We start from the raw sequence: 47460 nt of genomic DNA, 5'->3' as shown, positions 1-47460 counted from the left end.
GAACCCGCCCCATCAACATTTGCCAGTTACAGATAATCTGTGTGCCCCGACAGCCTAGGGGGCAGGTTTATCTAGTTAATGCGTGAGGCCGCATAGATCTCGGCGAACCTGCCCCTACAAGACAACACCCAAATCAATGTTTACCCGCAAGAGGCAGATTCCTGGATTAACGTAGGGGCGGGTTGCACCAAAATCTTTGCCAGTTACCGACAATCTGTATGAACCCGCCCAATCAATATTTGCCAGTTACAGATAATCTGTATGCCCCGACAGCCTAGGGGGCAGGTTTATTGATTCACGTAGGGGCGGGTTGCGCCAAAATCCTCGCCAGTTACCGATAATGTTTATGAACCCGCCCAATCAATGTTTACCAGCCACAGACAATCTGTATGCCCCGACAGCCTAGGGGGCAGGTTTATCTAGTTAATGCGTGAGGCCGCATCAATCTTGGTGAACCTGCCCCTACAAGACAACACAAATAGGTTAGAACCAGCCAGACAGGACCCAGTTTCCAAACTGCAAACGACTACAAACTACTGGAGAATTTGCTGATGAGCCAGATTAATTATGATGCAATGTCTACGCCTGAGTTAAAACAGTACTTCCTTAAACATTGTGGCGATCAGGCTGCCTTTCAGGCTTACTTAGACAGAATTAATCAACGTCCGCTCAAAATTATTGCCAGTCCCGATGATCCTGATTTTGATGAGAAAGTTCAAGCTGCCATTCGCCAAAAGTTAGAAGCCGCTAAAAATCGCATCATTCAACCGTCTAACAATCCAAATTCAGCAGGCGATTGAACGCCACCCGTGCTCAGTTTGAGGTTATCTACCCTAATTAATCCTCATGCACCACATCATCAACAAAGGCTTCCCGTTCCTCCTCCGTCATCGCATCCCAATCAAGACCTCGCTCCCTAGCAACCAGCCTCGCTTGCTCAGCCCCATAACGTGACAGCAATTCCCAGCCTGACTGACCCTGCCATGCCAAAACCTCCTTATTGGCCATTGCATTCACCTCAGCCAAAATACCTTCTGCCTCCAGGTAGTCATCAAACGAAGAACCAACATGGGGATTTGTCATCATGTTCTTGCCTCTAGATACCAACAGCGTATCCTTTCTGCTTTATTGATAAGGTAGCGTAGCCAAAAATCAAGTCAGCGAGGATCGGGCACATGGCAGACACCCACCAACTCTGGATCGTAGCGGAAACTGAAGCAGCGATCGAGAACACGACTGAAATTGAGGGGCGACGATCGGGAGAAGATACAGGTAGCCGCTTTGGCTCTGGAACCGTCGCAACGGCGAAAACCCTCGCCACGCGCAAACGGGTCGCCCTCGATGCCCAGGCCCTCAACGTCCAGATGGAAAACATGATCGCGATCGTCAACGACCTCTTTAGCCAAGCCGACACCACCACTGGCTTACGGCTCGATGAAGTCGAACTCTCCGTCGAAATCAACGCCGAAGGCCAGATCAGCCTCGTCGGCAACGGCGGCAAATTGGGTAATAGTGGCGGCATCACCCTCAAATTCACCCGCCCCCAGTAAGCGACTGAAATGCTCTGCCCAGTCATACGAACCTAAATACCCTGACTAAACTAATCCTTCGGCCCTTTGCTAACCCCGATCGCAGTTTTGCTAACCCGACCTATGATCGACATTTCACCACCGTGGTATATCCTCCAACAACCCGACGGACATTGCACCCTTCAGCCCGCCCAAATAGACAAGGATGGCTCCCCGATCGCTCCGGAGCCAGAGACTCCCTCCCTAAAGCGTTGGGGACCCTATAAAACCCAGGCCGAAGCCGTCGCTAAACGGGTGGGGCTGATCCGGGCAGGGCACTGCCAGCCGCGCTAGGGTTAGCGATCGCCCGCGCCAGCCTACCCTAGGTAGATACTGTTATATAAGGTCTATCATGCCTAAGCTGACGGGTTGTAGGTTGGCGTCGAGCCTGCGGAACCCAACACAATCATTGACTTTTTGGGATTACACTGCGTTTGAGCCAATCTAAAAAATTAACCTTGATAGACTCCTAGATCCTGTGACCTTGCGGATAGTTACCTCATGCTAATTGCTATCTGAAGACGAATTTTTCTAGGGTTTGATACCAATTAGCAGAGCCATCTCTAGCCATTTCCAATAGCAATCAACATCAGTAAAACCCATCTGCCGCAACCAGCTTAATTGGGTTTCCACATCGAGCAATTGATTGGAGGGATCTTCGTCCTCAACACGGTAGCCGATCGCGGCCATAAAGCGCTCGTGTAGTCTGGGGGTGGGGGAAGCAACGTGCTCCAAATTGCAAAAGATACCATTAGGAGTCAGGCGATCGTAAATTTCTTGGTAGAGCGATCGCTTGCGATCGTGACTGACGTGGTGAATGGCAAAACTGGAAACGATCGCGTCAAATTGGCCTAGGTCGGGCAAGGGATGATCCAAATTATGTTCAATAACGGTCACCTGCGGGTCCTGGGCAAAGGTCTCGCGGGCAGCCTGGAGCATGGTCGGGGAAAAATCGAGGGCGATGCAGGTGGCCTGGGGGCGATCGATTTTCAGGAGCGATAATAAGCGACCATTGCCTGTACCGAGATCGAGGATACGCTGCACAGTTTTGGGAACCTGTTCCAGCAGAGCCGCTTCTCCCTCGGTACGGTGGGGGATGGTATCGGCTCGACGCAGATAATCAAGAGCATGGGCGGCGGAAGTCCATTGGTTAGCCATCTGGATTAGGGAATTTCTGCAACTAAAGTGGGTAACCACGGTAGATCTGTGATCCCTGGATCATACCCTAATTGACTCAGCAGGGTACTTAATTGACCTCGGTGGTGGGTCTGGTGGTTGAAGAGGTGGACAACTAATAGCCAGGTGGGCAAAATTCGGGTTTTCCCATCCACATTACTGTGATAGCTAAAGGGTTGTTGTAGCCAGGTTACAGATAAGGTTTTAGTCCAGGCAATCAGGTCGCGATCGAGGACTTCACGGGCCTGCCGCAGGTGCGCAAACTCATCGAAGAGATAACAGCCCATCTCCGGGGCAGAAAAAGGGTTTCCCGTAAAGCGACCCAGCCAAACGCGATCGCCATACAAAAGGTGATTAAGTGTTTTGTGGATTGAACCAAAAAAAGCACCACGATCGGCCTTACGAAGGGTATCAGGCAGCGTGGCACATAGGGCATACAGTCGCTCATTCATCCACTGATTGTACTCTGCCATAACTGTGTAGTAGCTTAGTTCATGCATGGAGATCCTTGCCTTATTTTTGTGGGTTGAACATAAAAACGGGTAGCGAACATCCGTAACCTCGGCAGGTTGCCCTAGGGGGTATCTTCAGCCCCCCTGCCCCTATTCCACCTTACCTGATCCCTCAGCCAGCATGAGGCATTACTATGGATGCAGGTGTGCCACCTCCTAGGCTTATCCAGTTTTCTAGCAAAGGATGCTGTTGCTGTGTCTGAAGGAACCGATGCGCAAATTGCCGCCCTACAAGCTAGCAACGAAGCTCTAGTCCGTCAGTTGCAGGACTGCCAGCAACAGTTGCAACAGCTAGAAACCGAACAACAAACAACAGTTACCCATCTCCAGCAGGCATGGCAGCAATTGACCTTCCTGCTAGATCATTCTCCCCTCGCCACGATCGTTTGGGATGAGCAATTTCGGATTCAACGGTGGTCCGCCCAAGCCGAACAACTGTTTGGCTGGGCAGCCGCAGAGGTGGTGGGCAAGCAAATGTACGACTGGCCCTTCATCTTTGAGGCGGATATCGAGCAGGTGACGGATCACGCGCACGCCTTATTGAGAACCGGAGGATCGGGGATTTGCCAGAATCGTAACTACTGTAAGGATGGCCGTGTTATTCACTGCGAATGGTTTAATTCGGTGTTGCTGAATGAAGCCGGAGAGTTAGTGTTATTTCTCTCCTTTACCAAAGAAATTAGTGATCTCAAACGCCTCGAAGCCGAATTACGAAGACAGGCTCAGCGTGAAAAAAACCTTAATCATGTTATTCAAGCGATTCGCAATTCCTTAGATCTCGACAGTATTTTTCAGACAACAGTTACTGAAGTTGGCAAATTTTTGCAGATCGATTATGCTCTAATTCATCAATTGAACGAGGAACGCGAGATTTGGAAACCGATTGCCGAATATCGTCAGAGGCCGTCGCTACCTAGTTTTTTAGAGCTAGATATTCCCGATCCCAATAATCCCATCACTCTTCAACTCAAACAGAGAAAATCCGTTTGTATTACTGACACCAATACCTTAGAAGATGAGATTAATCGCCAGATTGCGGCGATGTTTCCGGGGGCCTGGTTCATTATGCCGATTCAGGTTAACGCCTATCCCTTGACCACGATTGCCCTTGTCAAACAGGGGGAAGAGCGGGTTTGGCCAGAGGCGGAGATTGAATTAATGACGACGATCGCGAATCAACTAGCCGTAGCGATGCAACAAGCGGTCCTTTTACAGCAGGTACAATCCGAACTCAGCGAACGTCAAAAAGCGGAACAGGCACTCCAAAAACTCAATCAGTCACTTGCGGCAGAGGTGCAAGTCCAGAGCTTGAGGCTGCAAGTAGCCCTGGCGGCGGTCAAGATGGGAATTTGGGAGTGGGATATTACCACAAATACAGATTATTGGTCACCTGAAACCTACGAAATTTTGGATTTACACACGGACGATCGCGGTTATATTTTTAATCAGCAAGGTGAGTTTTTAGATACCCATCTTCACCCTGATGTATTTTTTAATTGTGTCCATCCGGACGATCGTGAATACGTCAAACAAGTTGAAGCAGATGCTCTTGCTCAGGGAACGCCATTTGAGGTTGAATGTCGTTTACTTCTAGATGACGGAAAAATTCGTTGGGTGTTCGAGCGGGGCGCTTGTACCTTTAACAACCAGGGAGAGGTGATCAAACTGGTGGGCATCATCATGGATATTAGCGAGCGTAAACAGGCAGAACAAGCTCTACAAGAAAGTGAAATCCGCTATCGAGCGATCGTTGAGGCGCAGACAGAAATGATTACGCGATTTACCCTCGATCGTAAAATGCTCTTTGTGAATGAAGCCTATTACCGTTACTTTGGCTTAAATCCGGAGGAAGTCATTGGCCAAAGTTTTATCCCGGTTGTTTATGAAGACGATCAGGAAAGCGTTGCCCAAGCTATCCAGAGTTTGACGATTGAACATCCCACGGTAGTCATTGAGGGCCGAGTCTATCATGCTACCGGGGAAATTCGATGGATCCAATGGGTGAATCGCTTAATCTCGAATGATCAAGGGGAGATTATCGAAATTCAATCAGTTGGCCGGGATATTCACCAGTTGAAGCAAACCGAAATTGAACTAAGGACCGTGCGTGATCGCTTGCAATATTTACTAACACGCTGTCCTGCTGTCATTTTCACCTGCGAACCTTCTGGGAACTATGCTGCCACCTATATTAGTGAGAATGTTACGGCAATTTTGGGATATCACTTCAGTCAATTTCTAGAGAAACCCGATTTTTGGGCTGATCATATCCATCCTGACGATCGTGATGCAGTTCTTGCGAGAATTCCTGAAATTTTTGAGCATGAATTTCATCAACATGAGATTCGATTTCTCCATGCCGATGGCACCTATCACTAGCTCTACGAACGACTCAATCTAATTCGTGATGAGAATGGACAGCCCCTAGAATTTATTGGCTATTTAATTGACATTAGCGATCGTAAACAAATTGAATCACAATTACGCCGTACCGAAGAGCGGTTTCGGATTGCGCAGGAACTTTCGCTAGATGCCTTTACCTTGCTTGAATGTGTTCGTGATGAACAGGGGAAGATTATTGACTTTATTTGGACCTATGCTAACCCCAAAGCCTGTGAAATCTTAAAACATCCCCCAGAGGATCTGATCGGTAACCGCCTCCTGGTTATCTTACCCGGCAATCGTGAGAATAGTGAATTATTTCAGCGGTACGTGCGTGTTGTTGAGACCGGCGAACCCCATGATATTGAATTAGCCTATGAATCGGAAGGGATTACCGGTTGGTTCCGGAATATGGCCGTAAAGCTAGAGGATGGCATTGCCATTTTCTTTAGTGATATTACCGAGCGTAAGCAAACGGAAGCTGCCCTGCGCAAGAGCGAAGCCCGCCTCAAGGAAGCGCAACGGGTCGCCCACGTAGGGGATTGGGAATTTGATGTTCTCACAGGGGAAATCACCTGGTCCGATGAGGTTTTTCGGATTTTTGGTTGGTCACCGACGGGACCAGCCCCCACCTATGAACAGATGTCCCAAAGTTTTTCGCCAGAAGAACGGGAACGTCACGATCGTGTTGTCACGCAGATCTTGACTACGGGTGAACCCTATGACGAAGATTTTCCAATTAACCGCCCGGACGGTTCGATCGCCTGGATGTCAGTGAAAGGCCATGCGGTGAAAGATGAACAAGGTCGAGTAATTCGACTATTTGGTACCACAATGGATATTAGCGATCGCAAAGCCAATGAGACTAGACTCCAGCAGGCTATCCAAGAATTGGAACAGCTTAATCGCCTCAAGGATGAGTTTTTAAGTACAGTCTCCCACGAACTACGCACACCCATTACTAATATGAAACTCTCGCTGCGGATGTTGGAGATCAGCGTAGCCCAACCTGAATCACCCCAGCGGCACCAGAAGATTCATCAATATTTAGCCGTGCTGGGCCAAGAATGCGATCGCGAAATTAGTCTCATCAATGATCTCCTGGATCTTCAGCGTCTAGAAGCAGGTAAACATCAAGGAGAATTCCAAAAGTTACATATTTATAACTGGTTATCAGAGTTTATTCAGCCCTTCCACGAACGAGCTAACGCCCGCCAACAAACCTTAGTCTTAGAATGTACACCAGACACTACGAGCCTAGACAACGCCCCCCTGATCACCTGCCAAGTAGATAGTCTAGGACGAATCGTCAGTGAACTAATTAATAATGCTTGTAAATATACTCCGCCAGAACAGCCGATTGTCATCTCCTGTCAAGTGACCAACGATCGCTGGCACCTCAGCGTGACAAACTTTGGCGTTGAGATTCCCAATAGCGAGTTATCGAAAATTTTCGAGCGCTTCTACCGCATTCCTAGCCATGATCCCTGGAAGCAGGGCGGCACTGGTTTGGGGTTGGCATTGGTCAAAAAACTGGTGGAATATCTGGGCGGTACCATTCAGGTCGCATCGAGCGGGAATCAGACCAGCTTCCACCTGAACCTACCCCGATCGCCGACAGAGTCGTCCTGGTCTTCCCCAGAAGCAAACAATTAAGCTAGGCTTGAGCCGTTTCCCCGCATCTCCTCTGACCAGAGCAGCCTACCGTGACTCCCGGCCCTCCTTCCTCCCCCCACCCGCTGCGTCAGCAACTCCTGACGAGACTGAGAGCAGAACTGGACGATCGTCTCAGCTATACCTTGCATCACGGCGTTTGGCGGGAAGCGATCCGGGGCCCCCTGCCCGAACTCCCCGCACGGCTATGGGATATCGAGGTCAAACTGCGCCAAGCCCCCCGGTTTCCCCTCACCCAGGAAATGGGGGTCTTGGGGGTGCTGGCCCAAGCGGATGGCAAACTGATGGTTCTCGGCGGGGCGGGGACGGGTAAAACCAGTACCCTCATCGACCTTGCCCACCAATTGTGGACGATCGCCCAAACAACGGTGACGGCCCCCCTCCCCCTCTACCTGTCACTCTTGGGCTGGCAGGCACCTGGGGAAATTGCGCCGTGGTTAGTCGAACAATTGTACCAACGCTACCAACTCCCTCGCCCCATCGGTCACGCCTGGTTACAGCAGCGACAGATTATTCCCTTGCTGGACGATCTCGATCGCCTCAACCTGACACAACAGGAAGCGTGTCTGCAAACCCTTAACCAATTCCTCGCCACCTATCCCCGGTTAATTCTAGCGACCTCACTAGAGTCCTACACCCGCTGCCAAACACGCTTAACGGTCAATGGGGGGATGCTCCTGCGCTCCCTCACCAATGCGCAAATTAGCCATTACCTGAACCAGACCGAGAGCCTAGAGTTGCACCGTAACCTAGAGGCTGATCCCGCCCTCCTCGGCTTAGCCAAAAATGCCCTGCTACTCAATATGATGATCCTGGCAACGGATGAACTCCTCATGCGGGCATGGCGGGGGCTGACCAGCTTCGACGATCGCCGCCACTACTTAATCAGTGCCTACGTCCGTAGCCGTCTGCGGCGCGATCCCCGTGACCCCTGGTATCCCCGTAATCAGGAACCCCTCTCGGAACAAACCAAACACTGGCTCCACTGGCTGGCCCACTACCTACACACCCAGGCGATCGCCGACTTGCGGATTGAAGCCCTGCAACCCAGCATCCTGGCCAAAACCAATAGTCGTTGGGCCTATGCGATCGGCGTTGGCCTTGCGGAAGGGATTATCCTCGGCGGCAGCTTTGGCCTTCTGTCGCGCCAAGTGCCCCTCCTCACCCTCGGCGTCGCGATCGGGCTGGCCAGCACCCCCCTCCATCTCTGGCAGCAAGCTGACCTTCAGATCCAACCCCAAGCCCCCATTTTCAACCTCTTGAGCCGCTACTGGGCCAGTCACACCAGCGTCATTATCGGAGCGATCATCCTGGTGAGTGCGATCGTGGGCTGGCTGCTGCAAACCCTGGCGCAAGGCACCCCGAACGGCGTCATCACGGGTCTCACCCTGCTCCTATGCCTGGGGTTAATTTGCCTGACGCCCCTGGGCCTCCAAACCCTAAGCCAGCACTGGCGATCGCCCCCGATGTCTCCCCTGCCCACGGCGGTGCAGGCAACGCAAAATGCCAGCCTCTTAACCTGCCTAGGGATTGGGATCTCCAGTGGAATCTGGTTCCAGATGGGCCTCCCCCTGGCCCAGTACGCCGTCCTGAGCACCTGCCTAGGACTCCTCTTGGGAATTGCCGCCGGGGGAGAAGCCTGTATTCAGCATGGCGTGCTGCGTTTCCTGCTCTGGGGCCAAGGCCATATCCCCTGGAACTATCGCCGCTTCCTCAACTACGCCAGCGATCGCCTCTTGCTCCAACACCACCAGCAACGGTATCAATTTGTACACAATTTGTTACAGACCTATTTCTTTCAGCTTCGGTAACCCGCTAGAATAGGAGGTTTGTTGGCTACGGCTTAGTTGAGCGCTAGCTAGGACATTGGGGATGTGCCCTTCTCAATCAGAGTGTCGCGGCTCAGCAATGTGTAGCCAGTTCTAAGTACCACGGCCATGTTTTACCTGCCTAACTACCTATCGCGTGTTCTGGAGCGCAAAAGTCGTCGTATCCGCTACTCGCTTGTCAAGAAATATCGAGTGATCAGCTCCGCTTCCGTAGACGATCTCTGGCAAACGATCGCCAACCTAGCAGATGTCTCCTGGCACCCCCTGCTTTGGCGGACCAGCCTGCCCCAGGGACTAATGGCTAAACCGGGCCTCTTCTACCGCGCTGTTACCCGCCTCTTTCCGGTTCCCGTGCGCATTTTTGTCGAGCGGGTCCGGCCAGGGGAGTTGCTAAGCCTGCGGGTCCTAGGGGCTTGGGGCATTGAAGAACAGGCCACCTATCAGGTAGAACCCAGTGAAGAGGGCAACTATGTGTCCTACCGGGTCACCCTACGGGGTTGGCTCTCCCCCGTTATCTGGTCCCTGATTCGCCCCCAGGCTGCCCGGGTTGCGGCCCGATTAGCCCAAGCTGCTGAGCAAGCCACTATCCACGCCGTCGGCCATCCCCCCCATCCCCCCGAACGTAATTGCTTCGACTTCTAGTTGCAGTCGATCCCAAATTGAACGTGGGATAGCCAAGACAACGATCTGGGTGGCCGACAGGATACCTACCCCACAACGGCTTTTGGCGCTACTGAAGTTTGCATTTTGAATTGATATCCACCATGCCTGATCTGCTGCTCCATACCGAGTTTGTTACGGTTCCCAATGGGGACTTAGCAATCCAGTCCTATCTGGCCTATCCCCAGGGAACTGGCCCCTTTCCCGCTGTCATCGTCTTACCGGAGGTGTTTGGGGTGAATGCCCATATTCGTCAAGTCACGGAGCGGATTGCGCGAGCGGGCTATGCCGCGATCGCCCCGGCCCTCTTCCAACGCACAGCCCCAGGATTTGAGGTGGGCTACAGCGAAGCAGACTTGGTAGAGGGGCGACGCCACAAAAACCAGACGCGGGCCTCGGAACTGTTGAGTGACATTCAAGCGACGATCGCCTATCTGCAAGCACAGCCCTGGGTGAAGCCGGGGGGCATGGGCTGCATTGGCTTTTGTTTTGGCGGGCACGTGGCCTACCTGGCGGCAACGTTACCGGCGATACGGGCCACGGCCTCCTGCTACGGGGCGGGGATTGTGACGATGACCCCTGGGGATGAAGGCCCCCCCACGATCACGCGGACGCCGGATATCCACGGCACGATTTATTGTTTCTTTGGCATGGACGATCCCCTGATTCCAGCGGCAGAGGTGGACGCGATCGCTGCTGCCCTCGAAACGCACCAGGTAGACCATCAGATCTTCCGGTTTGCTGGGGCGGGGCATGGCTTCTGCTGCGATCAACGGCCCGACTATCGCCCGGAGGTGGCGGCTCAAACCTGGGCAGCCATTTTTGCCCTCTTTGCCGAAAAAGTGAATTAGGGGAGCAGCTTAAATCTTTGGGGTAGGTGTCTTGCCAACGCAGTTGAGCGTGCTAGGCTGAGCAGCAAATTTCCTGTTATGGACTGCTGGTATTGACGGATCGTTATGGACGTGTCCCTCTCCCTTGATACAACTCCTAGCTTTGTTTCCCCTGCCCTCGTCCCCCTCAGCCATGCAACCTCTGCCCGCACTACTCCCGCCCGCTTGGGGGTGATGGCCTCCGGCAGCGGGACTAATTTTGAGGCGATCATGGTGGCGATCGCGGCAGCGGAACTCCATGCCGAAGTGCCCGTGCTGGTTTACAACAATCCCCAAGCTACGGTCACGGAGCGGGCCAAACAGTGGCGTGTGCCGGCGGTTTTATTAAATCATCGTGAATTTCCTAACCGCGAAAGTCTGGATCAGGCGATCGTTGCCACCTTTCAGGCACAGGGGGTGGAGTGGGTGATTATGGCCGGGTGGATGCGGATTATCACCCACGTATTGCTGGAGGCATTCCCCGATCGCGTCCTCAATATCCATCCCAGCCTATTGCCCAGCTTCCCAGGGGTACGGGCGGTGGAGCAAGCCCTGGCCGCCGGGGTGAAGGTGACGGGGTGTACAGTCCATCGGGCCTGTTTAGCGGTGGACAGTGGTCCCATCGTGATTCAGGCCGCCGTCCCCGTTTTGCCCGACGATACCCCCGATCGCCTCCATGCCCGGATTCAGATCCAGGAACACCGCATCCTGCCCCAAGCGATCGCCCTTGTCAGCGGCCAGATTCGCCCTTAAAGTGCAGGTCAAAGCAGCAATTTCTACCACACTGACGGCGGATCGTCTAAGCTATCAACAGAATTGCGCATTTTCCCCTGACTTCCCCTTCTTTTACCCGATAACCCTTGAGCCGTGTCTAAGCGAACCTCTTTCCTATCATTGTTATTAGCCTGGGGCTTCTGGGGCGTGGCCCAACCCGCCCTAGCGCAGGCCCTTGTTCCCGTCACACCTACCCTGGATACGGCCCAACTTGAACAGCATGGGCTTGGCTTAGCGCGAGAATCGGCCCAATTAGCCCAATTCCAGCAAATTGAACTCGCCTTGCCCCGTGCCCAGTTGGCCGCCCAACTCCTCCCCCAAAACCCCCAAGTCTTAGCCCTACTAGGGAGTTTGTATATTCAAGCCCAACAGTTAGAGCAAGGGATTGCCGCTCTCTATCAAGCCCAAAAGCTAGAACCGACGGAAACCTCTGTCCTCTTTGCCTTGGGGTCAGCCTACTTCCAAAAAGGTGATTACCACAATTCGGTGAAATACCTGCGCCAGGGCCTCAATCTGCGCCCAGATTTGGCGGGGGCCTGGTTTGATCTGGGCAATGCCTATTACAAACTCAACCGGTTTGCGGACGCGGTTAAGCAATACGAAACAGCGGTTCAGCACGATGAGAAATTCTGGCCAGCGATTAATAATATTGGCCTGGTTCTCTATGAGCAAAATAACGTTGAGGACGCGATCGCCAAGTGGCAGGAAGCCATTGCCTTAGATAGTAAGGCTGCTGAACCGCGCTTGGCTCTAGCCGTGGCCTTCTATGCCAAGGGCGAGCGGGAAAAAGGCATTGCCCTGGGGGAAGCTGCCCTCAAAATGGATGGCCGTTATGGGGACCCGGATTTCCTGATTGAGAATCTCTGGGGCGATCGACTGATGGAGGATACCCGTCAGTTCCTGGCCAGTCCCCGCATTCAGGCCACGATCGCCCAAAGTGAACTGATTGAGATGCACGGTCCCTAAGGCTTGCCTATGTGGCTTTCCCACCAAATCTACCCTGTCATCTGGCAGGAACAGCACGTCTTGCTGGTTGATCAAACCCGATTACCGGCGGAGTATGCTGTGGTTGAAGTGCGTCGTCTGGAAGATATGGCCCAGGCAATTCGGACGATGATTGTGCGAGGTGCTCCGGCGATCGGCGTGGCGGCGGCCTATGGGATGTATCTAGGGGCACGGGAGATTGAGACAGCCGATCGGGAGCAATTTCTGACGGCCCTTGAACAGGTGGCCCATACCCTAGAGGCGACCCGTCCAACAGCAGTGAATTTATTCTGGGCGATCGCGCGCATGCTCAAAACCGCACGGCAAACGGTGGGATCAGTGGACACCCTGAAGCAAGCGCTGCTGGAAACCGCCCAGACCATCCAGGCCGAGGATCTGCAAACCTGTCAGGCGATTGGGGCGGCAGGCTTGCAGGCATTACCCACAACCCCAACCCAATTGCGCCTATTAACCCACTGTAATGCGGGGGCGCTGGCAACGGCAGGCTACGGGACGGCGCTGGGGGTGGTGCGATCGGCATGGCAAGCGGGACGGCTGGCACGGGTCTATGCAGACGAAACCCGCCCGCGTTTGCAGGGGGCACGCCTAACTGCCTGGGAGTGTGTCCATGAAGGAATTCCCGTGACTGTGATTACGGACAATATGGCAGCCCACTGTATGCAAAAGGGCCTGATTGATGCAGTGGTAGTGGGGGCCGATCGGATTGCTGCCAATGGCGACACCGCCAATAAAATTGGCACCTATGCAGTAGCGCTCGTGGCCAAGGCCCACAATATTCCATTTTTTGTGGCCGCGCCTGTGTCTACGATCGACTTTGAGTTGCCCGATGGCGGCCAGATCCCGATCGAAGAACGGGATAGCGAAGAAGTAGCCCAAATTGGCGATACCCGAATCTGCCCACCAGGGGTTGAGTTCTACAATCCGGCCTTTGATGTCACCCCCGCCCCGTTGATTACGGCGATCATTACCGAACATGGGGCTTTTAAACCTATGGAATTAGAAACCAAACTGCATATTGCTCCTCCTTAGCTCTAGCTAACGCCACGCTCCTTTAGAACTGTGCAGCGATGAGTGAGAAATATAGCAGAAGAACAAGCTGTTTTCCCGATCTCTATAAGATTGCCAGACAGCAAATTTTGTATTTCACTTGTTTTAATCAATGAAATTGCTCTAAACCTTCATTTACCAGCAGCCCAATGCCTAGTTAATCAACTTCCAAAAATTGCTCCTGCTTGTCAATTCATATTTACAACTTATTCTGAAGCGGCCAATAATATGATTTATGATTGTCAATTCTTGAGTATTTCGCTTAGCATAAAGTTCTTGATATTACATAAGTTAAATAAAATAAGTTAAATAAAACTGGAGGTTTAATAACCTGCGTGCATTTGAGCATCGAAAGCTTATTCGTTCATTGTCTGTGGCCCTGTGAAGTCGGAGGATCTAATCATTTTTAGTTTTTAGTGCTTAGTTTTGGATTCAAGCTTCAACTGAGGAGTGGGACAATGGCATCTGCTAATTCTGAAACACCAGCGCCAATATTTTCTTTCTGGCAAGCCTATGAAGCAGCGATCGCAGATTTAGAAACCGAGCAACCAGCTCCAACCCGTGAGCAGATCCTGGCAGTGTTAGTGGCGCGGGACGCCATTCAAACTCACTGCCAGGAAAATACCTCCCTGTCGGCTGAGGCACTCTTGCAATTAGCTGAGTTAGACGATCGCCTGAAACGTCAGGTTAACGTTATTGTGCGCCAGGGAGACTTAGCCAACTGGCGGGCAAGTTTTCAACCGCCCCCCTCCGCCTGGTGGTGGTATTTAGAAGCGCCTGCAATGGTCGATCGCGATGATCAGCTAGATTGGCTCTGGAATGGGTTAGCCATTATTTGTTTGACTGGATTTGTCACCCATTTTGTGACCTTCATCCCCCTGCTGTTGGGCAGTGGCTTAGGCGCACTGGAATCCCTGGGTATCTTAGGCCCCAGCGGTTTGCTAGTTGTTGCGATTTCAAGCCTACGGGGGGGTGAGGGTCAAAAGCTGATTCAATCTACCTTAAAACGCACCAAAATCCCCCCCAAGTACTACAGCGAAGCAACCTTTGGCCTTTCCCTACTGCTGATGTTACTAGCTATCCAGTGCTACTATAGCAAGCCAAAACTAGCGGATTCTTACTATCGTCGTGCCCTACGTCTCCAAAGTCAGGGATTAATTAAAGAAGCCCAAAAGGAACTCCAGCGTGCCCAAGGCTTTTATCCCGATAACCCAGATATCGCGATCGCCCTGGGCATGACCCATGAATCGCTGGGCAATAACAACCAAGCAAAGCCCCTGTACCAACAAGCACTGGCATCTGGCAATCCTTTAGCCTTTAATAACCTGGGTCGGATTTATCTGCAAGAAGAGAGTTTTGATCAAGCCAATACCCTACTGCTCATGGGGCTACAACGGGCACAGAATCCGGATGAACAATTCCAACTCACCCGCAACTTGGGCTGGACAGCCCTAGAGCAGGAAAACTATCCCCGTGCCCAAACCTATTTACAGGCCGCTTTGCACCTCGATCGCAAGCAAGCTGATACCAATATTGGTTCAGGGATGGCCCATTGTTTTCTCGCTCAAGCGTTTGTGGAGACAAATCAGCCGCAGAAAGCCGCCCTAGAATGGCAAAACTGTCAGCAGTTTGCACGTCCAGAAATCCTGGCGGAATATCGCTGGCTCGTCAGGGTTGGCCGGTATGATATTGCTAGTAAAATTGATACCTCTGGCATGATTGGGCTGTAGTCATTGCGATCGGGTGATTTCCCATCTAGATTATTGCCGCAAAAGCCGTTGAAAAAAAAGGAATGACGGTAAAACTCTGACTACTAACCGCCAAAACTACGACTACAAAACGGAAAATCGGGGCAGGCGAGACGCCTACCCCACGGGATTTTCTGCACATTGCCGGCATTGCCAGCGCCAGGGATCAGCGATCGTGGCGATAGAGTAGCCCCAAGAGGGCACCCCCCCCGATTAATTTAAGGACTTCTAAAGCCCAGTAGATACCGTGCAGTTGGTTCATGCCGGCGGGGGTCTCAACAGCCGCTTGGAAAAGATTGAGTTGGATACCCATCGCCCCCATTTGGGGGGTTAACAAATAGGTAAAGAGCAAAGCGACCCCTAAAAGACCGATCGCCAGGGAAACTGACCAATTTTCCCAACGGGCAAGCTTCGTGGCAACCTGGACATGGAGATATCGAAAAACCAGCATGATCGTCAGCACTAGGGCAGCGCAGAAAACCTCAATGTGGTTAAACACATTGAAAAGGGTATAGCCCGTGGTGGCAAAGTTGGCATCACTCATCATCCCCGTAGTATAAAGAACTGGCATGATCACCAAGTCCAATAGCACACTGCCACTCAGCCAAAAACCTAGGGTTAGGAGCGCCAGCGATCGCCAGTCACGCTCCTTCAGCTCAAGATTAAATAACGTTGCCATGATGACGACCTCAGAATATGTAACAATGATGCTTACTAACTAGCCTAATCAAAATTGGTGGCTAGAACCGTAAAGTAATCTTTCAAGACGTTACTAAATCTATCAAGCCCCTGGTTGTAATCCGCTCAACCCCTGACCAAGCAAGCATGGTAGCTACTCTTGCCATTAAAAAGAGTACCAACATTTCCTGACTTGCTCAAGGATCAGTTCGAATCGCCCCATGCCTGGAATGACCACCCATGATTGCGACCTGCCCAACCCCAATGGCGCTATGATGATTTTTGCCAGAGGTTAAAACTAATTCAAGAAAATTCACATTGCGACGATCCGGAATGCCCACGATCGCCGAGTTGTATCAACCCTATCCCCATCCTTCCAGGCGTAAATATTCAACCAAAGCGCGATCGTCCTCATGATCAGGTACCCAGGCCCAAGCTTGATTGGGTAGCTGTTGAACCTGTGCCGATCGGACTACGAACGTCTGGTTTACATCTAGCAATGGGCTGCCCTCTAATAATAAACTTGAGGTAGGTTCATCCAACCCAGATAGCCATCCTTCCGGCAAGGATGGACTAATGTTTAATAAAGCCAGGGGCTGTCGTGTTTGCCAAGACAGCGTAAACGTGTAAATTCCTAGCAAAGAATGGGCAGCCTCTACACATTCGCCACAGGATTTAAACTGCTTTGCCAATAGGTGTTTCAATAACCCAGGAATTGTATCGGCAGGCATTGAACTTCCACCCTCCCACCACCAGATCAACGGTTTATGAATGCCTCTCATTTAACATGACTTGGCAAGCCCCATCCGGTTGGTTTTACAGATTGCGATATCGGGCATTTGGATGCCCCATAAATCCGACGGGGAGATTTCCCTAAAACCAATCACTAAGATTTCCCTAAAACCAATCACTATAAAAATGTAGGCGTCCAAAGCCCATAAAGTGCGATGCAACACGATCGCCCACCGGAAAGGCCGTCACCCCCAATAGGTAAATACCACTGACGGGATTTTGCACAGGCCGCAGGGCCAGCGTAAACCGTGTGCCAGGGGGGATGGGTGGCTCGAAAACCACCGTCAGTCGCCCAGTGCGACGGTCAAAGACCTGCTCCCCAATCGCTAGCGGTTCCCCCCGCCGCGATCGCGATCCCAGATAGGCCCGCGTCTCATTCAGGCGATACCCAATCAACTCAACCCCCTGATTTTGGTCAATCTGGACCCGTTGGAGGGGTTCACTGGCTCCTGCCGGTAACTGCATATGGAAGTAATAGGTTGCAGACCACGCCCTCGCAGTACTTTGGGTTGTACTAGCCTCAAAGAGGACCGGTTGCTGTACAAAGGCCGTCGTACCATCAGCCAACTGGACACCCAGCCCAGGCCAAGGGGAGGCCACGATCGCGAAGCCAGCCACCCAGCCACCCAGGGTGAAGGAGAGCCAATACCGTGTCATCGTGACGCCTCCAGGACTACTAAGGGCATCATGCCACATTTCTAGAAATTTCCCCGCTATCGGGAGCATCCGATAATTGCCTAAAAGCCCGAACCCATATGGCTTTTAGGCTAACTCTGGGACACCAATAGCCGCAAATTCCAGTCAATTCAGAAAAAATTTAGGTTTCAGGGGGGTGACAAACCCCCAAGGGTCTGCTAACCTATGTTTAGTGTGAGGAGCGAACCAGTAGGGACACCGAGACGAAACACGGCAAGTCGTCGGTGTCCTTTCTGATTTTAAACCTAGCGCATTAAACCTAGCGCAGAAGTCTAGCGATGGAGTAACTAGCGCCAAAGTCATGAGCGCCAAAGTCATGAGCGCTTAAACTAGCGCTCAGACCAACCCAAACAACGGCTACAGCAAAAACGCCGCGATTGCGGCAGCCACCCCATCTGCCTCTACACTGGGAGCCACCCAATCAGCGATTGCCTGTACGGCAACCGGGGCATTGCCCATCGCTATCCCCAAACCCGCGTACTGCAACATTTCCATATCATTGAAATTGTCTCCGATCGCCATGACCTGACTAGGCGGGATACCCAACAATTCTTCCGCTAAATAACGGACGGCTGTCCCCTTGTTGACGGCGGGATGGCTTGCCTCCAAGAAAGTAGGCACGGAGCGCGTAAGGTACACTTCGGCAGGGGTATACCGTTGCCGCAGATACGCCATCAACTCGGCGATCGGGTCAGCATCCTCACTCAATACCAGGATTTTCGTCGGTCCCTGGGGCAGTAATTGCCCTAAATCCCCCACCACAACTGGCTCAATGGCACTGCGTTCAGCATAGCGTCGGGTCACAGGGGAAAGTTCGCACACATGGAGGCGATCGTCTAAATAAACGTGGATGGCAAGGGTCGATCGCCAGCGGCAATATTCGAGATCATTCAGAATCCGAACGACCATCGCCGCTTCGAGGGGCCAATGGCGATAGACCTGCTGGGTTTGGGGGTCCTTAATCAGTGCACCTTGGTAGGCAATCAGGGGTAAACGGGAACCCACTGCCTCGTGGAAGCGTACCGCCGAACAAAACATGCGCCCCGTCGCGATCGCCACCTGCACACCGGCTGCCTGGGCCGCCCGAATAGCCGCCAAGACTGGCTCCCGAATCGTATTGGACTCGCCAGCGATCGTGCCATCAATGTCAAGGACCAGCAGACGAATGCTTTCCGGTCGGGACACCGGCGATCGGGGAAAGGTCGTTGGCCTAGGGGCAAAGGAAAAGGTCATAAAACCTGGAGATTGACTACCCATCCATCATCCCGGCCTTCCACCCAAATCGGCAGCAAGGTTGGCAACAATCAGCCCTGAGATGTGCGCCCGCCCCCCGCCGCTCCCTTGCGAACCACCACCCCAGCCAATTAGCCAAGAACCGGAGGATCGCACATTACGTTTTATGGGTAGATCACGTCAACAGATATCGCGAAACATTGCATTGTGTTGCAATCCTAAGATCACCTTAAAAAACATGCAAATGGTAGCCTACAATACAGATAAATAAAAAATCGTTCATCTCTCTTGCCTGGTTTTATCGAGATTGGGGTCTGGAGAGACGGAAGTAGGGAACCATCCCGAAGGAACGCGCCACAGATTGCACCACAATCCCTTCGAGGAGGACAGTATGGAACTCACAAATCGCAATGGTCAGGCATCCGGTATCCCCCTGAACCTGGATGAACGGTCTCGGTCCTTGTTTATTGAACGGCATCAAAAGGTCCGTCAGCGGGAGCGATCGATGCTCACCCGACTGGATGAAGAGGTTGGTCTTTCAGTTGAGGATGCCGCCAACTACGAAAGCCACATTCAGGGGAAAGTGCCCCATGATTTTGGGGGTTATGATCGTAGCCACAGCGGTATGAGCTAGCTGCCTGCTGAGTCCGCTCGTCAATAACCGCCTGGCTGGAGGGGCGTCATGCAGACATTAGCACGCTTTCGTGGCTGCTTACTGGGCCTAGCGGTGGGAGATGCCATCGGGACAACGGTAGAGTTTCGGCCACGAAGGTCCTTCCCGCCGCTTACCGATATGGTGGGGGGCGGGCCATTTAATCTGCAACCGGGACAGTGGACCGATGACACCGCAATGGCCCTCTGTTTAGCCACTAGTTTGGTTGAGTGCGGTGGGTTTGATGCGATCGATCAAATGGATCGGTATTGCGACTGGCAAGACCACGGGTATCTCAGCAGCACAGGGACCTGTTTTGATATTGGCCATACGGTCAGTCAGGCCCTTGCCCAATACCGACGATCGGGAAATCCCTTCAGTGGCCCCACCGAGCCGCGATCGGCGGGGAATGGGTGTTTAATGCGATTGGCCCCCGTGCCCATGTTTTATTTTCCCGATCGCGATCGTATCCATGAGTTTTCCGGCGAAAGTGCACGGACCACTCATGGGGCAGCAGAATGTATTGACGCCAGCCGCTTATTCGGAGATATCCTCTACCGTGCCCTGTCGGGTGCGGATAAGCCTGAGATTCTCTGGGGTAGGTTTCCCGCCCTGATTGAGTCCCCCCCCCTCCAGGCCATTGCAGCCGGAGCCTACCGGGATAAGACACGGGAGCAGATTTGCGGATCAGGGTATGTTGTTGAAAGCCTGGAAGCAGCCCTGTGGTGTTTTTGGCAGACGAACAGCTTTGCCGAAGCCGTGCTGATGGCAGCGAATTTAGGGGACGATGCCGATACCACAGCAGCCATCTGCGGTCAAATCGCAGGGGCCTATTATGGACAAGACAGTATTCCACCCCCCTGGTTAGAGCAACTGGCGCTGCGGGAGGCAATCACAACCCTAGCCGATGCCCTCAATGCTCCGTCCTCAATCCTCAATGCTCCGTCCTCGGTTCTCGCTCCCCTGTCCTCCGTCCTCGGTTCTCGCTCCCCTGTCCTCCGTCCGCGGTTCTAAATGCTCAGAAGTTGTCGCCGCGATCGCACCCGTTCCGGATCAATATCCACAGCCGCTTCTGCCAAGGGCAACACCCGCGTCAGGCGATCATTGACATTTACCTGGTAGACCAACCCGTTAGTCGTATCCAGAGCCGTCAGCCAACCACTCCGAGGATGATAGGCTCCCGTATCGATCCCAATCCAGCCCTTACCTCGCGCCAGTTTGCCCGCCCCCACCCCCGGAATCGTCAGGGTAATGGTATGGCCGACAATAATGGTCTTATCCGGAAAGTAGGGTTCTGTAATCCCGTGGAAATCTTCACGAATCCAGCAGAACTCTTCACTAGTTTGAACTGAAATCGGTAGGCGTGGATCAACCCCGGCATGGACAAGCCAAATATCACCGAGGTCAAGATACAGTGGCAGGCCCCGCAGCCAGTCCAAATGCTCTAATAGCAAGGTGATATGGCTACCATAACTTTCATAGGTTGTATGCCCACCGTTATATAGCCATGCCTGAAGGGCCGAGATCGCCACCTTCTGGCCCGGAAAGGCATCCAGAAGCATCTGTTCGTGGTTGCCCCGAATACAGGCATAGTCGTTCTTGCGCACAAACTCAACCACCTGGGCACTCTGGGCACCGCGATCGATGAGATCCCCTAGAAAGTAAAGGTTGTCAGCGCCACCGGGGGCAACCTGTTCTAGCAGTTGCATAAGACCGTCGTAGTGACCGTGAACATCACCTACAACGATTTGACGGGAAAGGCTTGTCTTGCTCATCCAAATTCCTGGCCGCTCAATAAACGGAGGTATGCTGATGCTGCGATCGCAACTACTATCATTATGCCAACGCTGCCGGATTCAGTATCATCAGCTACTCGACTTCTAGCAGACAAACCTGGCGATCAGTATCCGTAAATCTACAGACAACGCCGCACCTACTGGTTCAGGGCACGCAAAAACCGCTCTAAATTGGTCAAAAAGCCTGCCTTGGAAGGTTGACTGGGCAAGGGTTTTAAGCTTTCTTCATTGTCTTTTATTAAGATTTGGTCAAGAATATCGCCAACGGGTTTGGTGGGCATTTCTGCGAGTAATGCATAGCCACCATCGCGCTCTTGCCATACTTGCCAGGGGGTCGGGTAGCACCGAAACAGGACGGCACCCTCTAAGGGGCGAAAGTAGTAGCAAGACTCCAGGGTATTAAGAAAGCGTTCCCGCAGTTGACGCCCCGCATAGCCGATGCCGATCGTGGCCACGTCCTCTAAACGGGGGTTGAGCAGGACAACCGGGCGATCGCCCGCTGCGGTACAGAGTTTTTCCACATCACCGACTTCAACGGCACTGGGTTCAATCACAAGAATGGCACGATCTTCCGTGCGTAACTGGGCACGAATTTCATCAAGACCCCGAATTTCAAAGGCCATTGGCCCCCAGTCCCGACGCGCCAGGGCAGCAGCGCCAGCATCGGGGAAAACCACTTTCAGGTCACTGCCATAGTCGGCAAAAATCGGCAAAAACTGTTCAGCGATCGGCATGATCTTCAGTTCCGGAATCGCCAGTTCTACCTGGAGTCGGGAATAGCCCGCTTCCAGGGCAGCGATCGTCGCTGTTTTAGCCTGTGCAATCGCTTCGTCGAGATCTTGGGGAATCGTAACCATAGGGGCATGCATGCTTAGGGGGCAAGGGGCAAGACATGACCTGGGATGGGCCGCTATCCCAGATCACAACGTCTTTCACTCTTAGGGAATTTTAGCGATCGTTGGTCTCCTCCGATCGGCCCGCCTGGGTCGCCCGCCCCACGGCTACCCCCAGATCACCCAATTCTTCAGTAAAATGTATCAAAATGTAACAAGGCAAACAACGATTTGCCCGATCGTCAACTCCATAATCTAAAAACTAGGAAACACCGAGGGTAGGGCAGCCACCCGCCACCATCCGGTCAAGGTGAGATGTAGGAGGGAGTGTTGTGAATGCAGCCGAGCAGGCCACTGGCTTAGAGGTCGCCAGTAAAATTGCCACAGTGGTGAACCTATTTAAGGCCCACTTTCCCGACGCCCGTGCCGATTTGAACCCCTGGTGCAATGATCCCGATACCCGTGAACTGGTTGATCCCGACTCGATCGACATTGGTTTTCACCTACCCGGTTGGAGTCCCCGCTTTCAGAGCCGTAGTATCCTGGTGCAAATTCGCGTACATAAAGATCCCTTGGCGGCCACCCGACGGGCAATTGGGGTAGAGGCCGTCGGCATGGCCCACACCGGTGAGCAGTGGCGACTTTCCACGATCGGGCACTGGCATATTGTGGGCGATCGGCCCCCAGCCAACCAAATTCAGGAACACCTCAAACAATTTTGTCGCCAGACCGTTGAAGTCTTTAATCAAGCCTGAGACTGCCTGAGATGGCTTGCAGCCAACCAATTCCCAAGCAATTAATATGCATCCCAGCCGGGATAAGTGGCCACTTAGGGCATAATTCTGGCAGGATACCCTAGGGGAACGATCCCACCTTGACCGTTTGCTCCCCTGCCTTGTTGCTGCCTCCCACTTGCCCATGCGTATTCTATTTCTTCACCCCAATTTCCCGGCCCAGTTCCGCCATGTGGCAAAGGCGATCGCGGCGAATCCCCAGAATCAAGTCGTTTTTGGCACCAAAAATGAGCGACCCGAATGGGTCATCTCCGGTGTCCAGAAGGCCCTCTTTGCCCCCTCGCGGGACCCTAACCCGGAAACCCACCACTACATCCGGGGTCTAGAGGAGGCGGTCTTAAACGGACAGGCCGTATATCGTATGGCGGATCAGCTTAAGAAACAAGGCTTTGTTCCCGATATCGTCTATGGCCACTCTGGCTGGGGACCGACCCTCTTCGCCAAGGATATTTTCCCGAAGGCCAAGTTAATGTGTTATTTCGAGTGGTTCTACCATGCCTTCGGTTCCGATGCCAACTTTGATCCCAGCGATCCCCTCAAGGTGGATGATGTCCCCCGGATTCGGATGCGCAATACCCCCATTCTGGTTGACCTCTATAGCTGTGACTGGGGCCTTTCTCCCACTGAGTGGCAGCGATCGCAACTCCCCCCAGAATTTCACGCCAAGGTATCCGTTCTCCACGACGGCGTTGATACCGACTATTTTCAACCCAATCCCGCTGCCAAGTTGGTCCTGCCCGATGTAGGGCTAGATTTATCCCAGGCCGATGAGATTGTCACCTATGTGGCACGGGGGATGGAACCCTACCGGGGCTTCCCTCAGTTTATTGAATCCTTACCCTACCTATTGGAGCGTCGGCCCCAATGTCATGTCGTGATCGTGGCAGCGGAGCGGGTATGCTATGGCAAATCATTGCCCAATGGCAAGAGCTATAAACAGGAAATGCTGGAGCAGGTCCCCCTAGATCTGTCCAGGGTTCATTTCACGGGCACCCTTCCCTATGGCCAGTACCGACAAGTTCTGCAAGCCTCTAGTGTGCATGTGTACCTAACCCGCCCCTTTGTCCTGTCCTGGTCGATGATTGAAGCCATGTCCACTGGCTGCCTCATTGTGGGGTCGAGTACCCCACCCGTCCAGGAGGTGATCGAAGACGGCAAAAATGGTTTATTAGTAGACTTTTTCAGGCCGAAACAAATCGCCGATCGTGTCTGCGAAGTCCTGGATCATCCCACCCGTATGGCCGAGCTACGGGCCAATGCCCGCCAGACCGCCCTAGATCGCTATAACCTAGCTGATCTGCTGCCCCAACACCTCAAACTGATTGAGACCGTCGCCAATGGGGGCCAACCCCGCGTCACTGAAGCCCCAAAACTCCCAAAACCCACCAAAGCCCCCAAAGCGCCGAAAGGGTTTGCTGCCCTGCGTCACCAGTAGCGATATCTAGCTTTGGATTTGGAATTTCCCCAGAACACCTATCCTCTGTGCTTCAGAACCTTTGCGTTACCAGGAGTAGAACGACATGTTGGCTAAGCGAATTTTGCCATGTTTGGATGTGAAAGCAGGCCGGGTGGTTAAAGGGATTAACTTTGTCAATCTGCGGGATGCGGGTGATCCCGTCGAACTAGCCAAGGTCTATGACGCGGCAGGAGCAGATGAATTGGTTTTTCTGGATATCACCGCCACTCATGAAGATCGCAGCATTATTTTTGATGTGGTCTATCGCACAGCGGAGCAGGTATTCATCCCCCTCACGGTTGGCGGCGGCATTCAGGATCTAGACACCATCAAACAGCTTCTGCGGGCCGGGGCTGATAAGGTCAGTATTAACTCGTCCGCAGTCCGCAACCCCAACTTTATCAATGAGGCGAGTCAACGGTTTGGCAATCAATGTATTGTGGTCGCGATCGATGCCCGTCGCCGTTCGGACCCAGAACACCCGGGTTGGGATGTCTACGTGCGGGGGGGCCGGGAGAATACGGGGTTGGATGCGGTGGCTTGGGCAGCGGAGGTAGCCGATCGCGGGGCAGGCGAAATTTTGTTAACCAGTATGGATGCCGATGGCACCCAGGCGGGCTATGACCTGGAACTAACGCGGACGATCGCCGATCGGGTTGCCATCCCCGTTATTGCCTCTGGGGGAGCTGGAACCTGCGAGCACATCAGCGCCGCCCTCACCGAGGGCAAAGCCGAAGCGGCCCTCCTTGCCTCCCTATTACATTACGGACAGTTAACCGTCGCTCAGATTAAGCACCACCTACAAACCTGCAACATTCCCGTGCGCCTAGTCTGAGGACGGTAAGGTCTTGTGGGGTAGGCGTCTCGCCGGCCCCGGTCACCCCATCGCGCCGGCCCCGGTCACCCGGGCTTACACGACCAGCCAGAAGCCAGCCCCGATCGCGGTCGCACCATCCCACGGGCCGTGTTCCCCTTTCCAAGTAAAACCTTAAAAAAACTGGCGAAATCTGAGAGGGCTGTTAAAATATGTAAAAGTGTTACGTTTCGTAAACGCCTGTGATTGCCATCCTGCTCGTCGTGGTTGTATTAGTGGCCTGGTCTTTGCACCTGATGCAAGAGGCCGTGGACACCCGTGAGTTTTCCTTGATGCTGGCTGGCTTTCTCGTGGCAACGGCGGCGGCAGCGTTGATGGCAGTTTACTTTCTGATGAGCCATTACTTCATCTATATGAATGATATGCCGCAACAGGCTGCCTGCCCAGAGTCGATGGAGACAATCATGACCTGGGTGGCCAAGATGGATGAAGCGATCGCCAGTAATTACCCCCAATAGCCCCCTACCCTGATACGAGCAATCCTAGGCGATCGGCGGCCTTCTCAGTTTCCGCCCACAGGGCCTCAAGCACGGGCGCAGCTAGTTGCTTCGCCGCCGTGACGAGGGCTTCCCCTGCTAATTCCGGGGACCCAACCGCATAGGGAGGGGCAGGGTTATATTCCAACGACAGTTGAATCAATTTGGCCGTTTCTTCCCCTCGGAGCAGGCTGGCAATCTGGAGGCCAAAGTCAATGCCAGCAGTAATCCCCCCTCCCGTAATGCGATTGCGATCGATCACCACCCGTTCTTGACCCACTTCAACCCCCAATCGTGTTAATTGATCCCGTACAGCCCAGTGACTAGCAGCGCGATAGCCTTGGAGTAGGCCCGCAGCCGCCAGTAGCAATGATCCAGTGCAAACCGAGGTTACAAATCGGGCGGTTTCTCCGTGCTGTTGCAGAAAGCTAAGAACCGCTCGATCGCTCATCACCGCCGCTTGCCCCGGCCCGCCAGGGACACAGAGGACATCCAAGGGGGGACAATCGGCAAAGGTTTGGGTGGGCAATAAGGTCAACCCTTCAGCGGTTTGAATAGGATCTAAGGTTTTCCAAATCAAGCGAATTTGGGTATCGGGCATAAAGGCAAAGACTTGATACGGCCCCATCACATCAAGCTGGGTCAGGCCGGGGAAGAGCAAAAGACCGATCGTTGTGGGTTGGGCGGGAACCACCGTCATAGCGTAGATCTCCAGGTCATTAAGGTTATTCCGATTGTTGTAGGCCCAGCTGCTTGAATAATCTGGGCAACTTGAGATGTAAACCATGCTATGGGTTCTCAGCCAGTGTAAACATACCCATACGGGGTGATCCGGGCCTACCCAACTAGGTGAATGTTATGCGGCAGCAATCCTTTGAAAAAGTGGGAAGATTAAATTTAATCAATACTCCGTGAGCTTTGCCAAGAAGCAGCATGCTATCTGCCGATGCAAGCTAAACAGGGGACTGAAACCAAGGCTTCTGAAACCAAACCGATCGAAAAGTATAAAAATGATCTTTCATGCGATTACCCAGGAACTTCTGTCTGGCCCCAGGATACAAGGATCTGAGTTTCTACAAGACTTGTGTACATCAACGCTGGCCATGTATCCCCAAGACTTGCCCCCCTTACCGTGGGTAGGTTACCTAGCTGAGCAGGAAGGGGAGTTTGTTGGCACCTGTGCTTATAAAAGTCCTCCTGTATCTGGAGAAGTTGAAATCGCTTACTTCACTTTCCCAGGGTATGAGGGAAGAGGGATTGCAACCCGTATGGCTCAGCATTTGATCGATCTGGCCGTTAAATCCGGTGCGACGAGCATCAAGGCTCAAACGTTGCCGGAGGAAAATGCCTCGACTCGCATCCTTAAGAAACTGGGCTTTACTTTCGTCGGCTCAGTCAGTCATCCGGAGGATGGTGAGGTATGGGAGTGGCGTCAGCACCGCCCCGATGCTTGAGTCGAGCGGGCGTTAACGCCATAAAAACAGAGGATATTGGGAATAATGATTTGGCAACATGCGGTTGCCCTCATGGCAACTAGCTCGGTCGGGAGTCAACGGCAGCCATTACTCCAGGTCTTGATAGAGGGTTTCCAAGGCTTGCTGCTGGGTGCGGCGAGAGGGCCGTCGGTATTTCTTGGGGGCTAACCGAGGTTCATAGTGAGCTTCTCCAGCTTGACCGGTGCGACGTTTCAACTGGGCGTCTGGTGTTGTTTGTTGGCTCAATTGGGCCTGATAGGCGATCGCCTCCGCTAGTAAGGCCCGGTAATGCTCATAACGCTCCCAATCACCCCGAATCACACAGGCTGGCTCCCCATCGTGCAAGCAGTCGGCAAATTGACAGGTCCCTGCTTGCAACCGTTGACGAATTTCTGGAAAGCAGGCCGCTAACTCGTCTGGCAGGCAGGTCATATCCGGCTGATTAAAACCCGGGGTATCCGCCAAGAGTCCGCCCTGGGGGAGTTGGAGTAATTCAACATGGCGGGTGGTATGCCGTCCCCGTGCCAGTTTGCCGGACACTGCCCCCACCCGCAGATCTGCCGATGGAATCAGCCGATTAATCAAGCTCGACTTGCCCACACCAGAAGGACCCGCTAAAGCACTGGTACAGCCCTGCAAGGCCGCCAGGAGGGTGGCAACCCCCTCGCCCGTGTGGGCGCTGAGGCAATGGCAGGCATATCCCCAATCGGCTAAGCGATCGCACCAGGCTTGCCGCTCGGTTGGGCTAGCGAGATCGCTTTTGCTAAGCACCAAGCGTAGATTGAGGCCACTGTGTTCGATCTGCACCAGGAAACGGGTGAGTTGTCGGCTATCGAGATCGGGTTGCTTAAGGGCAAAAACCAAAATCACCTGATCGACATTGGCGATCGGGGGACGGGCGAGGAAACTCCGCCGGGGCAGGACCGCTGTGATGGCCCCTCGGCTTCCCGCCCAATCCGGCTCCTCAACCAGGACCCGATCGCCCACACTCACGCGCTGACCCAGCTTTTTTAACTTGGCACGTCGGGTACAGAGGAGCATCGTCGGGAGTACGGCCCTGCCGCCATCCTGAGCGGGGGAACCGACCCCAGGGGCTGGCTCATGCGTCAAGGCATGATCCAGCCGGACCCAGTAATAATTTGCCTGCACCGAGAGTACCGATCCCTCCCAACCGAGGGGATGCGAACGTGGCGATAAATCAACAACGTCTTCAGGTTCCATTCCTTAGCCGCCAGTGGCTAACTCAACGGGACGGCGCACCCAAACATGGAAAAACCCCGTCGTATCCACTTGAATCGCCTCGATCGGGTAACCTGCCATCGTCAAACTATCAGGTACCTGCTCGATCGGTTCCCCTGCATCCAACCAAACCTCCAATAACCCACCCGGGGCTAATTGTTCTAGCCGTAGCTTAGTCTTCACAAAATTGATGGGGCAGGGGGTGCCCCGTAGATCCAGTTGGGCATCGGGGATGAGGGACGCGGGCATTGGGGGAGTACCGGGGGCAGTCATTTGTGAAACAGCCCTCCCAGGAAACCAGCACCGCCCTTGCCCCCCACACGTTCACCGCGCACCTTGGCTAGCTTTTCCAGGAGTTCCCGTTCCTCATGACCTAAACGGGTCGGAATTTCCACCCGAACCGTAATGCGATGGTCCCCACGGGCGACCGGATTCCCCAACTTGGGCACACCTTTCCCCTCCAAAACCAACTCCCGGCCTGGTTGGGTGCCAGGGGGGATCATAATTTCTTCAACGCCATCAACCGTATTCACCTCTAGCGGACATCCCAGGATCGCTTGCAGATAGCTCAGTTTAACTTCAGAGAGAATGTCAATCCCTTCCCGTTTGAATTCAGCATCCTCATTGACAAACAGGTACACGTACAGATCCCCTGGGGGTCCCCCTCGTCGGCCCGCATCCCCTTCATTAGACACGCGCAGGCGGGTACCACTGTCCACACCCCCTGGAATCGTAATCTTGAGTTTCTTGGTTTTCTGCTTCTGGCCCCGTCCGCCACAGTCATCACACTTATCTTCGATCACCTGACCAACCCCATTACACGTGGGACAGACAGAAACCTGGGTAAAGCTACCAAAGGGGGTGCGGGTTGCTCGCCGGACTTGGCCCGCCCCATTACAGGTGGTACAGGTACTGGGGCGGGTGCCTGGCTTGGCCCCGGAGCCGTCACAGGTGGCACAGGTTTCCAGGTGTTCGATCCGGATTTCTTTCTCGCCACCAAAAATGGCTTCCCGAAAATCCAGCCGCAGGTCATACCGCAGATCGTCGCCCCGCGTGGGACCGCGTCGCCGCGTCGAGGCTGTCTGGCCTCCGACGCCACTGGCAAAGCCACTGAAGAAACTTTCAAAAATGTCGGCGAAGCCCGCTCCAAAGTCGCCAATGTCTTGGAAGCCTGCACCTGCACCCGCAACGCCCGCTTCTCCGAACCGATCGTAGCGAACGCGGGTTTCCGGGTCAGAGAGGACTTTGTAGGCCTGGTTGATTTCCTTGAGTTGCTCTTCTGCTCCCGGCTCCTTGTTCACGTCCGGATGATATTTACGTGCCAACCGGCGGTAGGCCCGCTTGATCTCCTCTTTATCTGCATTCCGAGAGACACCAAGAATTTCGTAGTAGTCACGGGGCATAGGAGCTTTAGGGTTAGGAAGGATAGGAAAGGTTATAAAAGTACAATAAGCGATACAGCAGCAGGCTGCAAATCGCTACGGTCACCTGCCGCTGGCCCCCTGTCCGGCTTAGGTTGGGTGGTGATCGCCGACGGCCTATTCAACCGCTTCATAATCGGCAGCGACGGTTTCGTCTCCCTCGTATTCACCATCCGCTTCCCCCACAGGGGCTGGGGACGGGCTGCTCTGAGTTGGAGGTATTCCCGTTCCACTATACCCATTACTGCTGCTGCCTGACCGCTCATATAGCGAACTACCAACCAGCAGAATCGTTTGCTGCAACTCGCTGATCTTTTCCTGGACCACGGTGGGTGAAACCGACTCATCTTTGAACAGGGCACGCAGGGTCCGGGTGTGGGTATCGACTTGGGTTTTGATCTCGTCGCGGACCGCGTCGGGATTTTCCTTCAGGGTGGACTCATAACTGTAGAGGATGCTATCCATCTGATTCTGAAGTTCCACCATCTGTCGGCGTCGCCCATCGGCTTCGGCATACACTTCAGCTTCCTGGCGCAACCGTTCGACTTCATTGGCGCTCAGGCCTCCCGTATTGGTAATCTTGATACTTTGTTCGCGGTTGGTGCCCCGATCGCGGGCCGATACCTTCAGAATTCCGTTCGCATCGATCGCAAAGGTCACCTCAATTTGGGGAACGCCACGCGGCGCCGGTGGAATCCCCGCCAGAATAAACTTACCGAGGCTCTTGTTATCACGGGCAAGGGGACGCTCCCCTTGTAACACATGGATTTCCACTGAGGTTTGGCCATCCGTGGCCGTTGAAAAGACCTGGGATTTACTGGTCGGGATCGTAGTATTGCGTTCAATAATTTTTGTGAAGACTTCGCCCAGAGTTTCAATCCCCAAGGAGAGGGGCGTCACATCCAGCAGTAACAGATCCTTAACTTCACCCCCTAAAACTCCCCCTTGAATGGCAGCTCCCTGGGCCACGGCCTCATCGGGGTTAACCGATCGCTCCGGCGACTTTCCGTCGAAATATTGCCGAATCGCCTCCTGGACAGCGGGGATACGGGTTGACCCCCCCACGAGCAGGATGCGGTCGATGTCACCCGGCTGCAACCCAGCGTCCTTCAGAGCTTGGGCAACCGGATCGATCGTACCCTGGATTAAATCGGCACACAACGCCTCAAACTTAGCCCGCGTTAACTCCATTTCTAGGTGCTTCGGACCCGACTCATCCGCCGTAATAAAGGGCAAATTAATCGAAGTCGTCACCATATTCGATAGCTCAATCTTGGCCTTCTCCGCCGCCTCCCGCAGGCGTTGCAGGGCCATCTTATCCACCGCGAGATCAATCCCCTCCTGTTCCTTAAAGGTATCGATCATCCAGGTAACAATCATGCCATCAAAATCGTCCCCGCCCAAGTGGTTGTTCCCCGCCGTGGCTTGGACCTCCAGAACCCCATCCCCCAGTTGTAGGATCGAGACATCAAAGGTCCCCCCGCCCAAGTCAAAGACAAGGACAATTTGTTCTTCATCCTGTTTATCTAAGCCAAAGGAGAGGGCGGCAGCGGTCGGTTCGTTAATGATGCGCAGAACTTCCAGACCCGCGATCGTGCCCGCATCCTTAGTCGCTTGTCGTTGGGCATCGGTAAAGTAAGCCGGCACGGTAATCACCGCCTGCTCCACGGTTTCTCCCAGATAGGCTTCTGCGTCCTGCTTAAGTTTTTGTAGGAGCATAGAGGAAATTTCCTGGGGAGTGTGGGTGCGTCCCCGAACTTGCACATCTACCGTATCATCCTTACCCATTACACAGTGGTAGGAAACCCGACTACGCTCGACTTCAGTATCCTCCCAGCGACGCCCAATAAACCGCTTAATGCTGTAGATAGTATTTTCAGGATTGGTAATGGCCTGACGCTTAGCCAACTGACCGACGAGGCGATCGCCCGCCCGCCCAAACGCAACCATACTAGGGGTCGTTCGCCCACCTTCCGAGTTGGGGATAACGACCGGCTGTCCACCTTCGAGAACCGCGACACAACTGTTAGTTGTGCCTAAGTCGATGCCAATAACTTTTCCCATAGCCTGTGGTGATAAAGTAACACAACGAAGTCACGTCAGTGCGAACACATATATCCCCAATGTTTCCGCATAATTGCGGAAATGCGATCGTCCCCATGATTAAGTTTTGTTTGCTTTTGGTAACCCAACAGTCGTCACTACCCGTCGGGGGTAGCCTACCCTTAGCTTTCTAATTCCCCTTCCGTAGTCACCGGCGGCTCTTCCGATCCGGGTTCTGGAGCCATTGCTACTTTGACCATAGCATGGCGTAACACCCGCTCTCCCAGCAAGTAGCCGCGCACAAGCTCTTCCATGACTGTCCCTTCCTCATGCTCGGCACTGGGGGCCTGGAGGACAGCTTCATGCCAGTTGGGATCAAAGGGTTTTCCCTCAGCCCGCATCGGCGCAACCCCCAGCCGCTTCAGGCAGTCCACCAACTGCTTATAAACCCCCTGATAGTCTTTATGAATGGACATCTCAGCATCCGTTTTGGCCTTAATATGGGAGCGGGCACGCTCAAAACTATCCACAACGGGCAAGACCTCCGCCAAGACCGCCAGTTTGACTTGGTGATCCAAGTCTTCCTTCTCTTTACTGGTCCGCTTGCGGAAGTTCTCAAAATCAGCCGCCAGCCGCATATACTGACTGGTCCGATCTTCAAGTTGTAACTTGAGTGTCTGAATCTCCTGCTTGAGCGTTTCTACAGTAGCCAGGAGTTCTGGCGATGGCTCAGCGCTCGCGGGTGGGGCTTCCACTGTCGCTGACGGGGGGATCTTGGTGGCTTCTTCCGCCAGAATTTCAGCCGCAATTTGATCGAGGTCAACCTCGGCAGTACTGTCTAATTCAGACACATCAGGTGACCCCGGTTCCGGACTCACCGCTGTCTCTAGGCTAGATACCGAGGATTCCGGGGTGCCTACTGGGTTGTCTGCCATCTCGGTTGGTTGCTTGATCTCCTCTGCCATTGTGATCGAACCCTATACTTTTCACGAAACAGCAATAGGGCAATGCGATGCCCCTCCTCAATCTACTGCGATTGATCCGATTGTGCAAAATGGCTCACGGTACAAAATGGCCCATAGTGCACAATGACCCCGCGTGCGCTACCCAAACCAGGCAGTGCCCAGCACCCTGCCTGGTTGCTGCTAACACCAAGGGGAGGATGGTCCCCGAATGGGGGCTAATCACCCCAACACTCCCCGGCCTTAGCACAGGTAAGGGATGCTGCCCCTTGGGGCTAAAAACTTCCCCTGTTCATCAACAAAAATTTATAATCTATATATTATCCCACGCATTCCCACACCGAAAGTAAAGGTTATCATCCAAAGCTAAGGTGTGCTGGCGACACACAACCTTCGAGCAGACTCGGCACGAACTCTGTGCGATCGGGTATTCCCGGTGGGCTCGGGATCCTGGGCAATCGGGCCTTCCCGTCGCCCCCATCCAGCAGGGTGGGAGCGGTGAGTCATTAACGTAACTAATATCAGGGGCTTAACTATTCGTTTCCTAAGCTTGTGTGAGATTTCCCCGGGATCTCAGAAACTTCCCCCAGTTTGTGTGAACCCGATCATTGCCTTTGCGCTGAAATCCGGGAATACTCAACCATAAGCAACCCTTCTTCCTTCACCCCCGACTTGCTATGACCAACTCTTCCTCTGCACGACGGGCACTGATCGCCCATAACACACTCTCCCCCTTCGGCAACCAATTGGTGCAAGCGGGGTTCGCCGACACTAACCAAATGAGTCAGGCCCTGGTTGAGAGCCGCAAATCAGGTCGGCCATTGCCGGAAATCCTGAACGAGCTAACGGGTAAGGTGTTGCCTCCCGATCTGCTGCGGCAGTATAAGAAGCAGCAGCTATTTGAACTCAAAATTCTCTACGGGATTGAGTCCCTCGATCCGGAAATCAGCGAGACCTCGCCAGAGGAGATCAGTCAGCTAATCGATACCTTGGTCAGTATTGATGTTTGTCGGCGGTATCGTTTAATTCCCCTCGCCAAGGATAAGAACCAGACACCCCCCACGGTCACGATCGCAATGGTGGAGCCGGATAATCTGCTGGCCCTCGATGAGCTACAAAAAATCCTGAAGGGGTTCCAAATTCGGAAGGTCGTGATTGCGCCTGAGGATTACGAGCAACTCATCGCCCGCTACCTGGATGAGGCCGTTAAGAAAGCAGGAACCACTGCTGCCCAAGTCCGGGAAATTCGCACCGAAGACCTGGAAATCAAGCAAAGTGATCTCGCCAACTACGATCTGGAAGATGCCGATGACGAGGATGGGGATGTTGACCTAAATGCGGCCCTCGGTGAAGCCGAAAGTGCACCGGTAGTGCGCATGGTCAACCAGATTCTGGCCCGTGCCCTGAGTGAAGGGGTATCGGATATCCACATCGAACCCCAGGAAGAACATCTACGGGTTCGCTTCCGGAAGGATGGGGTATTGCAAGAACCCGTGCCGCGCTTACCCAAGAAAATTATTCCGGCGATCGTTTCCCGGTTCAAAATCATTGCCGATCTCGATATTGCCGAGCGACGGGCACCGCAGGACGGTCGGATTCGCCGCAAATTCCAGGGCCGCAACGTGGACTTTCGGGTCAATACCCTACCCAGTCGCTATGGCGAAAAGGTGGTGCTCCGGATTCTGGATAATTCCTCTACCCAACTGGGGCTTGATAAGCTCATCTCGGACCCGGAAACCTTGGCATTGGTGCGGGAAATGGCCAGTCGTCCCTTTGGCCTGATCCTGGTCACGGGACCAACGGGGTCCGGTAAATCTACGACCCTGTATTCCATCCTGGCGGAGCGTAACGATCCAGGGGTCAATATCAGTACCGCAGAGGACCCGATCGAATATGCGCTACCGGGCATCACCCAGGTGCAGGTGATTCGGGAAAAGGGCATGGACTTTTCCTCCATCCTGCGGGCTTTTCTGCGGCAAGACCCGGACATTATCCTGGTCGGGGAAACCCGGGATAAGGAAACGGCAAAAACCGCGATCGAAGCTGCTTTAACTGGACACTTGGTATTAACCACATTGCACACCAACGACGCCGCTGGCGCGATCGCCCGTCTGGATGAAATGGGGGTGGAACCGTTCATGGTTTCCGGTGCCCTGCTCGGCGTGGTTGCCCAGCGCTTAATGCGCCGCGTTTGCGACAAGTGTTATATTCCCTATACCCCCACCCCAGAAGAACTGGCTCGCTATGGCCTCAACGCCTCGACAGAAGTCGATATCACCTTCTACAAAGCGAATACCCTAACTGCCGATCAAATTCAGGCGGCGAAAGATGCCGGCAACCTCTGTCCCAAGTGTAATGGCGTTGGCTACAAGGGCCGCTGTGGGGTCTACGAAGTCTTGCGGACCACCGAACGTCTACAGATTGCCATTAACGAAGGCGCCCCCACCGAGCGCATTAAGGAAATTGCGGTGGAGGAAGGCATGAAAACCCTCCTCGCCTACAGCCTTGACCTAGTGCGCCAGGGGATGACCACGTTTGAGGAAGTGGAGCGGGTTACCTTTACCGATACGGGGTTAGAGGCTGAACTCAAGGCCAAACGCAAGACCTCCCTGACCTGTCGTACCTGTGGGGCGGGTCTACAACCGGAATGGATGGATTGTCCCTATTGCCTCACGCCGCGATTTACGGATTAGGGCGGCGCCCGTCCCCATACAATTGCTGGGCATTCCCTGTCATGTGGACGAGTATCCCTGGGTATGCTGGGAGTAGCCACTGTCACGAAGGCTGGAGGCGTGTGCTAAATACAAGCTGAGGTTTCACCCGTGTTGGCATTAAGCCAAAGCGTATCGTCGTTACGGATGTTGTCTTGTCGTTGCTGATCTTAAGGAGCCAAGCCGCATGGAGTTAATGATTGAAGACCTGATGGAGCAACTGGTGGAGATGGGGGGGTCGGACCTGCACCTGTCAGCAGGCTTGCCGCCCTACTTCCGGCTGAGTGGTAAATTAACGCCCATTGGCAACGAACCCCTCAGTTCCGAAGAATGCCAGCGGCTGATTTTCAGTATGCTCAACAACACCCAGCGGAAAAACCTGGAACAGAACTGGGAACTCGACTGTTCCTATGGGGTAAAGGGGCTGGCCCGCTTCCGGGTGAACGTCTACAAAGATCGGGGGACCTATGCCGCCTGTCTGCGTGCCCTGAGTTCCAAGATCCCCAGCTTTGAAAAGTTGGGATTACCGGAAGTGGTGCGGGAAATGTCCGAGAAGCCCCGGGGGCTGATTCTGGTGACGGGACCCACTGGCTCGGGCAAAAGTACCACCCTGGCCTCGGTGATTGACTATATTAACCGCACCCGGGCCGAACATATTTTGACCGTTGAGGACCCGATCGAGTTTGTGTACGAACCGATCAAGAGCTTGATCCACCAGCGGCAACTTAACGAAGACACCAAGAGCTTTGCCAATGCCCTGAAGGCAGCGCTGCGGGAAGACCCCGACATCATTCTGGTGGGGGAAATGCGGGACCTAGAAACCATTTCGTTGGCCATCACCGCCGCTGAAACCGGGCACTTGGTCTTTGGCACCCTCCACACCAGTTCGGCAGCCCAAACCGTAGACCGGATTATTGACGTATTCCCTGCCGATCGCCAAACCCAGGTGCGGGTTCAATTGTCTAACTCCCTGGTGGCGGTCTTCAGCCAAACCCTTGTCGCCCGCAAAAACCCCAAACCGGGTGAGTTCGGTCGTATCATGGCCCAGGAAATTTTGGTGGTTACCCCAGCCATCTCTAACCTGATTCGGGAAGGGAAAACGGCCCAAATCTACTCCGCGATCCAAACTGGGGCCAAATTGGGGATGCAAACCCTGGAGCGGGTGTTAGCCGATCTGTACCTAGCCGGGACGATCAGCTTTGACGCGGCCATGTCCAAAACCTCCAAACCCGACGAATTACAACGTCTGATTGGCGGGGCGACGCCGAAAGCAGCCAGTGCCCCCCCCCCGGGCGCGGGCAAGGTGGTGCAAGTTTCTGGTTAGGGGCTTCTTCCCTGCGGGCAGAGGTGGCCTAACTGCTGGCAGGGAGGCGATGAACTTGTTAAGCTAGGCCAACCCAATGGCCTGGGCCAGGAATCTGGACCAGAATCATCTGAGTAGTGGGACGATGCGTTAAATCCTTGCGGATGCGGATGTGAAATGCCTACCTATCTTGCGCGTGCTCGCGATGCACAGGGGAATACTAGACAACAGCGGGTTGTGGCCGACTCCCTAGCGGATGCCCGTACCCAGCTACGGGACAAAGGCTTCTTTGTCCAGGACATTGAAGAGTCTAAAGGGCTAGTCAACTTTGACCTGTCCAATATGCTGACCAGTGTCACGGTCAAGGATAAGGCGATCTTTTCCCGCCAGTTCGCCGTAATGGTGAATGCGGGCGTGGCGATGGTGCGGAGTTTGGGGGTGTTATCGGATCAGTGTACGAACCCTAAGTTGAAGACGGCCCTGGAAGATATCAGCGAAACGGTTCAACAAGGGGCAACCCTATCCGAATCTATGCGGCGGCATCCCAATTGTTTCGACAATCTCTACGTCAGCATGGTGCAGGCCGGTGAGATTGGGGGGGTATTGGATGAGGTGCTTAGCCGTCTGGCTAAGTTGTTGGAAGATACAGCCCGCCTGCAAAACCAGATTAAATCAGCCATGACCTATCCAGTGGTGGTGGCGATGATTGCCATCGGCGTGTTTTTGGGGATGACAATTTTCATCCTGCCCACTTTTGCAGGGATTTTTGCAGAACTGGGGGTTGAACTGCCCATGTTCACCCAGATCATGTTGGGGATCAGTAAATTTCTGCGCACCCCCCAATATTCGGGTGGGATGGTTGTGTTCTTGATCATTTTGGGGTACGCCTTCAAGCAGTACTATAAAACCCGCGTTGGGAAGGAAACGATCGATCGTCTGTCCCTCAAGCTACCGCTGTTTGGCGATCTGATTCAGAAAACGGCAACGGCTCGCTTTTGCCGAACCTTTGGGGCGCTCACCCGCTCCGGGGTACCGATCATGACCTCGTTGGAAATTGTACGGGATACCTCTGGGAATCAGGTGATTGCCAATGCGATCGAAGAAGCCCGCAAGGAAATTCAAACCGGGGGGATGATTAGCATCGCCCTCCAGCGGGAGCAGGTCTTTCCAATGATGGCCATTCAGATGATTAGCATTGGCGAAGAAACCGGGGAAATTGATGCCATGTTAATGAAGGTGGCAGACTTCTACGAAAATGAAGTGGAAGAGGCCGTCAAAGCAATGACCAGTATTCTAGAACCCGTCATGATCGTCTTTGTGGGGGGTATGGTAGCCTCGATTTTGCTGTCGATGTATCTGCCCATGTTTAAGGTGTTTGAAACCCTGGGTTAATGCCCCATCTGGCGTTGCTGTTGCTCGCTCAAGTGTTATGCCGATCGTGCCCCCCTACGAAGAGTTACTGGCTGAGTACAGCAACCGATCACCTGTCATTGCGTTGCTGCGGGAGTATCGTCCCTATTTGGAGATGCTCCCCAGTCTACGGCGACCCACGGAAAGTTTGATTCCAATTCCTTTGCCCCTCGTGAAGGCCCAATTACCCCAAGCCAGTGGGGAAACTACTTCACCTGTCCGGCAAGCCGTACGCCTACCCTGTGATATCGGTATTGTCCTGTGTGACCCCGACTGGAAGGTTAAAACTGGGGTCGAAATTTTCCTCTTCATCCATCGACCGGGGGAGAACTTTTCGGATTTACTCGGTCGCTGGCGACAGACCCAGGTTTGGCTCAGTTATCCTTACGAATGGATTATGCCCCTCCGCTATCGCCATATTTTTAGCGAGGGAGCTGACGCTATTTATCCTCTCTTTATACTTTTGGAAGATACCCCTGAACATATCCTGCAAGGTCTCAAGGGTGCCCGTTTGCCCGTAGTTGTGCGTGCGATCGCACCAGCGGCCCCCCCCAGTCATGAGGATGAAGGGATGTCGAAACGGGAGGATTCGGAGGCGAGTCAGCAGGGCTATTCTTGACACTTACCGGCGGTCGGGAGAGAACACCTTTAGCCCCACACCCAGCCCGATCGCGTGACTCCCATCAATACCATCCAAATATAAAAAAGCCGTCCTAGAAGGACGGTGCACCCGATCTAGATTTTCAGTAACCCCATTGCTTGCTCACCTCGGAAACGGCGGTTTAGGAAACGGCAGTTGGTGGCACATCTAGGGCGGGATTGCGGTCAAAGAATCCACTCGGAATGATTCTAAAACTGGCCCGTTCCACGGGCATGATCGGCCAATCCTCTGGGCGGGGAATGTGCGAGACCCCCATTGTGTACCACAGCACAATATCCTCCCCAACAATTGCCTGGTTATCCGCAACCCATTGGGGTAGTCCCTCACCGGGCAACCCCTGGTTGGGATAATTGCCCGCAGCATACTGTTCTAGCGGATTAAAGCGCGTGACCCACAGTTGATTCTCGGTAAAGACCGCCTGTTGACGAATCTCCGCATCCGGTAGGGCGAAGGGCATGGCATTCCCTTCCGGTTCCAGAGCAAAGGCTGTGTGGCTGCCTAACGCATTGGTACGATCGTGACTGAGCACCTCCCAATGGCGGTGTTTTTTCCAATTTAAGCGGCGAATGGCTTCCTGTTCCGTCGTTAACAGCGTTTCCTCGGCAAAGAAGGCATTCGATCGCGGATTACCGGGTCCGGCGGGGGCAGGGAGTACATTCACTTCTTCGACGGAGTTGGCCGTGCCATCGACATCAAAATCAAGGCGGAAGTTAAAGAAATGCTGGTGATTCACGGCGGCAAGATTACTGGCCACTAAGGTGGCATAGCGATCGCGCTCACTCATCGAAGCCACATCCGTCGCCGTTGTGCCTTTGATGAGCAGAATGCCCGTCAACATGACCTCAGCCTTCAGGGAGCCATCTTGCCCAAAGATCCAATTGAAACCATAGTCATAGTTGCCCACCGTCAGCAACGTTGTTACCACGAGTTCTCGGCCCCGACGCCCATCCAGCCTATCCGCTAGATAATCGTAGTGCCCCCAGAGCAAACCGCCATCCCGCTCATAAATCCCCACAGTGCTGGGGGCCACATAGGGTTCCCCAAAATCATCGGCAAAGACCGTATCAAGGAGTACCCCATGTTCGGGCACCTCACGGCCCAACGCCATTGTGTTGGCCAAGCGGCCTAGGCCGTATTCCCCGAAATCAAAGGCATTACGGAAAGACCAGGTGGGGTCTGGATCGGCGTAGGGCACCACCATTTCCGACAGACCAGCGCGATAGAGAATGGGACGCTCTTCCTCACTATCTTGATAGCTCACCTGATGGAGAACCAACCCTTCACGGGGTTCCAGAGAGAACCGGAAACGCCAATTTTGCCAGCTTACCTCATTACCTTGAATCGTGAAATCGGCCCCTTCTGGCTGTAGAACTTGTAAAGGTGCTGGCTCTGGACGTGGGGCGATCGCATCCGTGTCGTAGCCAAAATACTCATCACTGATGGGACTAATGACACCCGTATCTAGCACATTATCGACGGTCCGACTGTTAAGATCGACCGTCACAATAATGCCTTCAATCGGTCGTCCATAGAAATTGGTATCATCGCCAGCCAGGTAGGATAACCCCCGAATTAGCCTTGCCCCTCCAGCTTTTTCCGCTTCCGTCATCAGGCCCGGTGCCCAGCCATCAATAATCACATCCTCCAGATTCTCAATGCCGCGCCGCCGCATAGCTGCTTGCCAACGGGGGTCATTGCGCACAATTTCATCAACGGTTTCAAAGTCTTCCCATAAGAGCGGGGGTTGGCCACCGGAGACTTCCTGCCAAGATGCGATCGCTTGGGTATTCAGGTCAACAACGGCCTCAAAAATACGATTTTGTTCAATTTCATAAACCGTAGTGAATGCCTTCCGGCTAAAGTCATGACCGGGGGTAAAGGCTAGAACTTCTGCCTTGGGCGGCTCTTGCAGGGTGATATAGGAAAACCGGGCGGCATCGGTCAGATCACGATTTTGCTGGATAATCTCAACGACCTGGCTAATTTCCGCTGCACTTAGGGGGTCCAGAGGATGGCCAATGCTTGTGCCGGTAATGGGGTCAATAGCAGCCAACGGCGTATGATCGACGGGATCGAACAGGCGAGGATTTTCGGCTAAGGCTGCTTCAATATCGGCGACATCATAAAGCGCACTGGGATCGCGTCCTTCTCGTAGGCCATGCCGCAGAAAGTGGTCTAAGCCGCTAGCGAAAATACCTTCACTTACAGCTTGCGCCACATCAGGATAGAGCGCTAGGTAATAGCCTTCCTGAAACAGGTCTGTTATCTCAAACATGATGGCAATTCTTTCCAACAGGGGATGTTGATACTCCCGTCGGTGTTGGCCATTCCGCAGTTCTTGAGCATTCGGCGTTGGGCCTGACGGGATGCGGCAACTGTAAGGAATGTTTCCAATAAGACTCAGGAATCAAACAAAAATTTTTAGAATTCCGGTGCGACAAGCCGCCAGAAGCCAAAGTTCCCAGCAACGCCCTGCGTCCCTAAGCTGTGATACCCCCCCTAGCTGCTCCCGGTAACGGCCTCCATCCCCACAAATCAGCGATCGCAGTTAATATTGGGGCGACAATTCAACCCATACAATCCCATACAACCATGATGGCGAGAAAGGAAGGCGGGGGCGGCGGCATGGCGATCGCCCTAGGGATAGTCCTAACAACCCTTTTCCCTACCCAGGCGGCGGAACAAACCGATGTGAATCGCCTGTTGCGCACCGGGCATTGTCCTGGCTGTAACCTGAGCGGGGTGAACCTTTACGGCAAAAATTTGCAAGGAGCCAACTTACAAGGGGCTAATCTTCAGAAAGCTGACCTGTGGGGCGCGGATCTGCGGCAGGCCAACCTGCAAGGGGCCGATCTCAGCGAAGCCGAACTTTATAGCACCGATTTGCGGCAGGCCAATCTACGCAACACGACCCTTTGGGGAACTGATTTGGTGCGTGCCCGCCTAATGGGCACCGACTTCCGGGGGGCGAAGATTACCTCTGCCAACTTTCGCGGGGCGAACCTGGAGGGAGCCGACTTCCGGACCGCTAAACTTTGGGGCGTTAATTTCTACGGTTCCCAGTGGCAGGATGCCAATTTTGATGGGGTTGATATCACCAGCGTTAATTTCGATCGCGAGGGTTGGCAGCGCACAGTCCGACAGGTAGAGCATCGCAATCCGGTCTCCCAGTAAGCCGTATCCCAGTAAGCCCTTGCCAGTCCTTATCGCGGGGGTTGGAGCATCTCCCAAGCCAGCTTCGCGGCCCCCACCATACCCGCCTGATTTCCCAACTGGGCGGGTAGGAGTTGCAGGCCCTCGCGGGAAGTGGGTAAGACCCGCCGTTCAATTTCGGCCCATGCCGAGGGCAAGAAAAAGGGCGCACTGGCGCTAATACCGCCACCAATGACGATCGCCTGGGGGGTAAGCACGTAGATCAAACTGCTCAGGCCAATACCCAGATCGCGCCCATATTCCTGCCAAATCCCAAGGGCGATCGGATCGCCCGCTTGGGCACGGGTACCCAGTTCCGCCGGGTCACAGTTGGCCCGTCGTTGCAAGGCCGCGATCGACAGGTATTGCTCCAGCGATCCCTGATTGCCACTATTGCAGGTAGGTCCGTCGGGACGCAGGGTGATTAACCCCAGTTCCCCGGCTGCGCCGCGATGGCCGACAAAGAGGTGACTGTTTAGGATCACAGCCCCCCCCACCCCTGTCCCCAGGGTGAGCAAAATTAAATCCTGGAAGCCTTGACCTGCCCCTAACCAGGCTTCCCCCAGTCCGGCGCAGTTGGCATCATTGGCCAAAATTGTCGGGAGACCCGTCGCAGCCTCTAGCCAGTCAGCTAGAGGGACATCCTGCCAGCCGTCGAGGTTGATCGCAACCCGGACAATCCGCCCCGCCCCATCGGTAGGTCCGGGCATACCAACCCCAATCGCCTGGCTGGTCCGATCAGTATCCAGTTGGGCGATCGCGTCCACCATTGCGTCTAGGACGGCTGCGGGAGTGGCGGGTTTGGGGGTGGGGACCTGCTGGGTTTGTAAACAGGTGCCATCAGGGCGAAATTGTCCGAGTTTGATCGCGGAGCCACCCAGATCGATACCAAGGACAGTTGTTGCAGTTGCACCCATTGCTTCAGTTGCCTCCATTTCAGGGCACCTCAAAAAATACCCATCTTGTATTCACAACCCCCGTCATTTCGGCGGTTGGGGCAGTTGGACTGCCCCCAGCCCAGGCATCAAGGTGCCCTGCCGTCGTAGCCAGCGTAGCCATTTCAGTTATCCTGTGGCCTGAACAACCAGTAGGGATGGGGAAACTAGCGTGATCGTGGGGTTGGGGACGAGAGCGGAACCGATGAAGAAACCCAGATTAATGGAGAAGTCAAGTTTTGTGACAAATGGGGCAATGTATTGCCATGAAATCGCCATTAAAATGAGACACTCCGCTCGAAGTGTCTCATGACTGTACACGATCTCGTCGTATCCTTGTCTGCGATCAGAAATCCATACCCGCCTAGGGGGGATGGAATAGGAGTAACCCTCAAAGTTTGGCCAAACCTAGGCTGACTTGTTGAGGAAGTCCTGAGCTTGGGCGATCGCCAGCTTACCCACGTTGTAGAAGGCCCAGCCACCCGCCAGCAGCAAGGGCAACAGCACAATCAACAGTCGCCAGTCCATAGCTTATTGCTCCCGTTTTCCTAAGATTTATCAATAATTCTCATTTTTAGCATAACCTCGCTTGATTTTCCAGGTATCGTATGCGCGCCAAACTGACCCCCTATCTCTTTCTGCTGCCCGCCTTAGCCCTACTAACGCTAACGGTCTTCTTCCCAGCCTTGCAGGCGTTCTACCTCAGCTTTACCCGCTATATCTACGATCTCAGCCAAGCACCGGCCTGGGTGGGGTTAGCCAACTTTAAGCGGCTCTGGCACGATCCCGTTTTTTGGCAAACTCTGCGCAACACGCTGTTGTATCTGGTTTGTGTGGTGCCGCTGCTAGTGACCTTGCCTTTGGGGTTAGCCATTCTGGTTAACCAAAAGCTACGCGGGATGCATTGGTTCCGGACGGCCTACTATGTGCCCGTTGTCATCTCAATGGTCGTGGCCGGGATTGCTTGGCAATGGCTGTATGCCGAAAATGGTCTCTTGAACCAATGGTTGCGCTGGCTACGTCTGTCTGAAACGGGAATTCCCTGGTTAACGAGTCCTCAGATTGCGCTCTTCAGTGTTATGGCAGTAACGGTCTGGAAGGGGTTGGGCTATTACATGGTGATTTACCTGGCGGGATTGCAGACGATTCCGGCAGATTTATATGAGGCAGCGGCGATCGACGGTTCGGCGGGGATACGCCAGCACTGGGACATTACGATTCCCCTGATGCGCCCCTATCTTTTTCTGGTGGCGGTGATCTCAGCGATCTCGGCGACCAAGGTCTTTGAAGAGGTGTATGTGATGACCCAGGGGGGACCGCGCAATAGTACAAAAACGATCGTTTACTACGTTTATGAACAGGCGTTTCGCAATGCGGAATTAAGCTATGCCTGCACGATCGGGCTAGTGCTGTTTCTCCTGATTGTGTCCCTATCGGTTGTGCGGCTTGCCCTAGGGCGATCGCGCCTGGAAACCATGTATTAAATTTGTTAAGTTTTCCTCGGCCTGTCAGAGAAAGCAGCTATCTAAAAGCTAAACCCAACCTAATTACCAAGATTTATCGCTAAGATTCACTGCCAAGATTCATTCTGGAAATGCAGGCAATACTGGGCAGATGACCTGACGAACATCCCCCACAGCCCTCAGTCAGGGGCTAGCGGCAATTAAAAGGAAAGTCAACAGAACAAAAACTGGTCGGTAAGCAATGACAATCAATTAGCAAATAAACTGCTAAAATAGGGTAGCTTTTCAACTGTGCCCATGATCGAAACCCGCTCTGAGTACGATAGTCCCTGGAAGGACGTTCTAGAGACCTATTTCACCGACTTTATCGCCTTTTTCTTCTCCTCTATTTATGCCGATATTGACTGGTCAAAAGGCTACGAATTCCTGGATAACGAACTCCAACAAATTGTGCGTGATGCGGAACTGGGTCGTCGCATTACCGATAAACTGGTGAAGGTCTGGCGTAACAGTGGCCAGCAAACCTGGGTCCTGATTCATCTGGAATTGCAAAACACGAATGAAGATGCCTTTTCAGAACGGATGTTTGTCTACAACTATCGTCTGCGCGATCGTTACAATCTCGCCATTGCCAGCCTTGCCGTCTTGGGCGATGACAATCCCAACTGGCGACCCAACACCTTCAACAGTGAACTCTGGGGATGTCGTAACGACTTCCGATTCCCGATCGTCAAACTGCTAGACTATGGACAGGACTGGGCAGCGCTAGAGGCATCTAGTAATCCCTTTGCGATCGTCGTTATGGCCCATCTCAAGGCCAAGGAGACGCGCAAGGATCTGGGCGATCGTCAGCGTTGGAAACTGATTCTCGCCAAACGACTCTACCAGAAAGGGTTTGAGCGTACTGATGTCATCAATCTCCTGCGGTTCATTGACTGGGTAATCCAACTGCCCCAAGACTTGGAGAAAAGCTTCTGGCAAGAAATCTATACCTATCAGGAGGAAACCAATATGCCTTACATCACCAGCCTCGAACGCATTGCTAAGGAAGAGGGTTTGCAACAGGGCCTCCGTGATGGGGTGCTTGCCAACATTGATGTGGTGCTGGAAGTGAAGTTTGGTGAGGCAGGCTTACAACTCCTGCCAGAAATCCGAGCGATCGAGTCCGTAGAGACCCTGCAAACGATTCTGCAAACTCTTCGGACTGCCAACTCCCTCGACGAAATCCGGCAGTTGTGCACCCACTAAAAGTGACCTATTGACCCGATCGCCAACGACCAGATCGGGCCAGTCAGTCTAGGCCAATTAGAAGCGACGGGCGATCGTCACCCCTTCTGTTTGGGTTTTACGGCTAGCAACTTGTCTTTTAATAGCCTTAAAAAATTCCATAGATCCGTCAATCAGCCCTTTTTAACTCTCAGATTCATCGATCGCTAACGAGACGCGATCGCCCCCCACATCCTGCATCGTGCCTAAGAGTTGGATCACCTCCCAATAGGGAGCCTCGGCCTCGGCCTGGAGGAGCACACTCCCCTGGGGATTGGCAGCCAGGTAAGTCTGGATCGCCGCGATTAACTGTTCTTGGTTAGCGGGTTGGTCATTGAGGCGGATTTGTCCCCCTGCTTGCAGGTTTGCAATCAGGGGGTCCGGTAAATCCGGCGGGACGATCGCATCCCCAGGGGCCGGTAATTGCACCTCCATAGTTTGAAAACTACTCAGGGACATGGCCACAATCACAAAAAAAGCCAGAATCGCCAGCATGGCATTCATCATCGGGATCAGATTTACCTCTGGCAGGGGAGATTGTTGCTGTTGGGAGCGAAAACGCACCATCTAACCCTCCTCTAGCCGTCGCCCTTCATAGTGCTGCCCTTCATAGTGCCCTTCGTAGCGTCCTTGGTCGTGCCGTTTGTCGCGTCCTTCGTACCACTCTTGCCGATAGATCAACTCCAATTCCGTCCCCACATTGGAAAAATAGTCCATCTGCTGGGCCTGGAGCGCCACCAACACCCGAAACACCAACAGGGCTAAGATCGCTACAATCATCCCCGCTGCCGTTGTGATCAGGGCCTCGCCAATCCCCGCTGCGGCCTTTGTGGCTTCTTCGCTGGCCCCCCCCGCCCCAATGTTGAGGTTATTAAACGTGGCAATTAATCCCGTCACCGTCCCCAACAAGCCCAACAGGGGAGCCACCGCCACCACCGTTTCTAGCAACTTATCCCCCTTGCGCATTTGCACAAATTCGCGATCGCCCGCCGACTCCATCGCTAACCGAAACGTCTCTGGGCTGGGCTGTTTCAGCTTCAGGGGGGCCAGCAGGAACCGACCGATCGGCAATACCTGCGCCTGTTGGGCGATCGCCGCTGCTTTGTCTAAATCCTCATGGGCGGCAGACAGTACATCCTGCACAATCCGATCCTCCTGGCGCAGTAGGTGAAACCAGAACCAGGCGCGATCGAACGCACAGGCCACCGTCGCCACCGACAGGGCCAAAATCGGCCACATCACGGGTCCCCCCGCCAGGAAGAGATCGTACACAATCATAGAGGCAGTGCAAAAGGTAAGGATAAAGGCAAACTGTTCAGATCTTAAGGTAAGGGAGAGTCGGAGGCAGGCAATTAATGAGCAGCCACCGTGGGTTGGTGTGGGTCCTGCGTCCAAAGCACCACAAAGGTTGCCGTTTTGTCCGTTGCCCGCACGAGGCTGACATAGCGGACCGTATTCCCCTTTTTCACCTCATAGAGTGTCCCGCCCCCGTATTCCGGTTGTTCGGTAAACGTGAAGCCAACAAATTGACGCTGTAAGGACGCATAGACCTGCTCTGGGCGTTGCCGTGAAGCCCACAGCACATCCTCAATACTGGTTAAGGGGACAGGATCTTGGCCAGTTGCCTCACTCGCCTGTAAACTTTCTGCCGTGAAGAATTGTTCCGGCTGTTCAAACAAAAAATAGGGAATCCCTTGGCCTTCAACGGCATCCACCTGGCCAATACCTTGCTGGAGTTGTCCCAAAAATTCGTCCATTGCCTCAACGGGGGCTTCTGCCTCCAGGTTCTCCAATGGGGCAACTGGCTCCGCTTCAAGTGTTGCTAACTCAGGGGTGGCTGGGGTGGGGCTAGGTG

At 53.7% G+C, this 47460-nt stretch carries 47 protein-coding genes and 1 riboswitch; of the genes, 26 read left to right on the top strand and 21 right to left on the bottom strand.

Annotated features, from left to right (window positions below; all coding sequences use genetic code 11):
• Nucleotides 1–551 precede the first annotated feature (551 nt).
• Nucleotides 552–800 carry a DUF6887 family protein gene (locus ACWIUF_RS16155; RefSeq protein WP_448573549.1) on the top strand — a complete coding sequence of 83 codons (249 nt, stop codon included), beginning with the start codon at nucleotides 552–554 and terminating at the stop codon, nucleotides 798–800.
• Nucleotides 801–837: 37 nt separating this feature from the next.
• On the opposite strand, the gene ACWIUF_RS16150 is transcribed toward ACWIUF_RS16155, so the two are convergent.
• On the bottom strand, nucleotides 838–1086 hold the full coding sequence (locus ACWIUF_RS16150; RefSeq protein ID WP_448573548.1) for a hypothetical protein: 249 nt from the start codon (nucleotides 1084–1086) through the stop codon (nucleotides 838–840).
• An 89-nt stretch (nucleotides 1087–1175) separates the two neighbouring features.
• Between ACWIUF_RS16150 and ACWIUF_RS16145 the strand changes: the two genes are divergently transcribed.
• On the top strand, nucleotides 1176–1550 hold the full coding sequence (locus ACWIUF_RS16145; protein WP_448573547.1) for a Pepco domain-containing protein: 375 nt from the start codon (nucleotides 1176–1178) through the stop codon (nucleotides 1548–1550).
• A 102-nt stretch (nucleotides 1551–1652) separates the two neighbouring features.
• Nucleotides 1653–1862, top strand: coding sequence for a hypothetical protein (locus ACWIUF_RS16140; protein ID WP_448573546.1), 210 nt, complete (start codon nucleotides 1653–1655; stop codon nucleotides 1860–1862).
• A 237-nt stretch (nucleotides 1863–2099) separates the two neighbouring features.
• Here ACWIUF_RS16140 and ACWIUF_RS16135 read toward each other — a convergent pair whose 3' ends face one another.
• Together ACWIUF_RS16135 and ACWIUF_RS16130 are read right to left on the bottom strand one after the other, a co-directional pair.
• Entirely contained in the window at nucleotides 2100–2726 is a 627-nt protein-coding gene (locus ACWIUF_RS16135) for a class I SAM-dependent methyltransferase (protein WP_448573545.1), read from the bottom strand.
• 5 nt (nucleotides 2727–2731) lie between these two features.
• Complete coding sequence (locus ACWIUF_RS16130) at nucleotides 2732–3217, bottom strand: DinB family protein (RefSeq protein ID WP_448573544.1); 486 nt, start codon at nucleotides 3215–3217, stop codon at nucleotides 2732–2734.
• A 234-nt stretch (nucleotides 3218–3451) separates the two neighbouring features.
• Between ACWIUF_RS16130 and ACWIUF_RS16125 the strand changes: the two genes are divergently transcribed.
• The 9 genes from ACWIUF_RS16125 (at nucleotide 3452) to ACWIUF_RS16085 (ending at nucleotide 15226) form a co-directional block, all read left to right on the top strand.
• On the top strand, nucleotides 3452–5635 hold the full coding sequence (locus tag ACWIUF_RS16125) for a PAS domain S-box protein (protein ID WP_448573543.1): 2184 nt from the start codon (nucleotides 3452–3454) through the stop codon (nucleotides 5633–5635).
• Between the two features lie 21 nt (nucleotides 5636–5656).
• Nucleotides 5657–7294, top strand: a complete 1638-nt coding sequence (locus ACWIUF_RS16120) for a PAS domain-containing sensor histidine kinase (protein ID WP_448573550.1) — start codon at nucleotides 5657–5659, stop codon at nucleotides 7292–7294.
• 50 nt (nucleotides 7295–7344) lie between these two features.
• Complete coding sequence (locus ACWIUF_RS16115) at nucleotides 7345–9123, top strand: NACHT domain-containing protein (protein WP_448573542.1); 1779 nt, start codon at nucleotides 7345–7347, stop codon at nucleotides 9121–9123.
• Nucleotides 9124–9249: 126 nt separating this feature from the next.
• Nucleotides 9250–9783 (top strand): SRPBCC family protein, encoded by a 534-nt coding sequence (locus ACWIUF_RS16110; protein WP_448573541.1) that lies wholly within the window; start codon nucleotides 9250–9252, stop codon nucleotides 9781–9783.
• 122 nt (nucleotides 9784–9905) lie between these two features.
• Nucleotides 9906–10652 (top strand): dienelactone hydrolase family protein, encoded by a 747-nt coding sequence (locus ACWIUF_RS16105; protein WP_448573540.1) that lies wholly within the window; start codon nucleotides 9906–9908, stop codon nucleotides 10650–10652.
• Nucleotides 10653–10757: 105 nt separating this feature from the next.
• Complete coding sequence (purN, locus tag ACWIUF_RS16100; RefSeq protein WP_448573539.1) at nucleotides 10758–11423, top strand: phosphoribosylglycinamide formyltransferase; 666 nt, start codon at nucleotides 10758–10760, stop codon at nucleotides 11421–11423.
• Nucleotides 11424–11537: 114 nt separating this feature from the next.
• The gene (locus tag ACWIUF_RS16095) at nucleotides 11538–12410 is read left to right on the top strand and encodes a tetratricopeptide repeat protein (protein ID WP_448573538.1); all 873 of its coding nucleotides are present in this window, start codon (nucleotides 11538–11540) and stop codon (nucleotides 12408–12410) included.
• Between the two features lie 9 nt (nucleotides 12411–12419).
• Nucleotides 12420–13478: an S-methyl-5-thioribose-1-phosphate isomerase gene (gene mtnA, locus ACWIUF_RS16090; protein ID WP_448573537.1), complete on the top strand. Its 1059-nt coding sequence runs from the start codon at nucleotides 12420–12422 to the stop codon at nucleotides 13476–13478.
• A gap of 476 nt (nucleotides 13479–13954) precedes the next feature.
• Nucleotides 13955–15226 carry a tetratricopeptide repeat protein gene (locus ACWIUF_RS16085; protein WP_448573536.1) on the top strand — a complete coding sequence of 424 codons (1272 nt, stop codon included), beginning with the start codon at nucleotides 13955–13957 and terminating at the stop codon, nucleotides 15224–15226.
• A 184-nt stretch (nucleotides 15227–15410) separates the two neighbouring features.
• Here ACWIUF_RS16085 and ACWIUF_RS16080 read toward each other — a convergent pair whose 3' ends face one another.
• The 3 genes from ACWIUF_RS16080 to ACWIUF_RS16070 form a co-directional block, all read right to left on the bottom strand.
• Complete coding sequence (locus ACWIUF_RS16080) at nucleotides 15411–15923, bottom strand: DUF4149 domain-containing protein (RefSeq protein WP_448573535.1); 513 nt, start codon at nucleotides 15921–15923, stop codon at nucleotides 15411–15413.
• Between the two features lie 896 nt (nucleotides 15924–16819).
• The gene (locus ACWIUF_RS16075; protein WP_448573534.1) at nucleotides 16820–17371 is read right to left on the bottom strand and encodes a DUF2808 domain-containing protein; all 552 of its coding nucleotides are present in this window, start codon (nucleotides 17369–17371) and stop codon (nucleotides 16820–16822) included.
• Nucleotides 17372–17767: 396 nt separating this feature from the next.
• On the bottom strand, nucleotides 17768–18643 hold the full coding sequence (locus ACWIUF_RS16070) for a Cof-type HAD-IIB family hydrolase (RefSeq protein WP_448573533.1): 876 nt from the start codon (nucleotides 18641–18643) through the stop codon (nucleotides 17768–17770).
• Between the two features lie 274 nt (nucleotides 18644–18917).
• A riboswitch (Glutamine riboswitch) is annotated at nucleotides 18918–18999 on the top strand.
• Between the two features lie 35 nt (nucleotides 19000–19034).
• Between ACWIUF_RS16070 and ACWIUF_RS16065 the strand changes: the two genes are divergently transcribed.
• Both ACWIUF_RS16065 and ACWIUF_RS16060 read left to right on the top strand, forming a co-directional pair.
• Entirely contained in the window at nucleotides 19035–19277 is a 243-nt protein-coding gene (locus ACWIUF_RS16065; protein ID WP_448573532.1) for a hypothetical protein, read from the top strand.
• A gap of 48 nt (nucleotides 19278–19325) precedes the next feature.
• Entirely contained in the window at nucleotides 19326–20309 is a 984-nt protein-coding gene (locus tag ACWIUF_RS16060) for an ADP-ribosylglycohydrolase family protein (RefSeq protein ID WP_448573531.1), read from the top strand.
• On the opposite strand, the gene ACWIUF_RS16055 is transcribed toward ACWIUF_RS16060, so the two are convergent.
• Together ACWIUF_RS16055 and ACWIUF_RS16050 are read right to left on the bottom strand one after the other, a co-directional pair.
• Nucleotides 20306–21070, bottom strand: a complete 765-nt coding sequence (locus ACWIUF_RS16055) for a metallophosphoesterase family protein (RefSeq protein WP_448573530.1) — start codon at nucleotides 21068–21070, stop codon at nucleotides 20306–20308. The genes ACWIUF_RS16060 and ACWIUF_RS16055 overlap by 4 nt on opposite strands.
• Nucleotides 21071–21228: 158 nt before the next feature.
• Nucleotides 21229–21948 carry a DUF1995 family protein gene (locus tag ACWIUF_RS16050; protein WP_448573529.1) on the bottom strand — a complete coding sequence of 240 codons (720 nt, stop codon included), beginning with the start codon at nucleotides 21946–21948 and terminating at the stop codon, nucleotides 21229–21231.
• 308 nt (nucleotides 21949–22256) lie between these two features.
• Here ACWIUF_RS16050 and ACWIUF_RS16045 point away from each other — a divergent pair, with 308 nt between their 5' ends.
• From ACWIUF_RS16045 to ACWIUF_RS16030, 4 genes are all read left to right on the top strand, one after another.
• Nucleotides 22257–22679, top strand: coding sequence for a hypothetical protein (locus tag ACWIUF_RS16045; RefSeq protein WP_448573528.1), 423 nt, complete (start codon nucleotides 22257–22259; stop codon nucleotides 22677–22679).
• 163 nt (nucleotides 22680–22842) lie between these two features.
• Nucleotides 22843–24153, top strand: a complete 1311-nt coding sequence (locus tag ACWIUF_RS16040; RefSeq protein ID WP_448573527.1) for a glycosyltransferase family 4 protein — start codon at nucleotides 22843–22845, stop codon at nucleotides 24151–24153.
• Nucleotides 24154–24238: 85 nt separating this feature from the next.
• Nucleotides 24239–25009: an imidazole glycerol phosphate synthase subunit HisF gene (hisF, locus tag ACWIUF_RS16035; RefSeq protein WP_448573526.1), complete on the top strand. Its 771-nt coding sequence runs from the start codon at nucleotides 24239–24241 to the stop codon at nucleotides 25007–25009.
• A gap of 221 nt (nucleotides 25010–25230) precedes the next feature.
• Nucleotides 25231–25506: a hypothetical protein gene (locus ACWIUF_RS16030; RefSeq protein WP_448573525.1), complete on the top strand. Its 276-nt coding sequence runs from the start codon at nucleotides 25231–25233 to the stop codon at nucleotides 25504–25506.
• Between the two features lie 4 nt (nucleotides 25507–25510).
• Here the strand turns inward: ACWIUF_RS16030 and ACWIUF_RS16025 are convergent, their stop codons facing one another.
• Nucleotides 25511–26224, bottom strand: a complete 714-nt coding sequence (locus tag ACWIUF_RS16025; protein WP_448573524.1) for a DJ-1/PfpI family protein — start codon at nucleotides 26222–26224, stop codon at nucleotides 25511–25513.
• 403 nt (nucleotides 26225–26627) lie between these two features.
• Here ACWIUF_RS16025 and ACWIUF_RS16020 point away from each other — a divergent pair, with 403 nt between their 5' ends.
• Nucleotides 26628–26978 (top strand): GNAT family N-acetyltransferase, encoded by a 351-nt coding sequence (locus ACWIUF_RS16020; RefSeq protein ID WP_448573523.1) that lies wholly within the window; start codon nucleotides 26628–26630, stop codon nucleotides 26976–26978.
• Between the two features lie 108 nt (nucleotides 26979–27086).
• Here the strand turns inward: ACWIUF_RS16020 and rsgA are convergent, their stop codons facing one another.
• From rsgA to grpE, 5 genes are all read right to left on the bottom strand, one after another.
• A complete protein-coding gene (gene rsgA / locus ACWIUF_RS16015; protein WP_448573522.1) occupies nucleotides 27087–28220 on the bottom strand; it encodes a small ribosomal subunit biogenesis GTPase RsgA in 1134 nt (377 codons plus the stop codon).
• 3 nt (nucleotides 28221–28223) lie between these two features.
• Nucleotides 28224–28487 (bottom strand): sulfurtransferase TusA family protein, encoded by a 264-nt coding sequence (locus tag ACWIUF_RS16010; RefSeq protein ID WP_448573521.1) that lies wholly within the window; start codon nucleotides 28485–28487, stop codon nucleotides 28224–28226.
• 20 nt (nucleotides 28488–28507) lie between these two features.
• A complete protein-coding gene (gene dnaJ / locus ACWIUF_RS16005) occupies nucleotides 28508–29641 on the bottom strand; it encodes a molecular chaperone DnaJ (RefSeq protein ID WP_448573520.1) in 1134 nt (377 codons plus the stop codon).
• A 135-nt stretch (nucleotides 29642–29776) separates the two neighbouring features.
• Entirely contained in the window at nucleotides 29777–31723 is a 1947-nt protein-coding gene (gene dnaK, locus ACWIUF_RS16000; RefSeq protein ID WP_448573519.1) for a molecular chaperone DnaK, read from the bottom strand.
• A gap of 161 nt (nucleotides 31724–31884) precedes the next feature.
• Nucleotides 31885–32667: a nucleotide exchange factor GrpE gene (grpE, locus tag ACWIUF_RS15995; protein ID WP_448573518.1), complete on the bottom strand. Its 783-nt coding sequence runs from the start codon at nucleotides 32665–32667 to the stop codon at nucleotides 31885–31887.
• Nucleotides 32668–33341: 674 nt separating this feature from the next.
• Between grpE and ACWIUF_RS15990 the strand changes: the two genes are divergently transcribed.
• The 4 genes from ACWIUF_RS15990 to ACWIUF_RS15975 all read left to right on the top strand — a co-directional run bounded on the left by ACWIUF_RS15990 (nucleotide 33342) and on the right by ACWIUF_RS15975 (nucleotide 38707).
• Nucleotides 33342–35357 carry a GspE/PulE family protein gene (locus ACWIUF_RS15990; protein WP_448573517.1) on the top strand — a complete coding sequence of 672 codons (2016 nt, stop codon included), beginning with the start codon at nucleotides 33342–33344 and terminating at the stop codon, nucleotides 35355–35357.
• Nucleotides 35358–35562: 205 nt separating this feature from the next.
• A complete protein-coding gene (locus ACWIUF_RS15985; protein ID WP_448573516.1) occupies nucleotides 35563–36699 on the top strand; it encodes a type IV pilus twitching motility protein PilT in 1137 nt (378 codons plus the stop codon).
• Between the two features lie 156 nt (nucleotides 36700–36855).
• A complete protein-coding gene (locus ACWIUF_RS15980; RefSeq protein WP_448573515.1) occupies nucleotides 36856–38070 on the top strand; it encodes a type II secretion system F family protein in 1215 nt (404 codons plus the stop codon).
• 37 nt (nucleotides 38071–38107) lie between these two features.
• Nucleotides 38108–38707 carry a hypothetical protein gene (locus ACWIUF_RS15975; RefSeq protein WP_448573514.1) on the top strand — a complete coding sequence of 200 codons (600 nt, stop codon included), beginning with the start codon at nucleotides 38108–38110 and terminating at the stop codon, nucleotides 38705–38707.
• Between the two features lie 163 nt (nucleotides 38708–38870).
• Here ACWIUF_RS15975 and ACWIUF_RS15970 read toward each other — a convergent pair whose 3' ends face one another.
• The gene (locus ACWIUF_RS15970) at nucleotides 38871–41024 is read right to left on the bottom strand and encodes a primary-amine oxidase (protein ID WP_448573513.1); all 2154 of its coding nucleotides are present in this window, start codon (nucleotides 41022–41024) and stop codon (nucleotides 38871–38873) included.
• A 317-nt stretch (nucleotides 41025–41341) separates the two neighbouring features.
• On the opposite strand from ACWIUF_RS15970, the gene ACWIUF_RS15965 reads away from it, so the two are divergent.
• Entirely contained in the window at nucleotides 41342–41923 is a 582-nt protein-coding gene (locus tag ACWIUF_RS15965) for a pentapeptide repeat-containing protein (RefSeq protein WP_448573512.1), read from the top strand.
• 29 nt (nucleotides 41924–41952) lie between these two features.
• Here ACWIUF_RS15965 and ACWIUF_RS15960 read toward each other — a convergent pair whose 3' ends face one another.
• From ACWIUF_RS15960 to ACWIUF_RS15950, 3 genes are all read right to left on the bottom strand, one after another.
• The gene (locus tag ACWIUF_RS15960; RefSeq protein ID WP_448573511.1) at nucleotides 41953–42876 is read right to left on the bottom strand and encodes an ROK family protein; all 924 of its coding nucleotides are present in this window, start codon (nucleotides 42874–42876) and stop codon (nucleotides 41953–41955) included.
• Between the two features lies 1 nt (nucleotide 42877).
• Nucleotides 42878–43000 carry a hypothetical protein gene (locus tag ACWIUF_RS15955; RefSeq protein WP_448573510.1) on the bottom strand — a complete coding sequence of 41 codons (123 nt, stop codon included), beginning with the start codon at nucleotides 42998–43000 and terminating at the stop codon, nucleotides 42878–42880.
• Between the two features lie 284 nt (nucleotides 43001–43284).
• Entirely contained in the window at nucleotides 43285–43404 is a 120-nt protein-coding gene (locus tag ACWIUF_RS15950) for a photosystem II protein Y (protein WP_448573509.1), read from the bottom strand.
• An 80-nt stretch (nucleotides 43405–43484) separates the two neighbouring features.
• Between ACWIUF_RS15950 and ACWIUF_RS15945 the strand changes: the two genes are divergently transcribed.
• Complete coding sequence (locus ACWIUF_RS15945) at nucleotides 43485–44360, top strand: carbohydrate ABC transporter permease (RefSeq protein ID WP_448573508.1); 876 nt, start codon at nucleotides 43485–43487, stop codon at nucleotides 44358–44360.
• 276 nt (nucleotides 44361–44636) lie between these two features.
• Entirely contained in the window at nucleotides 44637–45587 is a 951-nt protein-coding gene (locus tag ACWIUF_RS15940; RefSeq protein WP_448573507.1) for a hypothetical protein, read from the top strand.
• A gap of 162 nt (nucleotides 45588–45749) precedes the next feature.
• Here ACWIUF_RS15940 and ACWIUF_RS15935 read toward each other — a convergent pair whose 3' ends face one another.
• The 3 genes from ACWIUF_RS15935 to ACWIUF_RS15925 form a co-directional block, all read right to left on the bottom strand.
• The gene (locus tag ACWIUF_RS15935; RefSeq protein WP_448573506.1) at nucleotides 45750–46172 is read right to left on the bottom strand and encodes an ExbD/TolR family protein; all 423 of its coding nucleotides are present in this window, start codon (nucleotides 46170–46172) and stop codon (nucleotides 45750–45752) included.
• Entirely contained in the window at nucleotides 46173–46883 is a 711-nt protein-coding gene (locus ACWIUF_RS15930; protein ID WP_448573505.1) for a MotA/TolQ/ExbB proton channel family protein, read from the bottom strand.
• Between the two features lie 74 nt (nucleotides 46884–46957).
• Nucleotides 46958–47460: hypothetical protein (locus ACWIUF_RS15925; protein ID WP_448573504.1), on the bottom strand; the 503-nt coding region annotated here is incomplete at its 5' end.

This window comes from Trichothermofontia sp. (assembly GCF_053493415.1).
Note: the sequence above shows the minus strand (reverse complement) of the source record. Positions and strands in the feature narration are given on the sequence as shown.

What these genes read in the sequence shown, in the direction of transcription:
- ACWIUF_RS16055 (WP_448573530.1), bottom strand. Translation starts at nt 21,070, where the DNA reads ATGAGCAAGACAAGCCTTTCCCGTCAAATCGTTGTAGGTGATGTTCAC.
- ACWIUF_RS15990 (WP_448573517.1), top strand. Translation starts at nt 33,342, where the DNA reads ATGACCAACTCTTCCTCTGCACGACGGGCACTGATCGCCCATAACACA.
- rsgA (WP_448573522.1), bottom strand. Translation starts at nt 28,220, where the DNA reads ATGGAACCTGAAGACGTTGTTGATTTATCGCCACGTTCGCATCCCCTC.
- ACWIUF_RS15975 (WP_448573514.1), top strand. Translation starts at nt 38,108, where the DNA reads ATGCCGATCGTGCCCCCCTACGAAGAGTTACTGGCTGAGTACAGCAAC.
- ACWIUF_RS15985 (WP_448573516.1), top strand. Translation starts at nt 35,563, where the DNA reads ATGGAGTTAATGATTGAAGACCTGATGGAGCAACTGGTGGAGATGGGG.
- ACWIUF_RS16110 (WP_448573541.1), top strand. Translation starts at nt 9,250, where the DNA reads ATGTTTTACCTGCCTAACTACCTATCGCGTGTTCTGGAGCGCAAAAGT.
- ACWIUF_RS16020 (WP_448573523.1), top strand. Translation starts at nt 26,628, where the DNA reads ATGTATCCCCAAGACTTGCCCCCCTTACCGTGGGTAGGTTACCTAGCT.
- ACWIUF_RS16130 (WP_448573544.1), bottom strand. Translation starts at nt 3,217, where the DNA reads ATGGCAGAGTACAATCAGTGGATGAATGAGCGACTGTATGCCCTATGT.
- ACWIUF_RS15950 (WP_448573509.1), bottom strand. Translation starts at nt 43,404, where the DNA reads ATGGACTGGCGACTGTTGATTGTGCTGTTGCCCTTGCTGCTGGCGGGT.
- ACWIUF_RS15945 (WP_448573508.1), top strand. Translation starts at nt 43,485, where the DNA reads ATGCGCGCCAAACTGACCCCCTATCTCTTTCTGCTGCCCGCCTTAGCC.
- ACWIUF_RS15935 (WP_448573506.1), bottom strand. Translation starts at nt 46,172, where the DNA reads ATGGTGCGTTTTCGCTCCCAACAGCAACAATCTCCCCTGCCAGAGGTA.
- ACWIUF_RS16105 (WP_448573540.1), top strand. Translation starts at nt 9,906, where the DNA reads ATGCCTGATCTGCTGCTCCATACCGAGTTTGTTACGGTTCCCAATGGG.
- ACWIUF_RS16070 (WP_448573533.1), bottom strand. Translation starts at nt 18,643, where the DNA reads ATGACCTTTTCCTTTGCCCCTAGGCCAACGACCTTTCCCCGATCGCCG.
- ACWIUF_RS16010 (WP_448573521.1), bottom strand. Translation starts at nt 28,487, where the DNA reads ATGCCCGCGTCCCTCATCCCCGATGCCCAACTGGATCTACGGGGCACC.
- ACWIUF_RS15940 (WP_448573507.1), top strand. Translation starts at nt 44,637, where the DNA reads ATGATCGAAACCCGCTCTGAGTACGATAGTCCCTGGAAGGACGTTCTA.
- ACWIUF_RS15980 (WP_448573515.1), top strand. Translation starts at nt 36,856, where the DNA reads ATGCCTACCTATCTTGCGCGTGCTCGCGATGCACAGGGGAATACTAGA.
- ACWIUF_RS15965 (WP_448573512.1), top strand. Translation starts at nt 41,342, where the DNA reads ATGATGGCGAGAAAGGAAGGCGGGGGCGGCGGCATGGCGATCGCCCTA.
- ACWIUF_RS16135 (WP_448573545.1), bottom strand. Translation starts at nt 2,726, where the DNA reads ATGGCTAACCAATGGACTTCCGCCGCCCATGCTCTTGATTATCTGCGT.
- ACWIUF_RS15970 (WP_448573513.1), bottom strand. Translation starts at nt 41,024, where the DNA reads ATGTTTGAGATAACAGACCTGTTTCAGGAAGGCTATTACCTAGCGCTC.
- mtnA (WP_448573537.1), top strand. Translation starts at nt 12,420, where the DNA reads ATGTGGCTTTCCCACCAAATCTACCCTGTCATCTGGCAGGAACAGCAC.
- grpE (WP_448573518.1), bottom strand. Translation starts at nt 32,667, where the DNA reads ATGGCAGAGGAGATCAAGCAACCAACCGAGATGGCAGACAACCCAGTA.
- ACWIUF_RS16150 (WP_448573548.1), bottom strand. Translation starts at nt 1,086, where the DNA reads ATGATGACAAATCCCCATGTTGGTTCTTCGTTTGATGACTACCTGGAG.
- ACWIUF_RS15960 (WP_448573511.1), bottom strand. Translation starts at nt 42,876, where the DNA reads ATGGAGGCAACTGAAGCAATGGGTGCAACTGCAACAACTGTCCTTGGT.
- ACWIUF_RS16140 (WP_448573546.1), top strand. Translation starts at nt 1,653, where the DNA reads ATGATCGACATTTCACCACCGTGGTATATCCTCCAACAACCCGACGGA.
- ACWIUF_RS16025 (WP_448573524.1), bottom strand. Translation starts at nt 26,224, where the DNA reads ATGACGGTGGTTCCCGCCCAACCCACAACGATCGGTCTTTTGCTCTTC.
- ACWIUF_RS16040 (WP_448573527.1), top strand. Translation starts at nt 22,843, where the DNA reads ATGCGTATTCTATTTCTTCACCCCAATTTCCCGGCCCAGTTCCGCCAT.
- ACWIUF_RS16145 (WP_448573547.1), top strand. Translation starts at nt 1,176, where the DNA reads ATGGCAGACACCCACCAACTCTGGATCGTAGCGGAAACTGAAGCAGCG.
- dnaK (WP_448573519.1), bottom strand. Translation starts at nt 31,723, where the DNA reads ATGGGAAAAGTTATTGGCATCGACTTAGGCACAACTAACAGTTGTGTC.
- ACWIUF_RS16080 (WP_448573535.1), bottom strand. Translation starts at nt 15,923, where the DNA reads ATGGCAACGTTATTTAATCTTGAGCTGAAGGAGCGTGACTGGCGATCG.
- ACWIUF_RS16065 (WP_448573532.1), top strand. Translation starts at nt 19,035, where the DNA reads ATGGAACTCACAAATCGCAATGGTCAGGCATCCGGTATCCCCCTGAAC.
- ACWIUF_RS16050 (WP_448573529.1), bottom strand. Translation starts at nt 21,948, where the DNA reads ATGGTTACGATTCCCCAAGATCTCGACGAAGCGATTGCACAGGCTAAA.
- dnaJ (WP_448573520.1), bottom strand. Translation starts at nt 29,641, where the DNA reads ATGCCCCGTGACTACTACGAAATTCTTGGTGTCTCTCGGAATGCAGAT.
- ACWIUF_RS15930 (WP_448573505.1), bottom strand. Translation starts at nt 46,883, where the DNA reads ATGATTGTGTACGATCTCTTCCTGGCGGGGGGACCCGTGATGTGGCCG.
- hisF (WP_448573526.1), top strand. Translation starts at nt 24,239, where the DNA reads ATGTTGGCTAAGCGAATTTTGCCATGTTTGGATGTGAAAGCAGGCCGG.
- purN (WP_448573539.1), top strand. Translation starts at nt 10,758, where the DNA reads ATGGACGTGTCCCTCTCCCTTGATACAACTCCTAGCTTTGTTTCCCCT.
- ACWIUF_RS16075 (WP_448573534.1), bottom strand. Translation starts at nt 17,371, where the DNA reads ATGACACGGTATTGGCTCTCCTTCACCCTGGGTGGCTGGGTGGCTGGC.
- ACWIUF_RS16085 (WP_448573536.1), top strand. Translation starts at nt 13,955, where the DNA reads ATGGCATCTGCTAATTCTGAAACACCAGCGCCAATATTTTCTTTCTGG.
- ACWIUF_RS16060 (WP_448573531.1), top strand. Translation starts at nt 19,326, where the DNA reads ATGCAGACATTAGCACGCTTTCGTGGCTGCTTACTGGGCCTAGCGGTG.
- ACWIUF_RS16155 (WP_448573549.1), top strand. Translation starts at nt 552, where the DNA reads ATGAGCCAGATTAATTATGATGCAATGTCTACGCCTGAGTTAAAACAG.
- ACWIUF_RS15955 (WP_448573510.1), bottom strand. Translation starts at nt 43,000, where the DNA reads ATGGCTACGCTGGCTACGACGGCAGGGCACCTTGATGCCTGGGCTGGG.